This is a genomic window from Stenotrophomonas sp. 21LCFQ19 (genome assembly GCF_056861425.1).
In genome coordinates this window covers 107523-149432 of record NZ_JBSPUF010000012.1, presented here as the reverse complement: position 1 = coordinate 149432, position 41910 = coordinate 107523, and the positions used below count along the sequence as shown (strand labels likewise).

General features: G+C 57.0%; 35 protein-coding genes and 1 pseudogene (1 of these 36 cut by a window edge). 15 read left to right on the top strand and 21 right to left on the bottom strand.

Annotated elements, in window-relative coordinates; all coding sequences use genetic code 11:
- Window positions 1-144: integrase core domain-containing protein (locus tag AC13FW_RS14595; protein ID WP_482989560.1), on the top strand; the 144-nt coding region annotated here is incomplete at its 5' end.
- A gap of 115 nt (window positions 145-259) precedes the next feature.
- On the opposite strand, the gene AC13FW_RS14590 is transcribed toward AC13FW_RS14595, so the two are convergent.
- From AC13FW_RS14590 to AC13FW_RS14570, 5 genes and pseudogenes are all read right to left on the bottom strand, one after another.
- The gene (locus AC13FW_RS14590) at window positions 260-9598 is read right to left on the bottom strand and encodes a calcium-binding protein (protein ID WP_482989556.1); all 9339 of its coding nucleotides are present in this window, start codon (window positions 9596-9598) and stop codon (window positions 260-262) included.
- 207 nt (window positions 9599-9805) lie between these two features.
- Window positions 9806-10489, bottom strand: coding sequence for a hypothetical protein (locus AC13FW_RS14585; protein ID WP_303747727.1), 684 nt, complete (start codon window positions 10487-10489; stop codon window positions 9806-9808).
- 103 nt (window positions 10490-10592) lie between these two features.
- The gene (locus AC13FW_RS14580; protein ID WP_482989555.1) at window positions 10593-12014 is read right to left on the bottom strand and encodes an HlyD family type I secretion periplasmic adaptor subunit; all 1422 of its coding nucleotides are present in this window, start codon (window positions 12012-12014) and stop codon (window positions 10593-10595) included.
- Window positions 12011-14188, bottom strand: a complete 2178-nt coding sequence (locus AC13FW_RS14575) for a type I secretion system permease/ATPase (protein WP_303747729.1) — start codon at window positions 14186-14188, stop codon at window positions 12011-12013. The genes AC13FW_RS14580 and AC13FW_RS14575 overlap by 4 nt, the downstream gene beginning before the upstream one ends.
- A 276-nt stretch (window positions 14189-14464) precedes the next feature.
- Window positions 14465-15495, bottom strand: a pseudogene (locus AC13FW_RS14570) (IS3 family transposase); the annotation flags it as partial.
- Window positions 15496-16060: 565 nt separating this feature from the next.
- On the opposite strand from AC13FW_RS14570, the gene AC13FW_RS14565 reads away from it, so the two are divergent.
- The 4 genes from AC13FW_RS14565 to AC13FW_RS14550 all read left to right on the top strand — a co-directional run bounded on the left by AC13FW_RS14565 (window position 16061) and on the right by AC13FW_RS14550 (window position 19143).
- Window positions 16061-16924 (top strand): hypothetical protein, encoded by an 864-nt coding sequence (locus tag AC13FW_RS14565; protein WP_482989554.1) that lies wholly within the window; start codon window positions 16061-16063, stop codon window positions 16922-16924.
- Window positions 16925-16997: 73 nt separating this feature from the next.
- Window positions 16998-17372, top strand: a complete 375-nt coding sequence (locus AC13FW_RS14560; protein ID WP_482989553.1) for a helix-turn-helix transcriptional regulator — start codon at window positions 16998-17000, stop codon at window positions 17370-17372.
- Window positions 17373-17383: 11 nt separating this feature from the next.
- Window positions 17384-17677 carry a hypothetical protein gene (locus AC13FW_RS14555; protein ID WP_482989552.1) on the top strand — a complete coding sequence of 98 codons (294 nt, stop codon included), beginning with the start codon at window positions 17384-17386 and terminating at the stop codon, window positions 17675-17677.
- Window positions 17677-19143, top strand: coding sequence for a YfjI family protein (locus AC13FW_RS14550; protein WP_482989551.1), 1467 nt, complete (start codon window positions 17677-17679; stop codon window positions 19141-19143). Before AC13FW_RS14555 ends, AC13FW_RS14550 begins: the two co-directional genes overlap by 1 nt.
- Before the next feature lie 187 nt (window positions 19144-19330).
- Here the strand turns inward: AC13FW_RS14550 and AC13FW_RS14545 are convergent, their stop codons facing one another.
- The 6 genes from AC13FW_RS14545 to AC13FW_RS14520 all read right to left on the bottom strand — a co-directional run bounded on the left by AC13FW_RS14545 (window position 19331) and on the right by AC13FW_RS14520 (window position 23242).
- Window positions 19331-20056, bottom strand: coding sequence for a MobA/MobL family protein (locus tag AC13FW_RS14545; protein ID WP_482989559.1), 726 nt, complete (start codon window positions 20054-20056; stop codon window positions 19331-19333).
- Window positions 20057-20298: 242 nt separating this feature from the next.
- The gene (locus tag AC13FW_RS14540) at window positions 20299-20922 is read right to left on the bottom strand and encodes a hypothetical protein (RefSeq protein ID WP_482989550.1); all 624 of its coding nucleotides are present in this window, start codon (window positions 20920-20922) and stop codon (window positions 20299-20301) included.
- Between the two features lie 95 nt (window positions 20923-21017).
- A complete protein-coding gene (locus AC13FW_RS14535; RefSeq protein ID WP_482989549.1) occupies window positions 21018-21944 on the bottom strand; it encodes a toxin-antitoxin system YwqK family antitoxin in 927 nt (308 codons plus the stop codon).
- A 101-nt stretch (window positions 21945-22045) separates the two neighbouring features.
- Complete coding sequence (locus tag AC13FW_RS14530; RefSeq protein WP_482989548.1) at window positions 22046-22294, bottom strand: hypothetical protein; 249 nt, start codon at window positions 22292-22294, stop codon at window positions 22046-22048.
- Window positions 22295-22317: 23 nt separating this feature from the next.
- Complete coding sequence (locus AC13FW_RS14525) at window positions 22318-22533, bottom strand: hypothetical protein (protein ID WP_062168854.1); 216 nt, start codon at window positions 22531-22533, stop codon at window positions 22318-22320.
- A gap of 22 nt (window positions 22534-22555) precedes the next feature.
- Window positions 22556-23242 carry a J domain-containing protein gene (locus tag AC13FW_RS14520; RefSeq protein WP_482989547.1) on the bottom strand — a complete coding sequence of 229 codons (687 nt, stop codon included), beginning with the start codon at window positions 23240-23242 and terminating at the stop codon, window positions 22556-22558.
- A 146-nt stretch (window positions 23243-23388) separates the two neighbouring features.
- On the opposite strand from AC13FW_RS14520, the gene AC13FW_RS14515 reads away from it, so the two are divergent.
- A complete protein-coding gene (locus tag AC13FW_RS14515; RefSeq protein WP_312917247.1) occupies window positions 23389-23763 on the top strand; it encodes a helix-turn-helix domain-containing protein in 375 nt (124 codons plus the stop codon).
- Between the two features lie 248 nt (window positions 23764-24011).
- On the opposite strand, the gene AC13FW_RS14510 is transcribed toward AC13FW_RS14515, so the two are convergent.
- The 6 genes from AC13FW_RS14510 to AC13FW_RS14485 form a co-directional block, all read right to left on the bottom strand.
- A complete protein-coding gene (locus tag AC13FW_RS14510; protein ID WP_482989546.1) occupies window positions 24012-24506 on the bottom strand; it encodes a JAB domain-containing protein in 495 nt (164 codons plus the stop codon).
- A complete protein-coding gene (locus tag AC13FW_RS14505; protein WP_482989545.1) occupies window positions 24503-25459 on the bottom strand; it encodes a DUF932 domain-containing protein in 957 nt (318 codons plus the stop codon). Before AC13FW_RS14505 ends, AC13FW_RS14510 begins: the two co-directional genes overlap by 4 nt.
- Before the next feature lie 1599 nt (window positions 25460-27058).
- Entirely contained in the window at window positions 27059-27721 is a 663-nt protein-coding gene (locus AC13FW_RS14500; protein WP_482989544.1) for a hypothetical protein, read from the bottom strand.
- A 252-nt stretch (window positions 27722-27973) separates the two neighbouring features.
- Entirely contained in the window at window positions 27974-29146 is a 1173-nt protein-coding gene (locus AC13FW_RS14495; RefSeq protein ID WP_482989543.1) for a hypothetical protein, read from the bottom strand.
- 57 nt (window positions 29147-29203) lie between these two features.
- Window positions 29204-29734, bottom strand: coding sequence for a hypothetical protein (locus AC13FW_RS14490; RefSeq protein WP_482989542.1), 531 nt, complete (start codon window positions 29732-29734; stop codon window positions 29204-29206).
- A 271-nt stretch (window positions 29735-30005) separates the two neighbouring features.
- Window positions 30006-31223 (bottom strand): tyrosine-type recombinase/integrase, encoded by a 1218-nt coding sequence (locus tag AC13FW_RS14485; RefSeq protein WP_482989541.1) that lies wholly within the window; start codon window positions 31221-31223, stop codon window positions 30006-30008.
- A 392-nt stretch (window positions 31224-31615) separates the two neighbouring features.
- Between AC13FW_RS14485 and AC13FW_RS14480 the strand changes: the two genes are divergently transcribed.
- A complete protein-coding gene (locus AC13FW_RS14480) occupies window positions 31616-32203 on the top strand; it encodes a hypothetical protein (protein ID WP_482989540.1) in 588 nt (195 codons plus the stop codon).
- Window positions 32204-32214: 11 nt separating this feature from the next.
- Window positions 32215-33255 carry a DUF4238 domain-containing protein gene (locus AC13FW_RS14475; protein ID WP_482989539.1) on the top strand — a complete coding sequence of 347 codons (1041 nt, stop codon included), beginning with the start codon at window positions 32215-32217 and terminating at the stop codon, window positions 33253-33255.
- A gap of 963 nt (window positions 33256-34218) precedes the next feature.
- Here the strand turns inward: AC13FW_RS14475 and AC13FW_RS14470 are convergent.
- From AC13FW_RS14470 to AC13FW_RS14455, 4 genes are read right to left on the bottom strand one after another with little or no spacing between them, the layout of a single operon-like run.
- Complete coding sequence (locus AC13FW_RS14470; RefSeq protein ID WP_482989538.1) at window positions 34219-34929, bottom strand: DNA-methyltransferase; 711 nt, start codon at window positions 34927-34929, stop codon at window positions 34219-34221.
- Window positions 34847-35101, bottom strand: a complete 255-nt coding sequence (locus tag AC13FW_RS14465; RefSeq protein ID WP_482989537.1) for a Com family DNA-binding transcriptional regulator — start codon at window positions 35099-35101, stop codon at window positions 34847-34849. Before AC13FW_RS14465 ends, AC13FW_RS14470 begins: the two co-directional genes overlap by 83 nt.
- Window positions 35098-36111 carry a phage portal protein gene (locus AC13FW_RS14460; protein WP_482989536.1) on the bottom strand — a complete coding sequence of 338 codons (1014 nt, stop codon included), beginning with the start codon at window positions 36109-36111 and terminating at the stop codon, window positions 35098-35100. Before AC13FW_RS14460 ends, AC13FW_RS14465 begins: the two co-directional genes overlap by 4 nt.
- Window positions 36111-37946 carry a terminase large subunit domain-containing protein gene (locus tag AC13FW_RS14455; protein ID WP_482989535.1) on the bottom strand — a complete coding sequence of 612 codons (1836 nt, stop codon included), beginning with the start codon at window positions 37944-37946 and terminating at the stop codon, window positions 36111-36113. The genes AC13FW_RS14460 and AC13FW_RS14455 overlap by 1 nt, the downstream gene beginning before the upstream one ends.
- A 76-nt stretch (window positions 37947-38022) precedes the next feature.
- On the opposite strand from AC13FW_RS14455, the gene AC13FW_RS14450 reads away from it, so the two are divergent.
- The 7 genes from AC13FW_RS14450 to AC13FW_RS14420 all read left to right on the top strand — a co-directional run.
- The gene (locus AC13FW_RS14450; RefSeq protein ID WP_482989534.1) at window positions 38023-38877 is read left to right on the top strand and encodes a GPO family capsid scaffolding protein; all 855 of its coding nucleotides are present in this window, start codon (window positions 38023-38025) and stop codon (window positions 38875-38877) included.
- 41 nt (window positions 38878-38918) lie between these two features.
- Entirely contained in the window at window positions 38919-39932 is a 1014-nt protein-coding gene (locus AC13FW_RS14445; protein WP_482989533.1) for a phage major capsid protein, P2 family, read from the top strand.
- Window positions 39933-39936: 4 nt separating this feature from the next.
- Entirely contained in the window at window positions 39937-40668 is a 732-nt protein-coding gene (gpM, locus tag AC13FW_RS14440; RefSeq protein ID WP_482989532.1) for a phage terminase small subunit, read from the top strand.
- A gap of 106 nt (window positions 40669-40774) precedes the next feature.
- Window positions 40775-41239 carry a head completion/stabilization protein gene (locus AC13FW_RS14435; RefSeq protein WP_482989531.1) on the top strand — a complete coding sequence of 155 codons (465 nt, stop codon included), beginning with the start codon at window positions 40775-40777 and terminating at the stop codon, window positions 41237-41239.
- The gene (locus tag AC13FW_RS14430) at window positions 41239-41451 is read left to right on the top strand and encodes a tail protein X (RefSeq protein WP_482989530.1); all 213 of its coding nucleotides are present in this window, start codon (window positions 41239-41241) and stop codon (window positions 41449-41451) included. The genes AC13FW_RS14435 and AC13FW_RS14430 overlap by 1 nt, the downstream gene beginning before the upstream one ends.
- A 3-nt stretch (window positions 41452-41454) precedes the next feature.
- Window positions 41455-41826, top strand: a complete 372-nt coding sequence (locus AC13FW_RS14425) for a putative holin (RefSeq protein ID WP_482989529.1) — start codon at window positions 41455-41457, stop codon at window positions 41824-41826.
- Window positions 41819-41910 carry the 5' portion of a phage holin family protein gene (locus tag AC13FW_RS14420; RefSeq protein ID WP_482989528.1) on the top strand. Its footprint extends 184 nt past the window's final position, so only the first 92 of its 276 coding nucleotides appear in the window; the start codon lies at window positions 41819-41821; its stop codon lies beyond the right edge, outside the window. The genes AC13FW_RS14425 and AC13FW_RS14420 overlap by 8 nt, the downstream gene beginning before the upstream one ends.

Here is a 41910-nt window from a genome sequence, read left to right as displayed (position 1 = left end):
AACCTCGGAGAAGTACGCGAACAGGCGGAGCGGTGGCTGGCCGATTACAACACCGAGATACCTCACGACAGCCTCGGCGGGCTGACGCCCGCCGAATTCCGCCAGTACCACGAAACGGAAACCTCTATTTTAGCCTGGCATTGAAATGCGGGGAGTCGACAACAACTCGTCATTGATCTGACCAGAGCCATTATGAACAAAAGGCCCGAGCGTGACCCCGGGCCTTCTGTTTTCGAAAATGTACTATCTCCGCACCCGCTTACATCATCTGGAAGGTAGACACTCCCTGATGTCGATGAAGCAAGTGGAAAGATTGGTTCGCAGCGCCTTCGGTACCGAGGAATGCTGTCTCGGCGCTCGAAGTCTCCTGCCCGGATTGCGCAATGTCGCCATACCCCGCCATTGCATCAATCAACTGCTGTAGTTCACTAGATCGAGTGATGAACTGCTCGCGCATTACGGGCACTGGCATGTCCACATTCGCAGTCATACCCTGCCGATCCATTTCGAAAGGTATGAGCTGCTCGAACTGCTCCTCCGCATGCCAGGCCGCTTCGTCCCTCAGTCCTGGCAAGGTCGCCCAATCCGACTTCAATGGCAGCCAGGGCGTAACGGATGCCGGTAGATCCCTCCGATCCGAAGGATGACTCGGTGACGCCAAGTCCAAAAGCGAATGACCGTTTCTCCGAACACTCATGCCAAGCGAGGAGTTCACCACATCCTCATCGTCAACGATCAGCTGATGTAGGACATATCTCCATGCCTCACTCCCGCTCCGCTTCATGCGGCTCCCTTGTACTTCCATGCTGATAGGTACGCCCGTCACGCTGCCCATATCAGGCAATACCTTCATGACGGATACATCCGTCAGCGACATCGGGGCCATCATGGACTGTGCACTTGGCAAAGGCGTCAACAGTGCGTTGATGCTGGCTGCCGAGATGCCGTAGCCGTCGGCGGGCTGGACATAGTCGACTGCATAGGTGCCGCTGGCATCGAAGTGCTTGTGCACGCGCACCTGCTGGCCTGCATCGCCATCCACCATGATGACCAGATCATCGCCATCCTGATGGAAGCTCAAACGTGTGCGGTTGATGCTCTTGCTGGCTGAGTTGAACAACAACCAATCGGTGCCGCCGCCACTGTTATCAATGACGTCGGCACCACCGCCATAGACATACTTGTCGTCGCCAGCACCGCCGAACATCGTGTCATCGCCGTCCTCGCCCACCAGTGTGTCATTGCCGTTGCCACCCATGAGGATGTCGTTGCCGGAACCTGAGTAGCTGCCGTTGCCGCCGGACAGGTAATCGTCGCCATCCCCACCTACCAGCTTGTCGTCGCCTCCGAATCCGAACATCGTGTCGTTGCCCGCCATGCCCGTGATCAGGTCGCGACCGGAACTTCCCAGCAGTTGTTCACCATTTGCGGTGCCGGTGACGACGTTGGCGTAGTCATTGTCATTACCCTCATCTACGCCGTCGCCCGGGGTGCCGGTACCTGGGCCCGGATCACCACCGCCAGGCTCGCCACCTCCCGGATAACCAGATTGAGCCAATGCATTGATCGCGGCGGTGTTGAGCATGTTGCCACTGGATGGCTGGACGAAGTCCAGTGCCATATCACCTCCGAGGAAGTGATCGGTCACACGTACGAACCCGCTGGCATTACCATCCACCGTAATGACCAGGTCATCGCCATCACGGTAGAACGTCAAGTCATTGGCAGTGATCCCACTGTCGAAGAACACGCCATCGGTACCGCCACCAGTATTGTCGATGGTGTCCTGGCCACCGCCGTACACGTAGTTGTCGTTGCCTGCCCCCCCGATCAGGGCGTTGACGCCATCCTCGCCAACCAGCGTATCCGCACCAGCCCCACCTTCCAGACGATCATCGCCCGAACCAGAGCCGCTGCCATTGCCACCGGACAGGTAATCATTGCCATCGCCGCCCTGCAGAGTGTCGTTCCCACCCATGCCGAACAACTGGTCATTACCAGCCAGCCCCTTGATCAGGTCCTTGCCGGAGCTGCCCACCAATTGCTCCGCAGCAGACGTACCCTCGATGACTTGATCATACTCGCCACCAGTACTCCCCCCTGCCACAAGCTGGTTGATTTGAGCCGTGGTGAGGTAGAAGCCGCCATCCGGCTGCACGTAGTCGATTGCTGAATTGCCACCGAGGAAGTGATCAAGCACGCGAACTGCCGGCGTCGAGGCAGCATCAATGAAGATGACCAGATCATCCCCATCACGACCAAAGGACAGCCGCTCCCGCGTAATACCATTGGTGAAGAAAACACCGTCAAAGCCACCATCACTGTTGTCGATGACATCGCTGCCTGACGTGGCATCGAAGATGTATTTGTCATCGCCCGTGCCACCTATCAAGGTGTCATTATCGCCGCCACCCACTAGCGTGTCGTTACCTGCACCGCCGTTAATCAAGTTGGCCGCGCTATTGCCAGCGATGTAATTATCAAGTGCATTGCCAGTGCCGCTGATGGCAACACTGCCGGTGAGGAACAGGTTCTCCAGGTTTTCCGACAACACATACGAGGCCGATGCCTGCACCTGATCCGTACCGGCGTTGGCCGCTTCGACGATCACGTCATCGGCATGGTTGACGATATAGTTGTCATCGCCTGTTCCACCCTCCATGTGGTCGACGCCTGCACCACCATCGAGATAGTCATTGCCCACACCGCCGTACAGCGTGTCGACACCGTTGCCACCGAACAGATTGTCGTCTCCATCCAGACCGTACAACGTGTCGTCACCGTCCCAGCCACCCAGGCTATTATTGCCCGCGTTGCCGGTGATGACGTTGTTCAACGCGTTGCCGTTGCCGGTGGTCACGCCGCTGCCCAGAATCAGATTCTCAACGTTACCCTCCAGCACCAGATTGGTCTCGAACACGCGCTCGATCGTGTCAATGCCTTCGTCTGCGTACTCGTGCACGCTGTCTTCGGCAGACACGGCCACGTAGTAGTCATCGCCCGCACCGCCATACATCACATCGGCCCCAGCACCACCTTCGATGCGGTTGTAGCCGGCGTTGCCCCGAATCAGGTTCTCGCCCGCATTGCCGGTTGCATTGAGATCCGCTGTGCCAAGTAGCGTCAGATTCTCCAGGGTCTCGCCCAAGGTGTAACTGATGCTGGATTCCACCGTATCGGTGCCTTCATTGGCCAGCTCAACAACCACATCCCCCACATTGTCCACCACGTAGGTGTCATCGCCCGAGCCGCCGATCAAGTTGTCGGCACCCGCCCCACCATCCAATCGGTTACCGTGCTGGTTGCCGGTCAAGGTCTGGCTGCCGGCACCGGCGACGCCTTCATAGGCATAGTCCACCAATATCAAGTTCTCGATGTTGTCCGACAACGTGTAGCTGTACGCGCTGGACTGCACCGTATCCGTGCCTTCCCCGGCCAGTTCGATCACTACGTCCGCACTGTCGTCCACGCGGTAGAGGTCATCACCCGAACCGCCGACCAACTGGTCTATGCCGAAACTGCCATCGAGCACATCATTGCCTGCGCCGCCGTCCAGTAGATCAGCCCCCTCGCCTCCATTCAGCACGTCATTGCCGTTGCCGCCTTGCAGCCAATCTTCACCGGCACCGCCCATGAGCGTGTCGTTGCCATCCAATCCCTGCAAGTGGTTATTGCCAGCATTGCCTGTAAGCGTATTGTCCAAGGCATTGCCGGTCGCGTTGATGTCTGCAGTTCCGGTCAGCTCAATCTTCTCGACGTGGTCGGGCAGGGCGAAACTGACGCTGCTGCGCACCAGGTCAATGCCGCCATCAGCCACTTCCCCCACCACGTCGCCGGCGTCATCGACCACATAGATGTCGTCGCCGGCACCACCGGAAAGCTGGTCGGCACCGGTACCGCCATCGAGCAAGTCATTGCCCTGGGCACCGATCAGGATGTCGTCGCCGTCCTGACCGTACAGCGCATCATCGCCCACGCCGCCATCCAGCATGTCTGCCCCGCTACCGGCCCGGATGGTGTCATTGCCAGCCTGCCCATTGATGGTGTTGTCCAGCGTATTGCCGTCGATCACGTCATCCAGCAAGGTGCCCAGCAATGTTTTTGCATCAACGGCTGCTGCATCCAATACCCATGGCGCCCCATCACCAATGTCGATGACCAAGCCGCGCAAGGCCAACTGGGTGTTCGCATCGAAGAAGCTGACCAAACGAATCTGGTCAGTCGAAGACCCCACGAAGCACAACAGCAACGCCGTACCATCACGACGTAAGTAAACATCGCCTGCCGGCACGCCCGACAGATGAATCGTGCTCAGGCCGTGGGTGTCATTGAGGATGTCCTGACCATCGCCAGCCGCGAAGTGGTAGTGGTCATCGCCCTCACCACCTTCAAGTTGGTCGTTGCCCAGCCCGCCGATCAAATTGTCATCACCGGCACCGCCTCGCAGGATGTCGCTGCCAACACCGCCATCCAGCACGTCGTCACCCTCATCACCTTGAAGCGTGTCGATGCCAACACCACCGCTGATCGTGTCATTGCCTAAGCCGCCGAAGATCGTGTCGTTGCCATCCTGACCTTGCAAGGTGTCGTTGCCAGCATTGCCATCCAGGGTGTCGTCGCCCTCGCCACCGATGATGGTATCGTCGCTGGCATAACCCAAAAGCGTGTCTTTTCCTGAGGTTGGCAACAGCACCAGCGCCTTGACCGCTTCCACATCCCAAACCGTATCGTCGGCAAAGCGGACTTGGTCAAGCTGGTAATTTCCAGCGGCATCGTTTGCAAAGTAACTGGTAACCGTGACCTTGTCTTCGCTACCCGTAAAAGTCAGCACCAAATCGTCGTTGATTCGGCGTGCGAACACGTCTGCCGGCAGGATGCCTTGTCCGAATTGCAACACATCGACACGACCATCACCGGCATCGTAGTTGCCGATGGTGTCTCGACCATCCCCCACATTGAAGAGGTAGGTATCCGAGCCGATGCCGCCGTTGAGGTTGTCATTGCCCGCGCCGCCGTGAAGCACGTCATCTCCGGCATCGCCCTTGAGCGTATCGTCACCTTCACTGCCCAACAGCGAATCATTTCCTTCTCCACCGGACAGTGTGTCGTTGCCGGCTTCACCCTTCAGCACATCGTTGCCGGCATTGCCGGAAATGGTGTCATTGCCCGCGCCACCAGCAATCACGTCATCCGAAGCATAGCCTTGCAATGTGTCATTGCCGCTGGTGGGTGCCATCACCAATGCCTTGATGGCACTCACGTCCCAGACTGTATCGGGCACTCCGGCAAACCGGATTTCATCAAGCTGATAACCGCCCGCGGCATCCGAGATGAAGTAATTGGAGATCGTCACCTTGTCATCAGTGCCATTGATCGTCAGCACCAAATGGTTGTTGATGCGCCGAACCGTGACGTTGGCTGGATCGATGGTCTGGCCAAACAAAAGCACATCGACGCGACCATCACCGACATCGTAGTTGCCGATGGTGTCCTGGCCATCACCAGCATTGAAAAGATACGTGTCCGAACCGGCACCGCCGCTCAGATTGTCGTTACCCACACCACCGTGAAGCGCATCATCACCGGCATCACCATTGAGCGAATCATCGCCTTCTCCGCCTAGCAGCGAATCATTTCCGTCTCCACCAGACAGTATGTCGTTGCCGGATTCACCTTCCAGCACATCATTGCCGGCGTTGCCGTAAATGGTGTCACTGCCCACGCCACCGGCAATTACGTCATCGGATGCATACCCTTGCAAGGTGTCGTTGCCGCTAGTGGAGACCAGTACCAGTGTCTTGATGGTATTCAAGTCCCAGACCGTACCGAGCGCTCCAGCGAACCGGATTTCGTCAAGCTGATAGCCGCCCGCGGCATCCGAGTTGAAGTAATTGGAGATCGTCACCTTGTCATCGGTGCCATTGATCGTCAGCACCAGATGATTATTGATACGCCGAACCGTGACATTAGCTGGGTCGACGTTTGGGCCGAACAAAAGCACATCAACCCGGCCATTACCGGAATCGTAATTGTTGATCGTGTCCTGTCCATCACCCACGTCGAAAAGGTAGGTATCCGAGCCAGTACCGCCATCCAGTGCATCGTTGCCCGCACCACCTGTCAGCACGTCATTGCCGCCGTTACCATAAAGCGTGTCGTTTCCGCCTGCGCCGGTCAGGGTGTCGTTGATCTCGTAGCCGTAAATCTTGTCGGCCCCTTCGGTCGGCACCTGTACCAGGGCCTTAACCAGCTCGATATTCCAGGCCGTGCCATCGGCGAACCGGACTTCTTCAAGCCTGTAATGGCTGGCCGCATCCTGTAAGAAGTAATTGGATATCGTTATCTTGTCATCGGTGCCATTGATGGTCAGCACCAGACTCTGGCCATCACGTCGGGCCAGAACGTTTTCTGGCTCGATACCCACGCCGAACTCAATGGCATCCACGCGGCTGGCAGAGGCGTCGTAGTTCTGGATAGTGTCTTGGCCATCACCAAGGTTGAATACGTAAATATCCGACCCTTCTCCGCCATCCAACGTGTCGTTGCCCAAGCCACCAATGAGACGGTCATTACCACCATAGCCGTACACCGTGTCGTTGCCAGCAAGCGCAGCGATGGTGTCATCGCTGGCATACCCATACAGGTTATCCGCGTTTTCCGTGGGTACCAGCACCGCCGCTTTGATGTCCGCCACGTTCCACGCTGTGCCGTCGGCGAACCGGATTTCGTCCAACTGGTAACCGCCGCCGGCGTCGCCATTGAAGTAATTGCTGATCGTCACCTTGTCGTTACTGCCGGCAAACGTCAGCACCAGATTCGTGCCTGAGCGGCGCACGGTGACGTTCGCTGCCTCGATGTCTTCGCCAAACTGCAACACATCGAAACGGCCGATGCTGGTATCGTAATTGTCGATTGTGTCCAGACCATCACCGGCATTGAAGACATAGGTGTCCGATCCGGCACCTCCGAACAAGCTATCGTTGCCGAGGCCGCCTTCTAAAATATCGTCACCGCCGTTTCCGAAAACATTGTCATTGCCCGCGAGCCCTGCCAGCGTGTCATTGCCAGCGTACCCATACAGATTGTCATTTCCTTCCGTTGGTATCTGCACCATCGGCTTGAGGACGTCGACCGTCCAAACGGTACCATCCGCGAAACGGATCTGATCGAGTTGATACCCGCCCGCACCATCGGATGTAAAGTAGTTGCTGACCGTAATCCGGTCAGTGGTCCCATTGATGGACAGGATCAGATTGTTGCTTAGGCGCGTCGCGGTAACGCCATTCGGGCTAATACCGTCACCTAGCAAAAGAACATCGAACCTGCCTGCGCTGACATCGTAGTTGTTGATCGTATCCTGACCGTCGCCCAGTTCGTAAACGTAGACGTCCGAGCCATCACCACCAGTCAGGTTGTCGTTACCCAATCCACCGATAAGACGGTCATCACCCGCCCCACCGTTGAGTGTGTCGGAGCCAAGACCGCCCAGGAGGATGTCTCGCCCGCTCTCACCTGAAAGTGAATCGTTGCCAGCATTACCTATCAATAGATCACCGCCAGCACCTCCTCGCAGGGCATTGCCACTCCCATTGCCCCACAGCACGTCATTTCCGCTGGTGCCAGTCAGGCTCCCCGTTGCCAGATCGATGCCCGCAAACGCCAGCGCCTGTAGTCCTTCGTGAGTCGTTACGGCATCGGAGATCCAGCTGGCGAGAACTTCGGCACCATTCCAGCCCGCCGAACCAAGAAGGTTTCCTCCATAACGATAGAGATCAACTAGGTCCTGGAGAGCCTCGCCCAAGTTAATCTGTCGCTTGCCGTTCAACATGGCAGTGAAAGCCGAAAAATCGACCTGCAGTTCACCATCGGCGAGCTGTAAATTAAGACTGTCCATATAGGCACCTAGTCGGGTACCCAGCACCAGTCTCGCATAGACGGACTCCTTGAGATCGGCATAAGCCTCCAACAGCGCACTGATCTGCTCCTGCTGGAGTACGATACTCATCATCTGTTCCGTGCTGCCACCTGCGTGAGCCACGGTCTTCCAGAGATAGGTATTACCGCCGGTAGATACACGATCGCTCTGGAAGCTGATAAGGCTGGAGCCGTTAAACTTCTCGATAATGGCAATAATGGGTGCCAGATCGGCGTGCTGCTGCTGCTTCCACGCTTCGACCGCCACTTCACCTTGATCGATTACAGTTGCTGGAATTGCGCCGTGGTAGTAAATAGTTCGCGCGACTGAGCCGGAGGCCTCCAGCACCTCCTCGCTGCTCTGCATAGTAGAAGTGCCAGCCCACAACGAAACGATCGTATCGAGTTGGTCCCGCATGGCATTGCGAGAAACCCCGATCTCCAATGCTTCAACTGCAGAGAGGAGGTTGCCAGACAGACTCCCAGCTTCCACCAAGTCGCGAACGGCCCCACTGCCCTTCAGGCCAGGAATCCGCTTAGCTTCATCTGTCACAGCTACGGGTTCCAGCGCCCCAGTGAAGTCGCTGAAAAAGTGGCTCATTGCCAGCAACAGATCACCCGCCAAACCAGTCGTACCATCTGCGCGGGTGAACGTTCCGCGGTTATCGACCACATTCCCATTGCCTAGGTCTAGATCGACCGTTGTGGAGGGCGTCAAGTTAATGGACGCGATGCCTAGTTGGTCAAGCGTGAATAGCTCTCCCGCTTGAGAAATGCCGTCCTGATTCAGATCCCTCCAAACCCGGACGTCAGCGAACTCAGAGTCGCCAGCGTCAAAGACGCCGTCTTCGTTACTGTCCAAGTCCGCCAGCGCAGCAAAACCTGAAGCGGCCTTACTATCGTCAGACAAAACGGTGTCTGCACCGAACAACTCACCACCGTTGTCTATCAATCCATTGCCGTTGCGATCGAGCACTAACATGCCGTCATCGCGAGCGATCCAACCCGTGCCGCTTCTTATTCCATCACCATCATGATCGAAGAGAATAGCCCCTGTTGCAGCTACGGTTTCGATGCCGTCCCCGTCCAGGTCCAGCACAAGCGGATCTCTGCGCGGAATGAACTTTTTTGCATTGTCGAACAAATCGCGAACCGAGTCGTATACGTCCTCGATGGTATCTCTTATCGAATCAGTTAACTCCCTAAGCTTTTCTAGTGCAGCTCGACGCACATCATCCAGCAAATCCAAAACTGCATCCGTGGCATACTTAATAACCTCCTGGGCCCACTCCCACCCTCGCTTCACGAATTCGGCAATCGTGTCATATATCGTCTCGGCCAGTGTCTGTGATGCCTCAACGAATCCAATGTCATCAAAAACATCGGAAGGAACGATTCTATCCGGATCCATATCTAGCGCATGTGGCCAATCATAATCCCCACCCGTTACTGTGCCGACAGATTGTGTAAAAACACCATCAAAAGCGGTCGAAGGTGGTAGCCCGTAAAATTCGACGGATTGTCGATAGCTACCTTCAATTTGTTCCGACGTGGGCCATCCACCAGTATTTTCCATTACCGTCAGGTAATTATTGAGATGCATCGACGCAACGCTATCGAAGTATTGGCTGTAAGCCGATTCGCCAGCGGTATTTTCCCAGTGCTGGCGGACCATCTCATTCATGAATTCCCCATAAAAATCAGAGGGCGCCCCAGTCACATTGGCTGCGTCGTCAGCGTATGTATCACCCCACTTCGACAGCTGCCGCCAAGCCTCCGCATAGTTTCCTTGCTGCTGAAGCGACCTCAAGGTACTCAGTTGCGCACTATTCAGATTGTGAGCCGGAATCGCCATGATCCATCCCCTATATGCAATGATTACTTTACGTGATCACTTGACCATAAAACTTTCAATTGACTTAGCGACATCATCATCTATCTCCCTCCACGACCTCAGATGAGAAATGGAAAAAACATACTCGACCTGCAAACCGCTATTGGTTACCGTCATGACGGTGCATGAAGGAGAGGGACCCCCTACCCGCGGACATTGCAACCTGAAATACTCGCCATCGCCCTCCTTGATATAGAGGTCAGCGCCCTTACTTTTGTCGCTCGCTCCTTGGTTATCCCAGTAGTGCGCAAGTCCATTCAGATCACTGGGAAGAAGGTCTAACCTATTCATACCCCTCATGCGCTGAACATACTCATCGCTTGGGTATAAGCTAATTCTTGGGCTTATTATTATTGATATCTTGTTGCCGTGCCCAAGCCGCTCAAACTCCGCCCGAACCGACTCATCATACGGCCTTACCCCCGGGATCAAACCAGTTATGGATATACCCCCCGCCTCAGTGAATTCATCCTTTGGATTTGGCCACCTATTTTTCCTCTTCAAGAAATCATCATAGTGATATCCGAGAGGAACCTCATATTTCTTTCCCGCAAGCATATACCTAACGGGCTCATTAAGGTTTACTTCTTCACTCATACGCCCCCCACAACCAGAAAGAAAAATTGAAATAGCGGCAACACTCTGCCACCAGATCGCTATGTTTAAGTAAGGAAATTTCACCAACTCTCCCGATTATCAATATTAGAAATACTAGATTTCGCCAATCCCACAGCTAAGCGGCAAGGAATTAGCTTGTAGCGAATAGCGCCTGCAACCGCTTCGCTCATCGTTCTCGCATTGCCTCAACACCATGCCGTTTTAGAGGACTAAGCAGGTAATCGATCACCCGCCGCTTGCCGGTCTTGATCTCCGCGCTCAGAGTCATGCCCGGCGTCAGCGTTGCTTCGACGCCGTCAATCACCAGACCCGCATCTGCCAGCTTGATCCGTGCCGGAAAGACTAGTCCAAGGTTTTCGTCCTGCGCGGCATCGTGTGAGACCGTTTCCACGATGCCTTCTAGATAGCCATAGCGGGTGTAAGGGAAGCTTTCCACCTTGAGTGTCACCGGTTGCCCCCGCTTGATGAAGCCAATGTCCTTATTCAATATCGTTGCCTCCACTTCCAGCGATTCCTGATTCGGTACTACCGCCATCAGAGCCTGAGCTGGCGTCACAACACCGCCTGCTGTGTGGATGACTAACTGCTGTACCGTGCCATCCACCGGTGCACGCAGGTTCATCAGTTGATCGCGCTGTTTGGCCTTAGCCACCTGAGGCGCGTACTGTTCAACCTGCTCACGGGCCTGTCGCAACCCATCGTGGGTCTGCTGCCGAGTGTCAGCTTCCAGCACACGCAACTCTTCGCGTGCACCCACCAAGGCAGAGCGAGTTTCCAGCAAAGTAGCCTTTTGGGCAGCCAGTGCTCGCTCTAACTCGACCATTTCCTGCTGACGGGCGAGGTATTCATGACGGCTGACGTATTGCCCACCCAGTAGTCGCTTTAAGTCGGCTACCCGCTCGCGCGAGATAGCCAGACTCTGCTCCATCGGTCCGATCTGTGAGCGTACGGTGTTGGCTTGTGCTTCACGCTGGGCTATGGCCGCAAGCAAGTTCTGGCGCCTTGCCTGATATTCGGCAAACTCACTGTTGGCCAAGTCCCCCGCTGCTCGCAAGCGCGGAGAAGGTACAGACGGGTCATCCGGTAGAACCGGCAGCATGCCGGTGTCCAGCGATTGCATCATGGCGGTTTGGCGCAATTCGGCCAGCTTTGCCGCAACCAGTGCATCGTCTGCCTGCTGGGCATCTGCACCGGTGGCCGTGGCATCCAGTTCGACCAGAACTTCCCCCCGTTTCACGACTTGACCGTCGCGGACCAAGATGCGGCGGACCACGGCTGTTTCCATCGACTGGATCACCTTGGTTCGCCCCCCCACGACAGTCTTGCCGGGGGCGACGGCCACCACGTCTACCTTGCCGATACATGCCCACAGCAGCGCAATACAAAAGAAGCTGGCAATGATGCGCAGAGTCCAGCGTGCCGCAGGGGAAACTGGGGTTTCCGTCAGTTCCAGGTGTGCTGGCAGAAAGGCGATTTCGTCCTGTGTGCGTGACGGTGAATCCAGTGACTTCCGCTCCGACCATACGGCACGAAAGATCGCGGTGTAACGTCGTAGGAAGTCCCCCGCGCCTTGCAAGACATGCCTCATGAAGCCGTACCTCCTTGTTGCAGGCGGTGCAGATGTGCGTAATAGCCATCGGGCCGCGCCAACAGGGCTTCATGGTTGCCGGCTTCGACGATCTCCCCCTTCTCCACCACCACGATGCGGTTGGCATGGCGCACGGTGGAGAGGCGATGGGCAATGATGAGCACCGTGCGTCCCTTGCAGATGGCGCGCATGTTGGACATGACCGCGTGTTCGGACTCGTAGTCCAACGCACTGGTCGCCTCATCGAAGATCAGAATACGGGGATCGGCGATAAGCGCACGGGCGATGGCGACACGTTGACGTTGGCCGCCGGAAAGCCCCGCACCATGCTCGCCCACCTTGGTGTCGTAGCCCTCGGGCAGTTCCATGATGAAATCGTGCGCACCGGCCAGCTTAGCGGCGCGAATAACCCGTTCCAACGGCATGCCCGGCTCGGCCAGCGCAATGTTCTCACGGACGGATCGGTTGAACAGGAAGTTCTCCTGCAACACCACGCCCAACTGGCGGCGCAGCCAGGCCGGATCGGCCACGGCTAGGTCCTGCCCGTCTACTAATACCCGGCCGCGCTCGGGGGCGTACAGCCGCTGCACCAACTTGGTTAGGGTGCTCTTGCCGGATCCGGAGCGACCAACGATGCCGATGACCTCACCCGCCTGAATGTCCAGATCAATGCTGCGCAGAATCTCGGGAGCATCGGGTCGGTACCGAAAAGTAACCCGCTCGAAAGTTACCCGCCCGTGGATGGGCGGCAATGCCAAACGACTCCCTGGAACTTCGGTCTTGGTGTTGAGGATGTCACCAAGGCGTTCTACCGAGATCCCCACTTGCTGAAAGTCCTGCCAGAGCTGTGCCAGCCGGATAATCGGTGCGGCGACTTGCCCTGACAGCATGTTGAAAGCGATCAACTGGCCAAGTGTTAGTTTGTTCTCGATGACCAGCTTGGCACCGAAGTACAGGATGGCGACACTGACCACCTTCTGGGTCAACTGCACGCCTTGCTGACCCAGTGTTGCGATCTTGGTGACGCGGAAGCTGGCGCCCACGTACCCGGCCAGTTGGTTGTCCCAGGTACGGATCATGCGCGGCGAAACCGCCGTGGCCTTGACCGTGCCGATACCACTGACCGTTTCCACCAGGAAAGCTTGGTTGTCGGCACCGCGTGCGAACTTCTCGTCCAGGCGCTTACGCAGTACTGGCGTGATGCCGCCGGAGATTAGTGCATAGACGGGGAGAGACAGCACCACGACCAAGGTCAGCCAGCCGCTGTACCAGAACATCACCGCAAGGAAGACCACAGTGAACAGCAGGTCAAGCACCGAGGTCAGTGCCTGCCCGGTCAAGAACTGGCGGATGTTCTCCAACTCGCGCACGCGGGCGATGGTGTCGCCTACACGCCGCGATTCGAAGTAGGCCAACGGTAGGTTGAGCACATGGCGGAACAAGCGCGCGCCCAACTCCACATCGATCTTGCTGGTGGTGTGGGCGAACACATACGTACGCAGGCCATTCATCACCACGTCGAACACTGCCATTGCGATCAGACCGATGGCGATGACGTGCAAGGTAGTCATCGCGTGATGCACCAGCACCTTGTCCATCACCACCTGGTAGAACAACGGCGTGACCAGCGCGAAAAGCTGTATGAACAGTGAGACGACGAAAACCTCGGTCAACAGCTTGCGGTACTTGACCACAGCCGGGACGAACCAAGTGAAATCGAACTTGGCCAGCTCCCCGAGCACTGACGCGCGCGAGGCAACCTGCAACAGACGCCCGGCATAGCGAGCTTCGAACTCGTCACGCGTCAACGCTTTTGGACGGCGTTCGACCAGATCGTGGATCAGTATCTGCGTGCCATCGTGCGAGACTTTGGCCACCACGAAGGGCGGTTCTTCCTCCATGCCCCACGCGAGTGCCGGGAGGTTGGTGCTCCCGATACGGGAAGCCGGGTGAAGATGGAATTTGGCCTTTAAGCCAAGCTGTTTGGCCGCCAGCAGCAGGGTGCTCTCGTCGAACGCCTCACCGCCGCGGCCAAAATCATGGGTTAACTGCTGCTCGTCGGCCGCTATACCGTGGAACTGTGCCAGCAGCACCAGTCCACGCAGACCATAGTCAGGCTGTGGCCCATGCAGCGGCAGAGGCACGACCACATTGGGCGAACCATCGACATCCATGTCTTGCTTCCCAGCCCAATCAGGACAATGAAGATGTCGAATCTATACCTTGGACGAAAGACAAGCACAAGTCGAAGAATTGGCAGACACGTCATGGGTAGCGCGAAGAAACTATGTAACCCCATGAAATAGAAACAAAAGTGAGACATCTCTATCCGTGATGAGTATCACGCATGGAAGACTCACCACTGTGGCTAGCCGCCGATTACCGGTGCATTTCGAATTGGAGAACCCGGCGCTACACGGCTCAGAGGAATTCACTTGAGGCTCGTGTTTCAGGGCGAATTCCTCCGGGGTTTTCCATCCTAGTGCACTGTGGGGACGTTCCTCGTTATAGAAGCGCCGCCACCCTTCGATCTTGCTCCGCGCGTCGGCCAGTGACAAGAACCAATGCTCATTCAGGCATTCCTGCCGAAGCCGGCCGTTGAAGCTTTCTACAAGCGCGTTGTCTGTCGGCGTGCCGCGTCGTGAAAAATCCAGCTCGACGGCGTTCTCATATGCCCAACGATCCATTACCTTTCCGGCGAACTCGCTACCGTTGTCTACCTTTATTACGCCTGGCGATCCTCGCTGGGCTGCGAGCCTTGTCATTGCCTCGGCTACCTGTTCGCCACGTAGCGACTGATCCACGACGATGGCCAGACACTCGTGCGTGAAATGATCAACCACGGTCAGCATCCGGAAACGGCGACCGTCAAACAGTGCGTCGCTGACGAAGTCCATCCCCCAAAGTGCATTGGGAGCAACAGCTACTTTTATCGGCTGACGCCGGCGTGCACTTCTACTGCGCTGAGGCCGGCAATGCCTTAAAGAAAGGCCTTCCTCCTTGTAAATCCGGTGGATCCGTTTGTGATTGTCAAGCCAGCCTTCTCGGCGCAGAACCACGAACACGCGCTCGCAACCGTAGTGCACCCGAGTTGAGGTGATCTCACGCATACGCATTCGTACCGCCTGGCTGTCCCTTGCCTTGCCCTTGTACGAATAGCTGAAATACGACTTCGTCACCATCTGCAATGTCCGTCGCATGCTGACCCCAAAGCGCTCTTGTAACCGCCCAACCCAGGTTCGTCACTGGGTAGGCCTCAGTGCTTTTTTGGCGACCAACTCCTGCAACATGGCCTTTCCTCTTCCAGCAGCCTTAAACGTTTCAACTATGAAGGCCCAAGCCCGCCGTACTTCTTCCGCCATACGTAGAAGGTGGCCTCGGAAATACCCGGCCTCCTGCGGATCTCGCCCACTGCCGTTCCCAGCTCCGCCTGCTTCAGCGCGTAGGCAATTTGCTCCTCGGTGAAGCGCGACTTCTTCATGCCTGAATCCTCGTTCGTCACGGGGCCCAATGCTGCCGACGTCTCTACCTTAGCCTGCCCCAGTTTTCTGGGGGTGGGTCAACTGCTCCACTGACTCCTATGAAGCCGATAATGCTGGCCCGGCATAATGAGCACTTGTCGTGTCTGTTCAAGCAACGACTTTCCACCAAATCTGCGGTGCCTTCAACATGAAGTCATTGCACCGAAACTCCGACACATGGGGCAGAGCCGCAACAGTCGTCGATAACTAGAGCAAGAATAGTGGCACCGTCAATCCCCAATAATGACGAGCTTTCAGTGGCGTCCTAGTCGCTACATTAGGACCCGAATCAGCGCGAAGGCCGCGCTGATGCACCGACTGCGCATATCAGTACAGAGCAGTAATTCAGTCAAGGAAGAGTCTATGCCAATAAAAGACCTAGAGAGCACCCTTTCCCCCAAGACATCGGCCGCTTGGCGAATGTACCCCTCGGACCAACCACTGGTTCCAACATCACCGAGGCCATGCAACCGTCATCCAACTGGAACCTATGACAGCGGCGAAAGACTGCCCACGACCGCCCTGTTGTTCGAGCGCTTACTCGCCAGAATCCGAAGCGCGCATGAGAACAGAAAATTCGATCCTTGCCCTTTCTCAGAGCTATGGGAAAGAGCATGCAAGCAGCTAACGAAGCACGGCAACGCTACCGACCATGCAAACTGGAAGGTCCGGAAGATCCTCAAGAACTCTAAAGCGTTCGCCGACCTCGATAACCAGATCGCTGAGGCATGGGCGGGCGTTCAGCTCTCCCGTATCGAAGGAGAAGGGGCATACTACAGACAAGTCGCGTACTCGAAGTTGCAGCACCTTCAACTACAGCGCGACACGCTCAAGCCCAAAGCCACCATCGATGTGGACGATGCGCTTGAGATTGCCATCGCCTTCTGGATTGAAGCAAGGAATGCCTACAACGCTTCGGATGAAGCTCGGGCACTACACGCGCTTCTAGAGGGAAACTTCTACCTCGGTACGACCTACTCGCCAATCACCGAAGCAGAAGCACAGCGGGCAAGAGGCAAAAAGGGAATAGACACTGCTCCTAGAGATGCAATCGTCGCCATAGCAGTGGAAGTAGTCAATTCCTACAAAGTCTCCAGAAATATCAGTATTGCCGATGAGTTATGCGCCGTCATCGCGGATCTGATCGCGCTCGATCCTAAGTACTCCGAAGCAGTTGCTGCTTACAAGAACTGGAACAATAAAGGCAGCGCCGCCGCTACATCCGTGAGCGAACGCATGCACAACATGCTCATGGCGCTGACAAAGAAGAAGCAAGGCATTCGAGAGAGTTCCGGGTTCAGGAAGGCATTCAAAGAGCTACATGAGCGGACCAAAACATACGGCCTATCAGATAGTAAGAATCAAGTAAAGAACCCCGCCGGCGGGTAAATTCTCGAAATTGGCACTAAAGGTCATTCTCCCTGCACCCCGCAAAACACCGCGGTCAACCAAGGAGAAACCCGTGTTGCACAACGCTACAACTGCTACTAGCAGCTGCCCCGCCGCTTCCCGTACTAAGGAAGCCAACCTCGCCGCAGCCAGCGCCAACACGCTGCCTATCAGCAGCGAAACCATCGAACGTCTGGAGGCCATCCTCCAGACGTTCCAGCGCAGCCCTGTGCTGGACCAGGCGATCCGCCTGCCCGAGGTGCTGTCGATCGTCGGCCTGTCCAAGAGCACCTGGTATGCCCGCCTCAATGCGCGCCTGCCGGCGTACGACGCCCGCGCTCCGAAGCCTTTCAAGCTCGGCACCTCCGACCGTTCGCCTACTGCGTGGTGGCGCTCGGAAGTTATGGCTTATGTCTTGGCCTGCGCTGCCGCGCAGCCGGCACGGTAAGGGGAAGGCAGATGAATTCCGACAACAATACCGTCATGCATGCCGACGACCGCCTGCTGGACCAGGCCAGCCGCTGCACGGATGCACTCAAGGCACTGCAGCCCAAGCAGCAGCATCAGAAAGCCCAGCTGTTTGCATTGCTGTACCCGACCATCGTGGAACTGCTGAACAAGCAGGTGAGCCAGAAGGCAATCTTGGAGGTGCTGGAGACCCAGGGCCTGAAGTTGCACCCCGCCCGTTTCAAGGAACTCATGGCAGCGCAGGCCGCCACCACCTCCACCTCCAGCACCGACAAGGCACTCTAATGAACAAGCGCATCCCCACCTTCGCGTTCCCGGTGAAAGAGTTTTACAAGCCGGTTGCACTGGCCATTGAGGAAACCATGGAGACCATCCAGGCACCGGATGCCCTGGTTGCAACGTCGTTCCTGACCGGCATGTCAATCGCATGCCAGTCCGACGTCGATGTCATGCTGCCTTATGGCGCAACAACGCCCTGTGCGCTTTATCTGGCGACTGTCGCGGAATCCGGCGAGCGCAAGACGGCCACGGACAAGCTGGTTATGAAGCCGATCTACGACTATGAATTGTCGTTCGCCAATGTGTACAAGGCCGCGATGGAGCAGTACGAAGTCGATCACGGCTTCTGGGAGATCGAGAGCAAGGCGATCAATCGCTTGATTACGAGCACCATCGCAAAGGATGGTGACACCACCGAGTTGCGCCAGCGCTTTGCCGTGCACAAGGCAGCCGAACCCGTGAAGCCTGAATGCACTCGCATCATTGTGCAGGACGCCACCGAGCGGGGCTTGATCAATGCGGTGCAGGGTGATGGCAAGTCCATCGCCATGCTTAGCGATGAGGGAGCAACGCTCCTGAAGAGCGGCGCGTTCCGCAACTCTGCAACCCTGAACAAGTTGTGGGATGCTCCTTCGCTGCTCATGCTGGACCGCGCTGACGAGGTAGTCCAGGTCACGGATCCGCGCTTGACGCTCAGCTTCATGATCCAGGAGGATCTGTTTCAGGATTTTCTGAAGATGAAGAACAGTACGGCACGGGCATCCGGGTTTCTTGCTCGCTTCGTGTTTTGCCATCCCGAGTCAACCCAGGGTTACCGTGCTGCCAAGGAGCTGACCGACGAGGAGCCGGCGCACGGCGCTAACGTGCTGGCCTTCCACAAGCGCATGACCGCGCTCTTAGAAGCTCGCGACCACCGCCATGCCGATGGCAACTACAGCAAGAAGGTGCTGCGTTTCTCGACCGATGCCAAGGCACTGTGGAAGGAGGTCTACGACATCATCGAACCGCAGCTCGCAGAGGGCCGCGCTTACCACAGCATCCGTGACGCTGCCTCGAAGACCATGGAGATCGCCAGCCGTATCGCTGGGATCTTCCATCACTTTGAGGGAATCGAAGGTGACGTGATCGAGCGCGCGACGCTGCAGCGTGCGATCAACGTCGCGCTCTTCTACCAGGAGGAGTTCGTTGAGAAGTTCGGCGACCACAATGATCTGCCGGAGGACGAGAAGGACGCCCGGTCCTTGATGGATCACATGCACAGGAAGTATTGGATCGGTGGTCGTAACTGGGCCTACCGCAATGAAGTTCGTAAGTGCGGGCCTGTTCGCCATCAGGCACGCTTTGCGGCCGCACTGGACCTGCTGGTCGAGGACAATGCTATTCGCGTGGTTCCTGAACGCCGCTACGGCCGCTCCGGCAAGCTGGTTATCGAGTTCAATCCGTCCGTCTTTGGTCGCCCTAACGCGCTCTGACCCCAGTCGTGCCCACAAGAAAGGCCGCTCCGAGAGGAGCGGCCTTTCTCTGTTCTGGTGACCACCAGAAGGGAGCGGCCCCGGCCTTTTTAGACCGGAAGCACATGCACACGATGCGACAATGCCCCAATTGGGGCGAAATCGCTCGGTTTTCAGGTTCATGGTCCGGCCTAGGTCAAAGCGCCCTTTACCCCCGCATGGCTTGCCGGGCATCCACGTAGGCCGACCGCTCGTTCTCCGACATGCCCCGGATACGGAACGCCCCCAGATGACGCTCCGCCCTGCGTCCAACCCCCTGTTCCTTCAATGTCCGGTGATCAACACGCTCCGTAATGCCATTGCGCTGCAAGTGTTCGTTAATGATGCTCGCAACCATTTGGCGAGTTTCAATCAAACTTTCACTTACCTGCACGCTCGTTCTGCCGCACGCATCCTTCCTGCATCCGCCTGTTTCAGGCCTATAGGAGTTGTACCTCCGGAACATCTGCGGGGCGGATCGTTGGAACCCATCCGGCATGCGATCTGACACCATCAGATGCAGGTGCATATTCATTCCTCCTTCGAGGGACGCCTCGGGTGCATGCACCGCGTACTCGTAGGTCTTCGTTCCCGCCAGGAAGTGAATGAGATCCTGCACCGGCTCTCTCGACCGGCTGCCGACGAGCTCGTTTGGAAGCGCAACGATGAACTCCCTGTACGCGACACCATTCATGCGCTCATGTGCATCCGCTGCGGCCCAGAACGCTCGAGCACTTCCCTCTGCCCAAGAAGGTAGGTTCCCGCACCCTACGTCGACCAAGTCCTCCCGTGACCGATACCGTCCTTCGCGACAGATATAGGCGCTATGCCCTACGGCTCTGCCCTTGGCGCCAGTCTTTACCTCTAGATGAAATGTTGACACGGTGACCCTCATTGTCTGGAACGAAGAAAGGCCAGTGACGTTGGTCACTGGCCTCCATGGGGTGGCTTGAAAACTGCTCAGCCTGATGGATTTTGAGAAACGGTAAGTGCGCGCTCTGCATTCCCCCCTCCCTTCTATTGCATCTAGTGCATGTCGTTGGCTGAGGATTGTGTAAGTACTAGTGGCCGGCTTCTCTCATACCTTATGCACATAGGAGTAAGAAACTACTCATCACGCTCCGAGCATCAGTTGAATCAGTAGGCTGCACTGACAGGCTTAGCCTCAATCAACTTCCCTCTTTGAAGAACGTAGCTCACATTCTTCTCCACTGAGGGACAGCAGGTGGCATCGTCAGGTCCCTGTACTAGGATCTTCATCGCAACCGCTCCTTCTTGGACCCCGAAATCCTGAACGCCCTCACCGTACCCAGACACCGGCAGTGAGTCGGCATATGCCAATGCGCCAGCCTCTCTTACAAAGACAGCCAGATGCGTGGCGTAGGCGTTACCACCATTGGTCGCCTCCAGTACGAACAGCACGGCCTTGTCGCTGACACCGTCGCCATTGAGGTCACCTTCAGCGAACTTCCTCGCTTCTACGTTCTCATCCGCCTGATCGAAGATGAAAGCCTGCCGAGTCAGTGCTTCATTGATGATGCTCTCATCCGACGCAGCTACTGAGGGCTCTGCTGCGATCTGGGGCTCTGCCTGCGCTGGTGTGCAGCTGACGGCCTCCGCCTGTACAGCCGTCAAACCTGCCGGCACTTCGCATCCGGCCAGGTTGATGTCACCGGCCTGGGTGAGAGCCGCTTCCTTCTTGCAACCTACAAGCGCCAGTACAGCCAACATGGCTCCCACCAACATACCTACCTTCTTCATACCCTCTCCTGGAGTCGTTTTGGAAAAAACTAACCACCCGCATGGAGCGGGCGTGCATCAGCACGCCCGCTATCTGCTCTCACTACCGCGTCAGGTCACTTCCCCGATCCGTCGCAAACAATGCAATCCGGATCGAGGCTGCGTGCAATTTCTCGAGCTCTGACAGCTGCTTCTCGCTGGGCCGCTGTCTGCGGGCGGATTGCTTTGTATCGCTTCTCCGCCTCTGTAAGCAGAACTTCCTGCTTGGGCGTCAGAGTGAAATCATCACTTCCCGAAATTGAGCGATGGAGCGCCCACATTTCCGGTTCCGTCAGGTATTCCGTGCCGTCTTGGAGATAGTGGGTCTGTGAGACCAGCTTTCCGCCCTCGTACATGCCCCGCTCTGAGACAGCTCCGTTCTCTTCCCAGTAGGCCTCCCACAGCCCTACTGGCACGCTACCTTTGAAGTTGGCCTTTACCTTGACCTGGCCGTTGAGGTAGTAGCTGATCGCCTCTCCTTCCAGACCATTGTTCACAGCCGTCGCTTGGTAGGAGAGTTGCCCAGGCTTTTCGGCGAAGTAGATCTTGATCGGCCCTTCCACGCGGCCGTTCTGCATCGTCAGGATGACGCCAGGACTGCCTGTCTTCGTGTGGAACACTGTCTCCCCATCCAGACCACCGTCGGTCCGCTTGCCTTCGTAGGCGACGACCTGTGACTGCGGATAGCGGCAGGTGTACTGGCCACCTACCAATCCTTCTTCCACCTCCACATCGCAGACATAGTTCAAGTTGCCCAGCAGTGCGGTCATGCTGGTGGTCTGATTGGTGTTCAGGTTCTGAAGGATGGTCCTCAGAGAGCCCAAGAGCGGTTCTAGCTGCTTGTGCGGTACGCCGGTCACCCGTCCGTCGAATGGCTCGTTGGAGCCAGATTCGTAGATCTTTCCGTTACTCAGCTCTGCATTGCGCCAATCCAAGATTGGCTTGCTGCATCCACCAAGAAGAAGCGCAGCAAGCATGGCTGCAACGTAGTTGATACTTTTCATGGAATTCCTTGTCTGTATGGTCGGGCGGCCGGCATTCGGTCGTCAGAGGCAACGAGCGATACTGTCGGCGGCCTACTTCGTGGGCAGGACGTCAGGCGCTATCAGGGGTTCCGACACTGGCTCGCTGCCACGAACAGCTGCTCGGCGAAGTCGGACGGTGGGTAGCCCTGTCTGTTGATAGCCACCAGGCCCTGCTCGCCGTAGTGGTCCTGCAACTTGTCGATGGCGCATTTGCAGTTGGACTTCGGTGCGCCGCTGCTCATGCAGTTGTCTATGAACTGGCCTCGGACCTTGTCCAGCTCGCTGGTACAAGCGCACAGCGCCAGCGGAATGAGAGCAACGGTGAGCATCTTTCGGATTCTTGATCTCATGCTTATCGCCTCTTCACCAGGACGAGCAGGGCAAAGATCACCACGATCCAGACCACACCGCCGATCAGCTTTCCGAATGACGGGAAGACCACTACGGGCCAGACCAGGCCCTGCCCGAGGTTGTAGAAGAACCCCTTGTAGGCATAGCGCCCCCAGATATCGAAACATATGGCCGCGATCAGCACGGTCACGCCGTACAGGCCTATCAGGTACTTCATGTCATTCCCCTGTTGGTTGAGATCAGTTGGTTTCTTGCAAGTAGTGGCTGACGGCTCTGAACAGCCGTCTCAGGTCATCCGGGTTGGGAATGCTCAATGTGATGAAGGGCTCGCCATGGATCCGGATGTGGGCACCGTGGGCGGTGATCTCGGTCAGGCAACCCAGTAGCCGGACCTCAGCCTGCTCGAACTTGGCCTTGCACCGAATCTGGGTTTCGGTGATCAGCACGCCTTCCCTGGCACCGCCGAACACGGTGTCGTCGATGAGCACGACAACGTCCTGGGCCCGCAGCCTCTCCCCGTAGCTGTCCAGAGCGCCCTGGAGCTTTTTCCTTGGAATATTTGGAGCGACAAACACCCGCTCACAGGGCTGATTACTGAACTCCAGCCCCTCCAGGGCCTGCCGGAGTGAGCGGAGAGGAGGAGGCTCAGGAGCCCTGGCTCGCTCCGTCCGGGGGCCTGGATCAGCCGGCTTCGCCGACGCTTGGGTACGGTCGAAGCGCTCGCGTTGGTCTGGGTCTTTGAGAACCGCATAGGCATTGTTGACCGCTTGCATCTTGGCCGTCGCCCATGCCACGGACGACGCGTCACCTGCAGCGTACCGATCAGGGTGGTACTGGCTCCGCCTGCCCTTGTAGGCAAGCTCTATTTCCCAGAGCGGTGCCTCGGGGCGTACCCCGAGGACTTCGTAGTGGTTTTCTCCGGACATCCGTTTCTCCATAAGTGACTGCATGCCATTGGCTTCAGCAGCCGCCTCCCGCTTGACTATTTAGACCTCTATCTGTGAAATAGAGTCTGCCACACTGATAGAGGCTTCGTCATGATGGGTGCCCATCCGATCGCATTGATTTCAGCGTGTCCGAGGCCCTCCGCTCTCTATTTGCCGCACGCCTTGTGCAGGCCCGCCAAATGCGCGGGCTGAGCCAGCGCGCCTTGGGAGATCGCATGGGACTAGGAAAGGAAAAGGGTTCTTCCCGGATCAATCGCTACGAACACCAAGTCACTGCGGTTGGCTTCGATAGCCTGGATACCTTGGCCCAGGTGCTTGAGGTTCCACCTGCATATTTACTGGCTGACAACCAGGAAATGGCGCAAACGATCTTGTTGTTTTCCAACATCGCTCCGGAGAAGCAAGCCTCTGCTGTTCAACTTTTGCAACTCCTACAGCAGCATCCAGACTTGATCGAAAAACTGCACGCGCTTGCACCCGGCTTGGTCACCAAGCCGTAAGCGCGAGTTACTAGTCCCGTTGCTCCCATCGGAGCGCTTCGACTAGATACGCTCCAGCTCGCAATCTAAGCCTGGTGACGGCCTCCCTAGCCCGCGCCTTCATCCGCCAGTTTCCATCGGCAGCTGAGCGCTCTACCTCCCGGGCCTGTCGGTCTAGATCAGCCGCTTTGGCACGAGCTATTGCCGCCCTGGTCGATGACCAGGACGTCTCCGTTTCCTTCATGCTGTTCTCCTAAGTATCCGGGCCTTCAGATCTGCCCGAGCTGAGCCATCGAGGTCCCTTGGCCTGCCGACACCACAAGGTGGTCGACGACCCTCACCTCCACCATCGCCAGAACTTCCTTCAATCGCTTGGTGATGGCTCGATCCGCTGCTGACGGCTCACAGTGCCCGCTTGGGTGGTTGTGAGCTAGCAGAACCGCTGCCGCATTTAGTGCCAAGGCTCGTTGGACGACAATCCGCGGATGGATCTCAGCCCCGTCTATGGAACCTGAAAACAGCCGTTCAATGGCGATCAGACGGTTGCGGGCATCGAGGAACGCCACCTCGAAGTGTTCGCGGATCTCATTCCCTAGACGCAGGCGGAAGAACCTGCCTGCAACATCCGCATCTCCCAATAGAAGGCCACTGACCATTGCTCTGCTCTCTAGGATTTCTAATGCCTGAGCGAGGACAGAGCTGTCACGTTCGTTCAAACCGCCAGGTAGCTCTTCCAAGCGTTGCTTCTGCAGCGAGACGTTCATGCGGCTTCCCCCAGCAGTTCCTTCCAAGCCTTCTGCTTTAGCAAGGCGCCTTGGCCGAACCAGGCCGCATCCAAGCGGTTCTCCGTACTCTGCGCCCGCCGATGATGGTCCACGAACTCGGTAATGCTGTTGAGCAAGCCAAAGGCCGTGCCCTTACTGGTCTTTAGGCTCGAGCCTCTACCCTCCCCGCCGTATAGCGCCCGCACCTTGGCTACAGCCTGCTCGTTCACGATGGTTTTTCCATTCTGAGCAGCCGGATACGTGAGCAAATTCCGCAGCATCCCATCGACCGAATCAGGGTTCACAGGTGTCTCGCAAAGGATCCGCATCCGCTCCACGAAGCCATGCCAGCCCTCAACAGCAATACCCAACTGGCTTTTAACCCTGTCAGCATCGAAAGCACTGCGATGCGGGACCTTGATGGCTCCGGTTCGATCCCCAACCGCGATCTGCAGGGTGTTGTTACACACCACGCGAACTGAGGTGAACTGGGCGGTGGTCGCCAGCGTTCCGTCACAGGCCGTAGCCAGAAGAAGGTACCCGTTGACCTGATCCTGGCCCTTTAGGGCCACACCCTGCCCAGTACGGGCCAATGCCCAGAACTTCCGCCCGCCGCGAAGAACGCCTGCCGTTTCCAGCTCGAAACCGCTGTACCGCGTCAGGTCGCGGTAGAACTCAAGGATCTCCCGCGGCTGGACCACTTGATAGCGCTTGGACACCACGGCCAACGGTCGCTTGGTGTCAGAGCGATAAAGCACCTTCTGACCGGGGAACGCCCGAACGGGATACTGATCTTCAGCCTCGGCGGCGAATCGCACCTCGGCTTCCTCCAAGGACCAGTTCATGCCGGCGCGCTCGCGCCATACTTCAATGGACTGGCTTGGAGCCAACTGGCTTCCGATGCCATGCCATGGGACTTGGCCTGCATAGGCCATGGTTTCAACGTGATGCATATCGGTCTCCTTTCAAAGACGGCATAACGCACAAGGCCCGGACAATGCCGGGCCTTGTGCGTCTATCTGGGTTGTTGGTTTAGTCGTAGGAATCCCGGCCGAACTGGTCGGGGCGGGTGAACGAACAACGGGCTACGGCCGACAAGATGGCCGCAGCCACGATGAAGACGCAGTAGAGGAACTCGGATTTATCCTTCATACCTAGTACTCGAAGCGATACGCCGATGCGCGGCGCACACGCAAAACAGGAGGACCCTGCTTCAACGTAGTACTAAGGGTCTGAAATAATTTTCAATCAATGAAAGCATATCGATGGCGCCCAGCACTCAAGCTCGACACGCCGAACGGCAACTTCCGGCCAGAAGCGGGCGTTGGCTGCCGTGGGACGAATGAGTCGAAGGCGTCATACGCCAACAAGCGTCACCGATAGCGAATACCATGACAAAGGTATAAGGCACCTTTCCCATCCCTCCTACTTGCATGAACCTTAAGTTCTTGAGAAATTCGACGAGAGCGAAACTAAGGTGAGGCCGAAAAATGAGGGTGCACGGCCAAGTAGCGAGAAAATGGAACACAGGCACGTGAAAGCTCCTCTAACGAACGCCAGTAGCGCAAAAGCGCGACGAAGGGGTCCTCGCCATCGACGATAGCCTCGCCTTTGCTGAAACGCGACAGCCGAATGGTCGGAATAGGCCCGCTCCGAGTTTGCACAATTCGATAGAGCAAAGCGGCAGCATCCGGATTTGCGGCCATTGGCTGTCGATGCATAAATGTATTTCGCATCTCGCCCAACTCAGCCAACCACTTCGGCGAATCACTGCTGCCATTCGCAGCCAGTAGTAAAGCGACCATTGGATCGCTTCTTGCTGACTCGTTTGCTGTTTTCTCGAGCCAACTGCAGAGCCTTGCCAGACTGTCGGTGCCGGGCTTGGCTACTACTCTCATAGCAGCTAGTTGCGCGAGATAGTCGCGCGCTGCACACATTTCTGCGACCAGCGAATGAACTGCCAGATATAGATCAAAAATCGGAACATTTGAGAAACGACTGCCGGATCGTCGCGACGAGAGCAGAGACCATTGTAGCTGCTCATGGTGGAGCCGACTGACCTCCCGCAAACGCCACCCAGCCGACCGCATGGAAATGGAAAGATACCGTGCAATGTCCGCAAAGGTCTCGTCATGCGCCTCGTGTGCTTGATGGGCTATCGCCGCCCAACTATCGGAACTCTGCTCTTGGGATGGCGCTTTCCCAAGCGTCGGGTACCAAAATTCGCTCCGCTCTGGGCCGTCTTTTGCATGTATCTAATTGACTCCAACAAAATAGCAGCCGGCCTCACGCGCCAATCCACTCGCAAGTTCAAACGACATTGGGCCAGCGTGAGTGAGTCCTTCGTGTCCGCCCACCGGGCCGAGAACGAATCCTCCACCTGTTACAGGGATCGCGATCATGCCTCCCGTGAAATACAGAACCTCCGTAGCCTGTACTTTCCCGATTTTGAGGCCACTGATAGGTGTGGATTTCTGCGAAGTACGATCGTCCATAATGCCCTAGCTAACGATGCAAAAAAATGGGATGAATCAAGCGATAGTGATTTCACTTCAACCCTGATTGATGACCTGAGCCATGAATGTCATCTCAAGTTTCGCGAATCCGTCTGGCGTCGGCTTGGATGCCGCATCAAACTGAGGATATAGCGCTGCTACGACGCTGAAGGCTCCTTCGATCAGGCCATGCAGCTCAACCGTTGGCATTTTTAATGACCTAAATCGAAAACATTCGGCTTCGTCCTCGAACGCAATAACGATCGGACCGGAGCCATGCTGTCCTGGTACGATCTGGCTATCCATGTGCTCAAATTGATTACGGAGTTTCCCAAGCTTGGCAATAGCGATCTCGAAGTTCTTACAAAAATAAGAGGCCCGGCGATCAGATTTACTCAAGCGTCGCAAGGCATTGCATAGACGGTGAAGCGACATCACGCAACCTTCGAGTTGGCCTGGCACTTCAAATGCATAAAATATTACCCCTCCATCACGTACCTGATCTGCAGACTCCTGCTTTGCAACTAGCTCGCGAGCCTCTCGATAGTGTCGAGCCGCGGACACGATGGTATGGCGCATCCACTCCCGTAACTGTCGCTCTTGAACGGAAAGGTCGGGCTCCGGCAGAAAGACTGACAATGCGGCGAAACGCCTCAATCCTTCTATATTTATGCTGAGTTCTGGAATATTCTGCGTCGAAGGAAGTTTCCGGTTGGGCATATCGCAATCACCTTAGCAGCAAGAATTTAGATTGACATTACTCACCTGAGCCTGACCTGTGGCCTATGAAAACCAGTCTCTGGATTGACCCCAGTTTCCAGATGCCAGCTTTTGACCAGATGACGCCTCGGGGTCAGAAGTGAACGTTTATCAGCACTTGGGCTCAAGAACCTGAGGTGACGACACACATCTCGACCGGGAAAATCAACGTTGGGCTGAACGTCTCCTACAGCGACTTATTGAGCAGACGTCCTATCTCGACACTTTAGGTCCAGGCGCCATATCTACTAGTTGCCCGGAAAACAAAACCCCCAAATGCCCGTCATCAAGACAAATACCCAAATCACGGCGAGCACAGAACACACGAACCTGCTCCTGCTTATTTTCCTCAAGGCAGGAGATAACATATTCGACAAAGTCCTCAACAACTTGTCGCTCATCGCGCAAAACTTCTAAACCCACGGACCTCTTTGCGACTCCAAAGGCTCGCTCCCACATCGACGCATACGAGTCAAAAACCGGAACACGCCCGTTAAAGTAGAGCTCATTGAACTTCAGCTTATCAATAACTACATTACCGTGAAGCAAGTCATTCCTCTCGTTCACGAGCGAGTGATAACGCCGACAGGACTCATGTCGATAATCAATCTCTGACTGAAATCCGACGCAGTTGTGAGCGAGGCTTTTGATGCGAACGTCGATGGGCTGGCGGATCAAATACTCCCTTAATCTATCATCCTGCTTCAGGTTTGGCTTCATCAGGAGGTACATCAAGAGGTTCACGAAAGCCTCAGCCATCACAGGCAACATTGCACGCGCACCAAAGCACAAGCCAGTTGCCTTCGTGACAATTTTGCCTTGCTGCCCCCATTCTTCGGACCATTGCTCAGGGCTTTCATATTCGCCGATGCCGCCAAGCTGGCTTGTTTTTCCCTCGACATCAAGAGCTTCAATTTCGGACATCAAGCATTCAACAGAGCTTCGAATTCGGTGATATGGGTTGATGAACTCAACCCAATGTTCCAATGCCTTACGAACTTTCCCCATGGCTTGGCCATGCCTCGGGAAAGTACTCTTGACGTCTACCACCAATTGTTCAAGGGCCTCACGCGGCAATTCATCCCCCGAAATCCACAGTTCAGTTCGGAAGTTGTGTCCTTGAACGAGGATTATTCGTCCATGAGATGCAAGGGTCCACTCCCAATGGATAAGGTTTTCGGAGTGATCGCCACGTAGGAAATTTTGTATGCCGTTTGGAGCGCCGAAACGGCCATACAGATAGCAATAGAGATCAACAGGTTTGATTTCGTTGCAAAGGGTCCAATGAGTATCAAAGTGAGGCCGTCCCTCCGCACGAAGCATCTCAATTAGGTCGCGCGCATGTATCGCGGAAAGCTGTTCGACAAAGCCAGGTTCTAGCTTCATAGAGCAAAACGCCTGTTTTAAGCCCCGCCACAAGGCGGCGTTGACTTGAATTAATTATTAGTGAACAACGCCACGAAGCCTCCGATTTGCCAGACGAACAAAGCTCTCATGAGCGCTGATGAAACCTGGCACTAGAGAATTTATCTCTCTCGCCTCAGCCTTGATGTTCTCCGGCGTGGCGCCGGCAGGCAAACTGTCTGGCTTTACGGATCGCAAGTGACCCGTCGCCCCAATAAGAACGGTGTTCTTGGCAATCGCCATCCCTAACTCAGATGCCTTTTCATAGACATTTTGGTGCGCTCTATTAAGCCGAGGATCGATGAACTCATGATCGACCGTCCCCCACGAATCCACATATTGAGAGAACGGCGACCAGTAGGCATTTTGAAAAGCACCGAGAAAGTCGTGACCTCGGTAAAGTTGGTAAATTCCGCTATCGACAATTAACTCTCTGTACCGCTTATACAAGTCAATGTCGTGCTGATTCCTTCTACCTTCCCCACTAAAAAACGCTTTGATCTTGTCCCAAAAGTAGCCGATTGCGGCAATTCCACCAAAAATGGTTGCGATGATCAGCAGGGATTCCATGTTACCTCTCGTTGCCAAACCGACTAATAGCTCGACCTCAGGAGCCTGCTATCCAACTACCCACAGCACACCAGTTGGCGAGCTACTCCCTCAGTACGTCTTGATCTTATGGCTGACGACGCCCATAAACAAGACAGCGCATAAGCGTCGTTAGCCCAGCGTCTTCTCTACCAGGCAGCTATCGAGGACACCCACAGGTTGTCCGCTTTGGGTCGATAGCGCCCTGCGCGACAATAGCCGCGCAGGGCAACCTAAGACACCGAATGGAGAATCAAACAACCAGCTTTATAAGCGCCTCGCCTTTTCCCTTCAATTTATCCAAGTAGTCTGCCCACGCCTGCATCATCTTCCGGCGCTCAGGCAAATGTTCCGCCCGGTTATAAGCCGCTTTAATCGGATTTCTTTCAGAGTGGGCAAGCTGCCTTTCGATTGCGTCTGATGTCCAGCCCATCTCATGCAGCAAAGTGGAAGCCATGCTTCGGAAGCCATGTCCGGTCATGTCATCCGTCCCGTATCCCAGACGACGAAGTGCTGCATTGACCGTGTTCTCGCTCATTGGATCTCTCGAGCTTCGGACGGACGGAAATACGTAGCGTCCATCTCCCGTGACCGGTCGCAGCTCTTCCAGTACAGCAACTGCTTGCCTGGATAGCGGGACAACGTGAGCTATTCCCATCTTCATTTTCGTCGCAGGGATGTTCCATTGCTTCGCAGCAAGATCGAACTCTGCCCACTCCGCCTTACGCAACTCCCCCGGACGAGTGAAGACCAGAGGAGCAAAGCGGAGCGCACATTGCGTGACAAGCTGCCCCGTGTACCCATCAATGGCCCGCATCAGCTCACCGACCTTCGCTGGATCGGTTATTGACGCGTAGTGCCTGTTCTTCGCTGTCTTCAGAGCACCACGAAGAGCGCTGGTCGGGTCACGATCTAACCTTCCGGTGGCCACCGCGTAGCGAAATACCTGCCCGCAGATTTGGCGAAGGCGCTGCGTGGACTCGATCTTCTCCTGAGCCTCCAACCTACGCAGAACTGCCAACACCTCAGCGGTGCTGATCTCATGGATCTGCCGCTTGCCCAACCAAGGAAAGGCATAGGTCTCCAGCATCCATGCTGCCTTCTCCCGCGTTGACTGCGCCAAGTCCCCACGGGACTCGAGCCATTCCACGGCTATCGCCTGGAAGCGGGTATCTACTGACAACTTGGACGTGAGCTTGCTCAATTGCTTGTGCTCGGAAGGATCGCGTCCAGCACGAAGCCTCGCCCTAGCCTCATCACGGGCCTCACCGGCTTCCTTAAGCGAGACCTCGGGGTAGACCCCGATCGCCAGTAGTTTCTCCTTACCATCCCAGCGGTACTTCATCCGCCAGTACCTCGCACCATTGGGCATCACGTGCAGGTAGAGACCTGCTCCTGCTGCCAACTTGTAAGGCTTGTCCTTCGCCTTCGCGTTACGCGCGGCCATATCTGTCAATTGCTTAGCACCCATTGGGGGTACATCCTCCTTGCTGAACTCCATTTCCCGAAATGTACCCCCACTTGTACCCCCAACGTCGCTGGATGTACGTGGACAAGCTCGGACCAAAGCGCACAAAAAAGCCCGCATTTCTGCGGGCTTAGTATGAATTCTGGACTTGCCTGGACGCCATAGGATCAGGCGATGGTGCCGCTTATCCGAATCGAACGGATGACCTACTGTTTACAAGTTAATTCGTCTGAGCAATGAAAACAGCAACTTACGCGCCTTATTTTTACCGGCGGCAAGTCGTGAAACCATTGCTACTTGAGGCCTATCCACTTAATTTTACCGGTGCAAATAACTTCAATTGGGCATCCTCTGAACGGTAGCCCCTACCGCCCCAAGGAACGGAACCATCAAGCATGGCAATTCTAGAAACGGCAAGTAAGGTCCACTGGAACTACTTTTTGGCATTAGAACGCGATTTAGAGCTTGCTTCGCGCTATGTCGAATTTTGCTCCGGGAATATGCACACATTCTCGATAGAGTTTGCCCACTTGCTTCTTGCTGCGGCATCTGAGGTGGACGTAGTCGCAAAGCTTCTATGCTCAAAGCTCGAACCCACGGTGAAAGCGGGGAACATCGAAGGTTACAAGAAGGTTTTAACCCAGCATCTCCCCGAATTGGCGCTCATGCAAGTGCACGTTCCCAGATATGGCCTAACAATGACTCCTTGGGAGAACTGGGGAAATGCAAAGCATCCTGATTGGTGGCGTAGCTACAACAACGTCAAACACCAGCGTGATGCTCACTTCCAGGAGGCCACACTCAAACACGCATTGAATGCAATGGCTGGCCTAAAATGCCTGATTATTCACCATTACCGCCTGTCCATTGAATCTGCAGGACAAAATCCAAGCATCAAAAATACAACTCGCATCTTACAGCCGGGACCATCTCTAATGAGGCTCGACGCGGACTGTTACTATTCCCATCTCCTTGTCGGCTAGCCACACGAACCATGTCACCTCCATCAGTGTTGCCTACGAGGAAGCGTAATCACTACGTCTGGAAGATGCACCTGGCCAAATGGTCGGACAACAATCGAGATGTTTGGTACACCACGAAGAAACGCAAAGTCGCGAGAGACAGCGTAGCGGGCTTAGCAGTTGAGGACTATTTCTATCTTGCAACACCACTCTCTAATCGCCAATTAGCGATTGTCAAAGCAACAATTGATGCTGGAACGGGCCCCGCCGTTGACTATCACAATCGCCTGTTGGCGAATTGGGAGGAAATTCAGCGGCGCATGCAACTGATACCCCGAACTGGCAAATATGCCGAGGCGGCAAGCGGCGCCATGCATGCAGTCCAATCCAACTTTTTAGAACTCATCTATACCAAGCATGAGCTCGGGGTTCGGCCCATTCTTGAGAGCTTATGCAGGGACGATCTCAGCGCAGTTGCCGAGAAAAGTAACCTTGTGATTCTTTTGAGTTATGTCGGCCATGTATCCATGCGAACCAAATGGATGAAAGATGTAATGAGTGAATTGAGGGCCAAGACGATGCAGCCCCAAGATGCCGAAGACTACTCGGCCGCCTGGTGGTTTCTATCATTGATCTACGGGACGAACTTAGGGCAGTCACTTATTCGTTCCGCAGAGAAATCTGTATTGGCTATTCTTACCACTGATTTGAATGCCCCTTTTATCTTCTCCGACAATCCCGCCTTGAACATCCATCCGGACGCGATGCTCTCAATGCAGCAGATCCGCGGGCTTGATTATTTCATGCCTCTGTCACCTACTAGGGCAGTAGTTCTGTGTGAATCTGGGCGCTATAGGCAGGGACTGCAGCGCGCTACAGAAGACGAAGTGCACGCTCTTAATCTGTTGCTCGCACAGCGGTCCGAGTCAATCATCGGAGGCGCTAAGGACGTAGTTGAAAGATACAAAAGCGCCGTTGGGACCTTTCAACCGCCAGTCGCATCACGCCAGCAAGACCACTCGTCAGTTTCTGGCGACTTGCATCCAGATTCAGAGACCAGTGCGAGAGGGTAGGGGCAAAGGTAAAGATACTGTCCGATCGATGCCTACGACTTGCTCCTCAGATAGCACTGCCGCCAGGCTTCCAATTCCGTGACCAAAGCGACGCCTCCGCCCAGTTTCTTGTTGACCGCTTGATCTTTCTCATAGTGACGCCGCATGGTCGCGGCGATGGGAGGGGCGGATTCTCGATCAATATCGCGACGCACCAGGTGGCCAAGTCGCGGCTGCTGGCCAACCCGGCCACTTCATTCCGGATCCATCGATCAGCGTGCCGGCAAGGAAGCGGCGGCGGCGTAAGCATCAGTGAGCGGGTCAGTGCGGGGACCTTCCTGCCGCCCTTATGGAAATTTTTAGGGACGCCATCGGAAACAGGTAATAAAGGTAATCCCTAAATTTCAATCACCTTAAATCTATATTTTTCAATTACTTATATCTATCTATCAAAGGTAATTAAATGGTAATCAGAAGGTAATCAGGTTACCTTTTTGGACGGTAATCTTTTGCCCGGATGCGGCCCAATAAAATCAATGACATACAGTCAGGTTACCTTTTTAGTTACCTCAGATTACCGTCACAGGTAACCACCAAATATTGCTTTTTTTCAATGACTTAGCCCGCCATAAAGGGGCCTGATTACCAATTACCATCTTCCGATGGGGGTCCCCAGAAATCGCGCCTCGGGTGGACAGCCTCCCTTGCGGCGCAGGAAGCCCCCAGACGCGCAGGGATCCGCAGGGCCATTGCGCCCCATCCAATGCCCGCGCCAGCCTGTACGGGCGCGGCTGGGCGGCACCTGCAGGCCTGCAGAATTTCCGGGGTAGTTAGAGGGCAGGCGTGGCGGGGCGACGATTGCGTTTCTCGGGGGGTAGGCGGCCGAAACCGTACCGCGCGCCTCGATTTCGTATGGTTGCGCCGCGCGCCCACGAAAAAGCCGCCCCGGAGGGCGGCTCTGTTTGGGCGGCGCTGGTGTTGGGCCTACTCGGCGCGCAGGCGCTCGCGGGTGACTTCGGCGTAGTGGTCCGTCATCTCGATGCCGGTCCAGTTGTAGCCTTCCTGCTGGGCCGCTACGAGCGTGGTCCCGGATCCAGCGAACGGGTCAAGGATCCGGCCGCCCGTCTCGCAGATCCGCACCAGCTGTCGCATCAGCGGCGTGGGCTTGCCGGTCATGTGGAGCTTGTCTGCCTTGCGCACCGGCTCGCGGATCACCCCCGGCAGCACCGGTGCCTGGCGCTTGAGCGGCATGCCCCCCTTGCTGCCCCAAACCACGTATTCCGCCTGGTTGCGGAAACGACCGAGCTGGGGACGTACCCCTTCGGTCTTATCCCAGACCGTGATACCCCGCCATGTGAAGCCAGCACACTGCAGCGCGTCCGTGGTGAGCGGCAGCTGCCGCCAGTCGGTGAACAGGCATACAGGCGCGCCATCGCGCAGGAGCCGGCTGCACTCGCTGAGCCAGAGCACCATCCATTGAAGGTGGGAACGCTGGTCGCGCTCATCGCCAACGAAGTCGGCATGCAATGCCCGGCCACCTCCCTGCACGTACTTCTCAGACGGTGGCCGTTGCCTTGCACCAGCGGTGAGGCCACCACTGGCATACGGCGGGTCAGTGATCAGCGCGTCGAACGATGCGCTCGGCAGGGTCGGCAACAACATCAGGGCGTCGCCTTTCAACAACTGGTTTTTCATTGGTAGAACCTTCTGTCAGTCGCTCGCGGCGATCTGTCGGGAGGCTCTGGGCCTTCATGTGATTCATGGTGCCGCACCTCGGGCACTTAATTTGCAGCTCGCTGTAGCCACTCGCCTTAGCCAGGAGGCGGGCGCATTCGCCACAGCGCAGATTGGTTAGCGCGTTCGTCACTTCACCCCCTCCCCTACAACGAACGGATCAAATCGAACCACCTGATCGCTTGCCCATTCGTTGATGGTGTCAAAACGGGATTGCAACGGTTCAAGCTCCATGGCCGCCCACACGCTCGCGGCGTCGCGGATAGAGCCGAACCCACCAGAGTTCTGCGGGACGATGCCGAGCAACTGCGGCGGCACGCGCAGAGCGGCGAGCATGTCATCGCGGGTCACCCCCTTGATGCCGGTGAACTCGTCCTTGGCCGCCACTTCGCTTACAGGGATCAGCTGGATGCCGTCCTTCTTACCGTTGGGTGAGTGCAGGAACAGGTTGCGGAAATTGCCGATGCCGCGAGCGCCTTTCAGCTGCTCGCGGAGGTTATCCACATCGCCTTGGTTCACCTGCGGATCTGATAGGTACAGGATGAATCCAGCATGCGAGCCGTTGTTGTAATACTTCCGGCGGAACAACGTCGCCGACTCGTTTAGTAGCGCCGACTGCACCGCAGGCATCCACTCGGGAAGGCCGTAAATCTCCTGGTCAACATCAGCCTCGCGCAGCTGGAACACCGTGTCGGCAGCGAACTCATGCTCAACGGAGCCGGCGCGCACCTGAAAGAACTCTCCGTCTTCAGTGCCGCGCCGCATGTACTGAGACAGCGGCACGGTCATGCTATGGGCGGCCCCAGTCATTGCCCGGACGCGCTCGACGTAGGCAGTGCCGAATGTGAGGAAGTCCAGCGAGAGCTGGGCAAACTTCGCCCGCGACAGAAGGCGGTGAGGCTTGAACGTCCTTACCAGCATGTTCCGCTTGAATGTGAGGCCGCTCTGCAGGAACGGGTTTGAGCGCACCGTGCGCGCCAACCCCTGCAGATCCACAGGTGGCTCGAAGTAGCGCCCACTGCGCCAGCATTCGAGATAGTCGAGCAACCCGCGCGAATCAAGCACAGGCGTCGGTTCGCCAAAGGTGAAGGCCTCAAACTTGCCGGGCGGTTCCTGTGCCAGAGTCTGGTCTTCGGTGGACATCAGAAAATCTCCATGGTGCTGGTGGCGGCGGCTGCGCCCTCCAGCGGTTCGTTGTAAAGCGCGTGCAGCAGCGCCCATGCCAGGTCGGCATGGCCAGTGGCGCGCGTGCGCCCTGCGGTGTAGGTGATCTGCCGCCCGCTGGCGGTAATGGTTTTCTGGATTGCCATCAGGGACTGCGTGAGGTCAGTCCACCCGGCGTCGTATTCCAAACGTTCGTTCTTGATCACGTCATAGGCTTTGAGTACCAGGCGCGACTTCACCTCGGGCGAATAGCTGAAGGTGGTCACGCCAGGAAAGAACTGCTTCACCAATTGGGCTACGCCTGTGCCCATGCCTGTGGTGTCCACGCCGATATAGGTCACCCAGTAGCGCTGTGTGATCTTGTGGATAAAGTCAGCTTGGGCCGCGAAGTCCATGCCCTTGAACTGATGCCGCTCCAACACGCGGAACGAACCACCAGGCACCGCTGGCGGCGCCACGACAACGATACCGGCGCTGTCGCCCGTCTCGGCAGGGTCATACCCGATCCACACCGCGCGGTCACCGTAGGGCCGAATAGCATGGGCCTTGTAATCGCTGTCCCACTCTACCCAGCTATCCACCATGCACGACTGCAGCAGCGACAACGGGAAGACGCTAGCGCTGTCATCTACGAACTCGCACATATAGAGGTTTGCGAAGTCCTCCGGGCTATTGTCTCGCCGCAGCTCTTCGATATCGAACAGATCGCAACCGCGCCTATCCGCGTCTTGGATAGTGACCATGTTTCGCCACGCCCCATCAGCACACCTACGCCCTTCCTGCAGGTTGGCGTGGCTCACATCAATGCTTATGTGCTGCGAGGCTGGGCGGCCCTTGTTCAGACGCTCCCCTGTCCAGAAGTCATACGCTTGGTGCGCCATGGTGGACGGCGTACTGAAGTAGGTCTTTCGCCACTTTTTATGCGTCGCCATCGCTTTTGCGACTTTGTTCAACTCTGTGAATCCATGAGTCCAGAAGAACTCATCGAAGTAGAAATTTCCGTGGTAGCCCTGCGCGGTTCGGGCATTGGTTCCGAGGAAATACAGCTCCGCGCCGTTCGCAAGAACAATCGGATCACCGCTAAGGTCTCGATCAAGCACTTGCTGCACGAATCTGCGGATATAGCCGAGAAAGACGTGCGCCTGGCTTTTTGATGCACTTAGGAAGATCTGATTCCGCCCAGTAGTGAGAGCATCAATAAGCGCCTCACGTGCAAAATAATAGGTCGCACCGACCTGGCGCGACTTCAGAATGATGCGCGTGCGCTCATTGCCGGCCTTGTGCCAATCGCGTTGAAAGTCGAAGCAACCATCCAAGAATGCTTCGCGCAACCGCTCTACCTCATCCTCGGTAAAGCTGTTCTTTGGCGTGCGCTTTTTGGGCCCAGCATTGCGCTTTGCCAATTCCGGGTTGAGATCCGTCTCGGTCCCGCCACCTTGATAGCGCTGGATCCGTGCTTGCCGCTCCAGCTGGCGGTGCAGCAGGTCGATTTCCTTAAAGTCGTGAGCCGTCTTGTCGTTCTTGTGGATCAAGATCACCAAGCGGGCTTCCAACGCGGCACCGATTCGTGCAACGTTGTCCGCCCTGTCCCATTCGTCGCGCGACTTCCAGCTGTGAATGGTGCGCTCTTTCTCGCCGATAGCTTCGGCGATTTCGCACACACGCCAGCCCATCCAGTACAGGAACATGGCCTGCCGGCGGGGATCCATCTGCAATTGGTCAGCAACGATATTCACTGCAGCAAGGTTGCCGGTCGCCTCGCGCGAGAGACACGCAAAACCCTTGTAATCCTGCGGATTACAGGTTGGCGTCATTGCTGGTGATTTGCCCTCATCCGACCATGGGTCATCGCATCAATTCCGATGCTACTGGACACATGCAGAGGGCAAGATGGCCGCCAAGAAAGCAAAGAAGTTCCGTTCCAAATTCTTCCGCGTGGCCGTCGAAGGTGCCACCTGTGATGGCCGCACCATCGAGCGCCAGGACATCGTGGACATGGGCGAGACCTACGACCCCAAGGTCTACGGTGCGCGCATCTGGATTGATCACATCCGCGCCACCCACCCGGAAAGTGTGTTCGGGGCCTATGGCGACGTGCTGGCCGTCAAAACGCAGGAAGTGGAAATCAACGGCAGCAGCAAACTCGCCCTGTTCGCACAGATCGAGCCGACCGACGCTCTGGTGAACCTGGTCAACGTGCGCAAGCAGAAGGTCTTCACCAGTATTGAGGTGGCCCCGAAGTTCGCAGACAGCGGCCGGGCGTACCTGTTTGGCCTTGCGGTCACAGACACGCCGGCAAGCTTGGGCACGGAAATGCTCGCCTTCGCCGCGCAGCACCCGGACAAGAATCCGTTCGCAGACCGCAAGCAAGCGCCGGAAAACCTGTTTACCGCTCTGGCCGAAACCGCCATCGAGTTCGAGGAAGTCGAGGCACCGGCACCGCGCACGTCGGCGCTGGGTAGCCTGCTGTCGGCGCTCGGCATCAAGCCGCAGCCCGAGCCGGAACCCGAAGTGAAGGATGTGAACGCCCTTGCTGCCTTCTGCGCGGAACTGGTCGAAACCGTGGAAAGCCAGAACGATGAAATCGTGGCTTTGAAGCGCGAGCAGGAGCTGTCCAACCAGCGCCACCAGCAGTTCGCCACGCAGCTGGCGAGCATCACCACCACGCTCGCCAACACCCCGCAGAACTACACCAAGCGTCCGGTAGTGACTGGTGCTTTGGGCGACGACGCCACCGACTGCTGATCGCAGCTCAACCCCCTCATTCAAAGATTCAGGAGCATCTGATGCGTACCGAAACCCGCCCGCTGTTCGATCAGTACACCAACCGCCTCGCACAGCTCAACGGCGTCACCGACCCATCCAAGGTCTTCACTGTCTCGCCGGAAGTTCAGCAGACCTTGGAAGGCAAGATGCAGGAATCCAGTTCCTTCCTGCGCGCTATCAACATGACCCCGGTCAACGATATGCAGGGCCAGAAGGTCGGCATCGGCATCGGCAGCACCATCGCTGGCCGCACCGACACCAGCGGCAACGCCGAACGCCAGCCGACCGACCCGACCAACATGGACAGCAACGAATACCGGTGCGTCCAAACCGACTTCGACACCGCCCTGACCTACAACAGGATCGATACCTGGGCGCGTCACAAGAACTTCCAGACGTTGATCCGTGACGCGATCCTGGCTCGCCAGTCCCTGGACCGGATCATGATCGGATTCAACGGCACCAGCGCCGCTACCAATACCAACAGGGCAACGAATCCGCTGCTGCAGGATGTAAACAAGGGCTGGTTGCAGCAGTACCGCGACAACGCAGACCATCGCGTTCTGGATGGAGGCAAGGCCACGGGCGTCGTAAAGATTGGCGGTGCCGATGCTGACTATGCAAACCTGGACGCGCTGGTGATGGATGCTGTCTCCAGCCTGATCGATCCATGGCACGCGAAAGACCCCGGCATGGTTGTGATCCTCGGCCGCAGCCTGATCCACGACAAGTACTTCCCGATCATCAACAAGGACAACGCGCCGACCGAACAGCTTGCCGCTGATCTGGTGCTGGGCACCAAGCGCATCGGCGGCCTGCCTCCGGCTGACGTGCCGTTCATGCCGGACGACGCGATTCTGATCACCAGCCTGAGCAACCTGTCGCTGTACTGGCAGATCGGCGGCCGTCGCCGCTTCATTCAGGAGCAACCGGCGAAGAATCGGGTGGTCAACTTCGAATCATCCAACGACGCCTACGTCGTTGAGGACTACGGCATGGGCTGCCTGATCGAAAACATCAAGGTCGGGGACTGAGGCCATGGCCGATAGCCCCGCAAAGCGTCACCTGCAGCGCAAGCTGGCGGCCAAGGCCGCCAGCAAGGTCGCCGGCAATCAGCTGATGCCCGGCACCGGCATCTACGAGCAGATGCTGCTGCAGCTGGCCAGCGACCGCGCTCGCTTGAAGCAGATCCAGTCCACCGAAGCCAAGGGCAAGCTCAAGGCCGAACTGCTGCCGGCCTATGCCCCGTACTTGGATGGCGTCCTGGCCGAAGGCAACGGCGCGGCCGATGAAGTTGTCACCACGGCAATGCTCTGGCACATCGACGCCGGCAGCTACGTCGAAGCCATGCGCCTGGCCGAGTACGTGCTGCGCCACAACCTGCCAATGCCGGATCGCTTCGAACGCACCACCGGCACCGTGGTGGCCGAAGAGGTGGCAGATGCTGCGCTCAACGCACTGCGCAGCGGTGCCGAGTTCGACGCCACGATTCTGGAACAGGCCTGCACTCTGACCGATGGCCAGGACATGCCCGACCAGGTGCGCGCCAAGCTGCTGCTGTCGCGTGCTCGCTGGATCATGCGGGATGTTGCCGTGGTCGAGGACGCCACGGGCGGCGCGTGGAATCCGGAGCTTCCCAAGCAAATCACCATCGCCGTGGAATCCCTGCGGCGCGCCATCCAGCTGCACGACGGCTGTGGCGGCAAGACTGATCTGAGCAAGGCCGAGAGCCAGCTCAAGAAATACACGGCCAGCCAGTCCAGCGACTGAGCCGTTACCCGAGCGTCCCCGCGACCCCGCCGGCTCGGGGCGGATCCAAAGGTCCTCTCTCCCCTTTGGTGAAGCCCCGACCACCGGCGACTTATTCAAGGCCCACATGAGCGGATTCATTGCCAACGGAACAGCCCCCGCAGAAGCCCCAGTGTCGTCGGATCCGTTCTGGCCACAGATCGACGTGTGCCACCTGCGGAACTCCGTGCGCCTCGCCGGCGAAGTGTCACCCGAGCGCCTGCGTGCTGCCATCGTGGCCGCCGCCATCACGGTGAACGATGATCTGGACAATTGGCGTCAGACGCAGCTCAACAAAGGCTACGACACCGCCGCCGCTGTGCCTGACGTAGAGATCGACGGCAAGCCACGTAGCATCCAGCTCTACATTCGGGCGGTGGCCTGTGCCACTGCCGTCGAGATCCATGAACGCTACCGGTCCTACGACTCCAGCGCACAGGGCAACCAGCGGGCGGACGATCTGAGTCCCACCATTGATGAGCTACGGCGGGACCACCGCTATGCCATCAGCGACTTCCTGCGCATTCGCCGTGTCACAGCGGAGCTGATCTGATGCGTGTCACCGCGATGCAAGGCGACACGCTGGACGCCCTTTGCCATCGCCACCTGGGCGTGACCGCAGGCGTCGTTGAAAAGGCGCTGGAACTGAACCCCGGTGTCGCCCACCTCGGCCCCGTACTACCGCACGGCACATCCATCGTGTTGCCAACCATCACCACCGCCACGGCACCGCCACAGCGCGCCCGTGTGAAGCTCTGGGATTGATTCATGGCCGAACCTACCTCCACCACAACTCTGGCGGTTGTGGCCGCCGGTGTGGGCCTCACGGCTCTGTTACCCGGCATCGACGGTGACGCCGTTGTCGGGGCTTTTGCCGGCGGCACGCTGTTTGTCGTGTCTGCGGCGGCAATGCCGCTCTGGCAGCGGGCGGTCTACCTGCTGCTGAGCACGGTGGCCGGGTACTACGCCACTCCCGATCTGCTGGCCCGTCTGCCGTTGCAGTCGTCTGGCCTGGTCGCGTTCCTCAGTTCTTCCGTGATCATCACCGTGACGCTGGGAGCCATTGAGGCATTCAAGAAGTTCGACTATCGGCGCGCCCTTGCAGCGTGGGCACGTCGTGGAGGCCCGCCCCGTGCCTAACGTGCTCACCCTGCTGACCTTCGCCGCAAGCTTGGCCATCTGCCTGCGTCTGCTGAGCTACCGCCGCGCTGCAGACACCCGGCA

Excerpts from the sequence above, each read along its gene's own strand:
- AC13FW_RS14590 (WP_482989556.1), bottom strand. The coding sequence starts at position 9,598 with ATGAATGAGATGGTCCGCCAGCACTGGGAAAATACCGCTGGCGAATCG.
- AC13FW_RS14580 (WP_482989555.1), bottom strand. The coding sequence starts at position 12,014 with ATGAGGCATGTCTTGCAAGGCGCGGGGGACTTCCTACGACGTTACACC.
- AC13FW_RS14575 (WP_303747729.1), bottom strand. The coding sequence starts at position 14,188 with ATGGATGTCGATGGTTCGCCCAATGTGGTCGTGCCTCTGCCGCTGCAT.
- AC13FW_RS14555 (WP_482989552.1), top strand. The coding sequence starts at position 17,384 with ATGAATTCCGACAACAATACCGTCATGCATGCCGACGACCGCCTGCTG.
- AC13FW_RS14550 (WP_482989551.1), top strand. The coding sequence starts at position 17,677 with ATGAACAAGCGCATCCCCACCTTCGCGTTCCCGGTGAAAGAGTTTTAC.
- AC13FW_RS14545 (WP_482989559.1), bottom strand. The coding sequence starts at position 20,056 with ATGAGGGTCACCGTGTCAACATTTCATCTAGAGGTAAAGACTGGCGCC.
- AC13FW_RS14540 (WP_482989550.1), bottom strand. The coding sequence starts at position 20,922 with ATGAAGAAGGTAGGTATGTTGGTGGGAGCCATGTTGGCTGTACTGGCG.
- AC13FW_RS14535 (WP_482989549.1), bottom strand. The coding sequence starts at position 21,944 with ATGAAAAGTATCAACTACGTTGCAGCCATGCTTGCTGCGCTTCTTCTT.
- AC13FW_RS14530 (WP_482989548.1), bottom strand. The coding sequence starts at position 22,294 with ATGCTCACCGTTGCTCTCATTCCGCTGGCGCTGTGCGCTTGTACCAGC.
- AC13FW_RS14525 (WP_062168854.1), bottom strand. The coding sequence starts at position 22,533 with ATGAAGTACCTGATAGGCCTGTACGGCGTGACCGTGCTGATCGCGGCC.
- AC13FW_RS14520 (WP_482989547.1), bottom strand. The coding sequence starts at position 23,242 with ATGTCCGGAGAAAACCACTACGAAGTCCTCGGGGTACGCCCCGAGGCA.
- AC13FW_RS14510 (WP_482989546.1), bottom strand. The coding sequence starts at position 24,506 with ATGAACGTCTCGCTGCAGAAGCAACGCTTGGAAGAGCTACCTGGCGGT.
- AC13FW_RS14505 (WP_482989545.1), bottom strand. The coding sequence starts at position 25,459 with ATGCATCACGTTGAAACCATGGCCTATGCAGGCCAAGTCCCATGGCAT.
- AC13FW_RS14500 (WP_482989544.1), bottom strand. The coding sequence starts at position 27,721 with ATGCCCAACCGGAAACTTCCTTCGACGCAGAATATTCCAGAACTCAGC.
- AC13FW_RS14495 (WP_482989543.1), bottom strand. The coding sequence starts at position 29,146 with ATGAAGCTAGAACCTGGCTTTGTCGAACAGCTTTCCGCGATACATGCG.
- AC13FW_RS14490 (WP_482989542.1), bottom strand. The coding sequence starts at position 29,734 with ATGGAATCCCTGCTGATCATCGCAACCATTTTTGGTGGAATTGCCGCA.
- AC13FW_RS14485 (WP_482989541.1), bottom strand. The coding sequence starts at position 31,223 with ATGGGTGCTAAGCAATTGACAGATATGGCCGCGCGTAACGCGAAGGCG.
- AC13FW_RS14480 (WP_482989540.1), top strand. The coding sequence starts at position 31,616 with ATGGCAATTCTAGAAACGGCAAGTAAGGTCCACTGGAACTACTTTTTG.
- AC13FW_RS14475 (WP_482989539.1), top strand. The coding sequence starts at position 32,215 with ATGTCACCTCCATCAGTGTTGCCTACGAGGAAGCGTAATCACTACGTC.
- AC13FW_RS14470 (WP_482989538.1), bottom strand. The coding sequence starts at position 34,929 with ATGAAAAACCAGTTGTTGAAAGGCGACGCCCTGATGTTGTTGCCGACC.
- AC13FW_RS14460 (WP_482989536.1), bottom strand. The coding sequence starts at position 36,111 with ATGTCCACCGAAGACCAGACTCTGGCACAGGAACCGCCCGGCAAGTTT.
- AC13FW_RS14455 (WP_482989535.1), bottom strand. The coding sequence starts at position 37,946 with ATGACGCCAACCTGTAATCCGCAGGATTACAAGGGTTTTGCGTGTCTC.
- AC13FW_RS14450 (WP_482989534.1), top strand. The coding sequence starts at position 38,023 with ATGGCCGCCAAGAAAGCAAAGAAGTTCCGTTCCAAATTCTTCCGCGTG.
- AC13FW_RS14445 (WP_482989533.1), top strand. The coding sequence starts at position 38,919 with ATGCGTACCGAAACCCGCCCGCTGTTCGATCAGTACACCAACCGCCTC.
- gpM (WP_482989532.1), top strand. The coding sequence starts at position 39,937 with ATGGCCGATAGCCCCGCAAAGCGTCACCTGCAGCGCAAGCTGGCGGCC.
- AC13FW_RS14435 (WP_482989531.1), top strand. The coding sequence starts at position 40,775 with ATGAGCGGATTCATTGCCAACGGAACAGCCCCCGCAGAAGCCCCAGTG.
- AC13FW_RS14430 (WP_482989530.1), top strand. The coding sequence starts at position 41,239 with ATGCGTGTCACCGCGATGCAAGGCGACACGCTGGACGCCCTTTGCCAT.
- AC13FW_RS14425 (WP_482989529.1), top strand. The coding sequence starts at position 41,455 with ATGGCCGAACCTACCTCCACCACAACTCTGGCGGTTGTGGCCGCCGGT.